The sequence below is a fragment of the Pseudomonas lini genome (assembly GCF_001042905.1).
Classification (GTDB): Bacteria; Pseudomonadota; Gammaproteobacteria; order Pseudomonadales; family Pseudomonadaceae; genus Aquipseudomonas; species Aquipseudomonas lini.
In genome coordinates this window covers 401,403-459,073 of the sequence record NZ_JYLB01000005.1, presented here as the reverse complement: position 1 = coordinate 459,073, position 57,671 = coordinate 401,403, and the positions used below count along the sequence as shown (strand labels likewise).

Below are 57,671 nucleotides of genomic sequence, written 5' to 3'. Positions count from 1 at the left end.
GTTGCTCATGTGAATCGTCCTTGAAGATCGGGGATCTTTATTGCCTGTGCCGCCGTCATCGCGGGCGAGCCCGGCTCCCACAGGGTTTGGCGTCGTATAGGGAAATCGGTTTCCAGGGCCGCCATTGAAGTGCGCGCAACCTTAGCAAACAGGCCGCACACTCGCTAGAAAACAAAACGCCAGCACTGAGGCTGGCGTTTTGCGATATGGCGCGGAAATTAACGCGGCACGACTGGCTTGCGGGCCGGTTTTGGCCCCTTGCCTTTGGCCGCGTCCTTGCGCTCCTTGGCCGCCTGCTGGTTGCGGGCGAACGCCGCAGCCTTGGCCTGTTCACGCTTGTCCCACGGGTTACCGCCATCGCTGGCACGTGGTGGCAGACCGGTGTGCTGGGTCAGGATCTTGGTGGTCTTTTCCCCTGCCACTTTGTGGCTGCCGGCCGGTGTCGAGTTCTTGCGACGGGCGCTCTGGTAGCTGTCGGTCGCCGGCTGATGCAGCGGGATCAACTGGTTCTTGCCCGGTCCGATCAGGTCGGCGCGGCCCATGCGGGTCAGCGCTTCACGCAGCATCGGCCAGCCTTTCGGGTCGTGATAACGCAAGAACGCCTTGTGCAGGCGACGCTGTTCTTCGCTCTTGACGATGGTCACGGCGTCACTCTTGTAAGTGACCTTGCGCAACGGGTTCTTGCCCGAGTGGTACATCGCGGTGGCGGTGGCCATCGGCGACGGGTAGAACGCCTGCACCTGGTCGGCACGGAAACCGTTGCCCTTGAGCCACAGCGCCAGGTTCATCATGTCTTCGTCGGTGGTGCCCGGGTGAGCGGCGATGAAGTACGGAATCAGGTACTGCTCTTTCCCGGCTTCCTTGGTGTACTTCTCGAACATGCGCTTGAACTTGTCATAGCTGCCGATGCCCGGTTTCATCATCTGGTTGAGCGGACCTTCCTCGGTATGTTCCGGGGCGATCTTCAGGTAACCACCAACGTGGTGAGTCACCAGCTCCTTGACGTATTCCGGCGACTCGACCGCGAGGTCATAACGCAGGCCAGACGCGATCAGGATCTTCTTCACACCCGGCAGGGCACGGGCGCTGCGATAGAGCTGGATCAGCGATGAGTGATCGGTGTTCAGGTTCGGACAAATGCCGGGGAACACGCACGAAGGCTTGCGGCACGCGGATTCGATTTCCGGAGTCTTGCAGGCAATGCGGTACATGTTCGCAGTCGGGCCGCCGAGGTCGGAGATCACCCCGGTGAAGCCTGGGACCTTGTCGCGGATCTCTTCGATTTCGCGAATGATCGACTCTTCGGAACGGTTCTGGATGATCCGGCCTTCGTGCTCGGTGATCGAGCAGAACGTACAGCCGCCGAAGCAACCGCGCATGATATTCACCGAGAAGCGGATCATGTCGTAGGCAGGAATTTTTTCCTTGCCATACGCCGGGTGCGGAACCCGTGCGTAAGGCATGCCGAACACGTAGTCCATTTCTTCAGTGGTCATCGGAATCGGAGGCGGGTTGAACCAGACGTCCACTTCGCCATGCTTCTGCACCAGCGCGCGGGCATTACCCGGGTTTGTTTCCAAGTGAAGCACGCGGTTGGCGTGAGCATAGAGAACCGCATCGCCACGGACTTTCTCGACCGATGGCAGACGGATCACAGTCTTGTCACGCGTCATCTTCGGGCTGGCGAGGATCTGCACAACCTTGGCTTCGCTCGGGTCCTCAACCGGACCCTTTTCCTGCTCGATGGCGCAGGCCTGAGTGTCCTGGGTGTTCACATACGGATTGATGATCTTGTCGACCTTGCCCGGACGGTCGATGCGCGTCGAGTCGACTTCGTACCAGTCTTTCGGCGTGTCACGACGAATGAACGCGGTGCCGCGCACGTCGGTGATGTCTTCGATCTTGTGACCGTAGGACAGGCGTTGGGCGACTTCGACGATCGCGCGCTCGGCGTTGCCGTAGAGCAGGATGTCGGCGCAAGCGTCGATCAGGATCGAGTTACGCACCCGGTCCTGCCAATAATCGTAGTGGGCGATGCGGCGCAGGGAGGCTTCGATGCCACCGAGCACGATCGGTACATTCTTGTAGGCTTCCTTGCAGCGCTGGCTGTAAACCAGGCTCGCGCGATCCGGACGTTTGCCCGCCAGGCCACCGGGGGTGTAGGCGTCGTCGGAACGGATTTTCTTGTCGGCGGTGTAGCGGTTGATCATCGAGTCCATGTTGCCGGCCGCGACGCCGAAGAACAGGTTTGGCTCGCCGAGCTTCATGAAGTCGTCTTTGGACTGCCAGTTCGGCTGTGCAATGATCCCGACGCGGAAGCCCTGGGCCTCCAGCAGTCGGCCGATGATCGCCATGCCGAACGACGGGTGGTCGACGTAGGCATCACCGGTGACGATGATGATGTCGCAGGAATCCCAGCCAAGCTGATCCATCTCCTCCCTGCTCATCGGCAGGAATGGCGCCGGCCCGAAACATTCGGCCCAGTACTTGGGATAGTCAAATAACGGCTTGGCTGCTTGCATGTCGATAACCGGTGTTGGCTTTCATTGAATTTCGCGGGCGCGGAATATAGCACAAAATTTGACCAATTCCGACGGCTATGGTCGGAAATTGCGACGACCCCATCGCGGGCAAGCCCGCTCCCACAGCTTCGGCGTGATCCCTGTAGGAGCGAGGCTTGCCCGCGAAGAGGCCCGACCAGACAACGAATAATTTACTCGTCGTCGAAGTTGTAGCTGCCCGGCGCCAAGTTTTCGAAACGGGTGTATTTACCGATGAACGCCAGTCGTGACGTGCCGATCGGGCCGTTCCGCTGCTTACCGATGATGATCTCGGCGATGCCTTTATGCTCGGTTTCCGGGTGGTACACCTCATCCCGGTACACGAACATGATCACGTCAGCATCCTGCTCGATCGCTCCGGATTCCCGCAAGTCGGAGTTGATCGGGCGTTTGTTCGGTCGTTGCTCCAGGGAGCGGTTGAGCTGGGACAGCGCCACCACCGGGCAGTTGAATTCCTTGGCGAGGGCTTTCAAGGAACGGGAGATCTCGGAAATCTCGTTGGTCCGGTTGTCGCCGCCGGAACCTGGAATCTGCATTAACTGCAGGTAGTCGATCATGATCAGGGCGATGTCACCGTGCTCCCGCACCAGACGCCGGGTCCGCGCGCGCATCTCTGACGGGCTGATACCGGCCGTGTCGTCGATGAACAGCTTGCGATCGTTGAGCAGGTTGACCGCCGAGGTCAGGCGTGGCCAATCGTCGTCGTCCAGGCGACCGGCCCGGACCTTGGTCTGGTCGATACGCCCAAGGGACGAAAGCATACGCATGATCAGCGATTCGCCTGGCATCTCCAGTGAGTAAACCAGTACGCACTTGTCGCTGCGCAACACGGCGTTTTCCACCAGGTTCATCGCAAAGGTGGTTTTACCCATGGATGGACGACCGGCGACGATGATCAGGTCGGAAGGCTGCAAGCCGCTGGTCTTCTCGTCGAGGTCGGTGTAACCGGTGGACAGGCCGGTGATGGCGTTGTCGGTGTTGAACAAGGTGTCGATGCGGTCGATAGCCTTGGTCAGCAGGTCATTCACGCTCACCGGGCCGCCGGTTTTTGGCCGGGCCTCGGCGATCTGGAAGATCTGCCGCTCAGCTTCGTCGAGAATCTCTTCAGCCGTACGGCCTTCCGGGTTGAAAGCGCTGTCGGCAATTTCGGTGGCGATGCCGATCAACTGCCGCAACGTCGCGCGCGCACGAACGATTTGCGCATAGGCCTTGATGTTGGCGACGGACGGCGTGTTTTTCGCCAGCTCACCCAGGTAACCGAGGCCACCGACTTGCGAGGTCTGACCTTCCTTGTCCAATTGCTCGGCAAGGGTCACGACGTCGATCGGGGAGTTCTGGTCCGCCAACTTGGCGATCGCACGAAAGATCAGACGGTGGTCATGACGATAGAAATCGCCGTCCGAAACCTGATCCAGCACACGCTCCCAGGCGTTGTTGTCCAGCATCAAACCACCGAGCACGGCCTGTTCGGCCTCGATGGAATGCGGCGGCACCTTCAGGGCAGCGGTTTGCAGATCGTATTGCTCGGGAGCGGAGATATCGTTCATGGCCACTTGGTTTGTTAGGAAAAGCAGAAATTATGAGAATCAGGAACTGCAGAAAGACAAAGGGCACGACCTGTAAACAGGATCGTGCCCGATGTTACCGGCAAGCACCCGAGGGTGCCAGCCGACAAGTGCTGCTTAAGCTGCTACCACGACAACGCGTACGGTGGCTTCAACTTCGGCGTGCAGGTGCACGGCTACGTCGAATTCGCCTACGTTGCGGATGGTGCCGTTCGGCAGACGAACTTCGCTTTTTGCAACTTCAACGCCAGAGGCGGTCAGTGCATCAGCGATGTCGTGGGTGCCGATCGAACCGAACAGCTTGCCTTCGTCACCAGCGGTGGCAGTGATAGTCACTTCCAGCTCAGCCAGTTGGGCGGCACGGCTTTCAGCCGAAGTTTTACGGTCTGCTGCGGCTTTTTCCAGCTCAGCGCGACGCTCTTCGAACGCAGCCAGGTTGGCAGCGGTCGCAGCGGTAGCTTTGCCGTAAGGCAGCAGGTAGTTACGACCGTAACCAGCCTTAACGTTCACTTTGTCACCCAGGTTGCCCAGGTTGGTGACTTTTTCCAGAAGGATCAGTTGCATGTGAAAATCCTCTTAACTTTTAACCTTCACCGTTCGCGTTATCGGCATCTTTCGGTGCCGAACGACCGCGAAAATCAATCAGGCTGTCGACGATGGCCAAGACCACCAGCAACGGATAGATCAGCTGCATGAACAGCAACAGCGTGACGTACAACCCCACCAGCCAGAATTTGGCCAGTCGCTTTTGCGCCACCAGCCCGTGAATCAGGGCCAGCCCGGCGAACACCAGCGGTACGCTGCACAACGGTGTCAACATGGCCATCTGCGAGCCTAAGTTAGGCCCCAGAAGCATCAACACCAGCAGCAACATCGCCGGTAAAAGCGGGATTCGGATGGCGCGAAACTCGCGACCAAAACCACCCGGGTTGTACAACAACGCCTGCCAGTAGCGCCCGACAATCAGGCTCAGCACACTGACGATTTGCAACAAGGCCGCAATCAGGCCGGTCAGGACCGGTGCAATCAGGGACGCGAAACGCGCTTGCTCGTCTACCGACAATTGCTGGTAGACATCACCGAGTAGCGACGGCATGACTTTTATCAAAGCCTGCGCCAGCATCTCGATCTGGGGCGCAAAAGCCGCCCCCAGCACCACTGAAAACACCAATCCCATCGCTATGCTGACCAGCAGCACGCGGTTCCAGGACTCGCTTGCGCGCAAAACCAACGCAAGGCTCGAAGACCCCAGCAGCACCAGAAGTGCCCGTGGGTCGTCGGAGTAAAGCCACCAGATCAACGCCGGCAGCAGTCCCAGAGCAAGAACGCCCAAGGCGTCCCTCAATCCGCGCCGCAGGAGCACAAGGCATCCGGCGGCAGCACCCAACCAATACAACAACGGCAGCGTTGCGCATCCAGCCACTACCAGAGTGGCCTGCATACGGCCGCGCATGATGAACTCAGCTAAGGCGCGCATGCATTCAATCCTTTGCTACGTGTCGACTGCCCGGTCTCAGCGGCCGTGGCTGTCGGTGTAGGCCAGCAGGGCCAGGAAGCGGGCGCGCTTGATAGCGGTGGCCAGCTGACGCTGATAACGAGCTTTGGTACCGGTGATGCGGCTTGGAACGATTTTGCCGGTCTCGGATACGTAAGCTTTCAGAGTGTTGAGATCTTTGTAATCGATCTCTTTCACGTCTTCAGCGGTGAAGCGGCAGAATTTACGACGACGGAAGAAACGTGCCATTTGATAGGCTCCTTAAAAGGTCCGTGGATTACTCGTCAGCGTTATCGCTGGCGTCGCTGTCATCACCATCAACGCCTTCGGCGTCGGAGTGCTCAGGACGGTCGCGACGCTCACGGCGCTCACTGCGGTTTTCTTCAGCCTTGAGCATCTCGGATTGGCCGGTAACGGCTTCTTCGCGACGGATGACCAGGTTACGGATCACTGCATCGTTGTAGCGGAAGTTGTCTTCCAGCTCGGCCAGGGCCTTGCCAGTGCACTCAACGTTCAGCATCACGTAGTGAGCCTTGTGAACATTGTTGATTGCGTAGGCCAGTTGACGACGGCCCCAATCTTCCAGACGGTGGATTTTGCCGCCGTCTTCTTCGATCAGCTTGGTGTAACGCTCAACCATGCCGCCGACTTGCTCGCTTTGATCCGGGTGGACCAAAAAGATGATTTCGTAATGACGCATGAATGCTCCTTACGGGTTGTAGCCTGCCGCTCAAAAGCGGTCAGACAAGGAGTGAATGACACTTATGGACTTGCTTGCGATAGACACATGCGTGCCTGCCGTCACAGCAAGGGGCGCAATTGTAGAGAAGGGACAAGAGAGGCGCAAGGCAATTGGTGAATATTTGAACAATCACCTCGACTGGAAAGCCGAGCACCTGTAGGAGCTGTCGAGTGAAACGAGGCTGCGATCTTTTGATCTTTAAAAGTCAAAGTCAAAAGATCGCAGCCTTCGGCAGCTCCTACAGGGTTGTGTCAGGACTTTTTGGCGGCTCCCTTGACGCCACGCTGGCGCAGGGCCTCGAACAGGCACACACCAGTCGCCACGGACACATTGAGACTGCTGACACTGCCCGCCATTGGCAGACGCACCAGATAATCGCAAAGATCGCGAGTCAGGCGGCGCATGCCGCTGCCTTCCGCGCCCATGATCAGGATGGTCGGGCCGGTCAGGTCTTGCTGATACAACTCCTGCTCAGCCTCGCCCGCCGTACCGACGACCCACAAGCCGCGCTGCTTGAGTTTTTCCAGGGTGCGCGCCAGGTTGGTCACAGCCACCAACGGAATCACTTCCGCCGCGCCGCAGGCGACTTTACGCACCGTCGGGGTCAGGGTGGCTGACTTGTCCTTTGGCACGATCACCGCCAGCGCACCGGCCGCATCGGCCGAACGCAGGCAAGCGCCGAGGTTGTGCGGATCGGTCACGCCGTCGAGCACCAGCAACAGCGGTGCGCCTTCAGTGCGATCGAGCAATTCGTCGAGCATCGCCTCGCCCCAGACCTGACTCGGACTCACGTCCGCGACCACGCCCTGGTGCACGCCTTCTACCCACGCATCCAGCTCACGACGTTCAGCCTGACCGACCGCCACGCGATTTTCGGCAGCGAGTGCGATCAGCGTCTGCACCCGCGGATCACTGCGGCCTTCAGCCAACCAGATCTGCTTGACGCGTTTTGGGTGATGACGCAGCAACGCTTCTACAGCGTGCACGCCATAGATCTTTTCCAACTGACTCATGACTTGGCCTTAGGTTTACGCGACCCGCCGCTTTTGGCTGGGGCCGAACCCGCTTTCGGCGGGCCTTTACGATGTTTGCTCGGTTTGCCGCCGGAGGCCTTGTCAGGCGCCGACCGCCCGGTCTTTCCCCCAGACGCCGCTTTACCGCCGCTTTTCGCTTCAGACAGCAACGCCTGTTTCAGTTCACGACTTTTGCGCAACTCGGCATTTTTTGCCGCGGCATCGCTCGGGCGATAGGCTTCGACAGCCTTTTCCTTGGCAGGACGACGGCCGGTTTTGGCCGGTGCCGGCTCTGCAGCCGATTTGGTAGCAGCGCCGGCAGGAGCAGCAGTTTCAGTTCCACGCTTCTTGCGACCGATCGGCGCGCTGATGGTTTTTTCAGCCATCTCGAAGTCGATCTTGCGCTCGTCGAGGTCGACGCGCATGACGCGCACTTCAACCGTGTCGCCAAGGCGGAAGCTGCGACCGGTACGCTCACCGGCGAGGCGGTGGTGCACAGGATCGAAGTGGTAGTAATCACCCGGCAGCGCGGTGACGTGCACCAGGCCTTCGACGTAGATGTCGGTCAGCTCGACGAACAGCCCGAAACCGGTCACGGCGGTGATCACACCCGGGAACGATTCGCCCACACGGTCTTTCATGAACTCGCACTTGAGCCAGTTCACTACGTCACGGGTCGCTTCGTCGGCACGGCGCTCGCTCATCGAGCACTGCTCGCCGAGCTGCTCCAGGATCGCTTCGTCGTACGGGTAGATGCGCGCTTTCGGAATGATCATCGCACCGGCACGGCGAACGTGCGGCGTGTCCATTTTCGAATGGATGACGCTGCGAATCGCCCGGTGCGTGAGCAGGTCCGGGTAGCGGCGAATCGGCGAAGTGAAGTGGGTATAGGCTTCGTAATTCAGGCCGAAGTGGCCCTGGTTATCAGCGCTGTACACCGCCTGGCTCAACGAACGCAGCATGACGGTCTGGATCAGGTGGAAATCCGGACGGTCCTTGATGCTGGCCAGCAAAGCCTGGTAATCCTTCGGCGACGGACCATCCTTGCCTTTGTGCAGGGACAGGCCGAGCTCGCCAAGGAAGGCGCGCAGTTTTTCCAGACGCTCCGGTGGCGGGCCGTCATGGACACGATACAACGCAGGGATTTCGTGCTTTTTCAGGAATTCGGCAGTGGCCACGTTGGCCGCCAGCATGCATTCCTCGATCAGCTTGTGGGCGTCGTTGCGAACGGTCGGGCGGATTTCGGCAATCTTGCGCTCGGAACCGAAGATGATCCGGGTTTCCTGCGTTTCGAAATCGATCGCGCCGCGCACATGACGAGCCGCCAGCAGAACCTTGTACAGCGCATACAGCTGCTTGAGGTGCGGCAGGACGTCGGTGTATTCACCACGAAGCTGACGCGCTTCGGTGGCTTTCGGCGTTTCCAGCATCGCGCTGACCTTGTTGTAGGTCAGGCGAGCGTGGGAGTGAATCACCGCTTCGTAGAAGCAATAATCGGTCATCTCGCCGGATTTGGAGATGGTCATCTCGCAGACCATGGCCAGGCGATCGACGTGCGGGTTCAGCGAGCACAGGCCGTTGGACAGTTGCTCTGGCAGCATCGGCACGACACGCTCGGGGAAGTACACCGAGTTGCCACGAACCTGGGATTCGTTATCCAGCGCCGAACCGATTTTCACGTAGCTGGAAACGTCAGCAATCGCCACGTACAACTTCCAGCCACCGGAGAACAGGCGCAGCTTGCCCGGCTTGGCTTCGCAGTAGACCGCATCATCGAAGTCGCGTGCATCTTCGCCGTCGATGGTCACGAACGGCAGGTGACGCAGATCGATGCGCTTCTCTTTGTCTTTCTCTTCGACTTCCGGCTTGAGCTTGGCGGCTTCTTTGAGCACCGCTTCAGGCCAGACGTGAGGAATATCGTAGGTGCGCAGGGCGACATCGATTTCCATGCCCGGCGCCATGTAGTTACCCACGACTTCGACCACGTCGCCTTGCGGCTGGAAGCGTGGCGTCGGCCAGTGGGTGATCTTCACTTCGACGAACTGACCGATCTGGGCGTTGGCGTTGCGACCCGGAGTCACCAGCACTTCTTGCTGGATCTTCGGATTGTCCGCGACGACAAAACCGATACCGCCCTCTTCGAAGTAACGACCGACGATGGTCTCGTGGGCACGGGACACCACTTCAACGATCATGCCTTCGCGGCGACCGCGACGGTCGAGACCGGAAACACGGGCCAGGGCACGGTCGCCATCGAACACCAGGCGCATTTGCCCCGGGCTCATGAACAGGTCATCACTGCCGTCATCCGGGACCAGGAAGCCGAAGCCGTCACGGTGACCGCTGATGCGGCCCAGGATCAGGTCGAGCTTGTCCACCGGCGCATAAGTGCCCCGGCGGGTATAGATGAGTTGAGCATCGCGCTCCATGGCGCGCAGGCGGCGGCGCAGGGCTTCGATCTGGTCTTCTGTGGTCAGACCAAACTCTTCGACCAGCTGCTCGCGGTTAGCAGGCGAACCTCGATCAGCAAGGTGCTGAAGGATCAGTTCGCGGCTAGGAATAGGGTTTTCATATTTTTCCGCTTCACGAGCGGCCTCGGGATCGAGGGACTGCCAATCGGCCATTAGAGAGTTTTCACCTTGTCTATATGCGGGTTAGTTTGGCATAGGCGTAATGAAACGGGAAATTTCAGGCTATGACAGCCCATCTAAAGCCCTTTATCGACACTGCAAAGCTGATTTGAATACCACTGGAGAAATTTTCCAGGTTTTTTCGATGCCGGGGGTTTACAGTTAAAAAGACGCTCCGTATAGTGCGCGCCATCGACGACGCACACGCGCTGCCGATACTGCCCAGATGGTGAAATTGGTAGACACGCCAGCTTCAGGTGCTGGTGACCGCAAGGTCGTGGAAGTTCGAGTCTTCTTCTGGGCACCAATTTCGAGCTTGAGATTAGAACAATTTCAAGGCTCACACAAAACCCGCGAAAGCGGGTTTTTGCATTTCAGGCTTCCGATTTATTAAAACTAAATCAGGGGTTTACAGATCAAAATGCTCTCCGTATAGTGCGCCACATCAACAGCGGCAACGCTTGCGATTATGCCCAGATGGTGAAATTGGTAGACACGCCAGCTTCAGGTGCTGGTGACCGCAAGGTCGTGGAAGTTCGAGTCTTCTTCTGGGCACCAATTCAAATTCAAGGTCACGATCTTGAATTTCACAGAAACCCGCGAAAGCGGGTTTTTGCGTTTCTGGCTTTCGAAAACCCCAAGCCATTACTTCCCCGTGGCGAGGGGGCTTGCCCCCGCTGGGTCGCGAAGCGGCCCTCTTCATTCTTCCAGCCACACCTAATTATCAGGTTTTGCGACTGCTTCGCAGCCGAACGGGGGCAAGCCCCCTCGCCACAAAAGCCCGCTCTAACCACCATTAGCAAAACCTCGCAGCCCCCCCCCGCAAGACGCACTTGAGAAACAATATCGTTTATCATTGTTACAAGATTTTGCAATGCAACAGTGAGGAACCCTGCGAATGATGTTTCGAAATACCCTGCGCCGCGGCCTGACCATTACCCTGCTCGGCCTGACACTCGCCACTCCCCTCACCCAAGCCGCCGATCCGGTTTCCCTGACACTCTACAACGGCCAACACAAAGAAGTCGGCGACGCCGTCGCCAAAGCCTTCGAAGCCAAGACCGGGATTCACGTCAATGTGCGCAAGGGCAGCAGCAACCAGCTCGCCAGCCAGATCGTCGAAGAAGGCGATCGCTCCCCCGCCGACGTGATCTACACCGAAGAATCCCCACCGCTGAACAAACTCGGCGAACAAGGCCTGCTGGCGAAAACCGACGCCGCTACCCTCGCCGTTCTGCCCAAGGACTACGTTGCCGGCAACGGCACCTGGATCGGTATCACTGCGCGAGTTCGCGTGGTTGCATTCAACCCCAAATTGATCGATGAAAAAGACCTGCCCAAGTCGGTGATGGAGTTCTCCGATCCGAAATGGCAAGGGAAGGTCGGCTTCGTTCCAACCAGCGGCGCGTTTCAGGAACAAGCCGTAGCAATCATCAAAGTGCACGGCATGGATGCAGCCGAAGAATGGCTCACCGGCCTACGCGCTTTCGGCAAAACCTACAGCAACAACATGGTCGCGCTGAAGGCTGTGGAAAACGGTGAAGTCGCCACCGTGCTGGTGAACAACTATTACTGGTTCGCCTTGCAGCGTGAAAAAGGCCAGCTCGATTCGAAACTGCATTACTTCACCGGCGGTGATGTCGGCGGGCTAATCACCGTTTCCAGCGCTGCGGTGCTGAAATCCAGCAAACATCCAAAAGAAGCCCAGCAATTCCTCGCCTACATGGCGAGCGAAGAAGGTCAGCGCGTGATCACCCAGACCACCGCCGAATACCCGCTGCACAAAGGCATGGAATCGGATCGTGGCCTCAAGCCGTTCAGCGAACTGCAAGCACCAAAAGTCACGCCAGCCGATCTCGGCAACGCCGAAGAAGCCCTGGACCTGGAACGTGACGTTGGCTTGAACTGATGAGCGCATCGTTATCTGCCCCCGCCTTGCGCGGGGGCTACATGCCACGGCGCAAGCGCCCGTCGATCTGGTTGTTGCTGCCGGTTTTGCTGCTGGTGGCGCTCAGTCTATTGCCACTGGCATATGTCGGACTGAAGACCTGGCAGGCCGGTTGGGCCGAGGCGTTGCATCTGTTGTGGCGCCCTTATGTGTTTGGCCTGCTGCGTAATACCTTGGCACTGATGGTGGGCGTCACGCTGGCCTGCGGTGTGATTGGTTTGTCGCTCGCCTGGTTGCTGGAGCGCAGTAATCTGCCGGGGCGACGGCTATGGGGCGTGATCCTGTGTCTGCCGTTCGCGGTGCCGGCGTTTGTCAGCAGCTTCACCTGGGTCTCCCTGAGCGCTCACTTCGAAGGGCTAGGCGGCGCGATCCTCGTGATGACCCTGTCCAAATACCCGCTGATTTTTCTGCCGGTGGCGGCAACCCTGCGCAATCTCGATCCGTCCCTGGAGGAGTCCGCACGAACCCTGGGGCAGAATCGCTGGGGCGTGTTCTTCAAAATCACCCTGCCGCTGCTCTGGCCGTCACTGCTGGCCGGTTCGCTGCTGATTGCGCTGCACATGCTGGTGGAGTTCGGCGCGCTGTCGATCATCGGCCTGCAGACGTTTACCACCGCGATCTATCAACAGTTCGAACTGGAATTCAGTAACGCGAATGCGGCGATGCTTTCCGCCGTGTTGCTGGTGTTGTGTCTGATGCTGCTTTGGTTGGAACTGCGCGTGCGCGGCAAGGGCCGACATGTGCGCACCGGCCAGGGCGCGGCGCGACATGCGCAGCAGGTTCGCCTGGGGCCTTGGGCGACTGTCGGGCAGCTGTACTGCCTGCTGCTGGCAATCATCGGCAGCGGAATTCCGCTGGGGATGCTGGCGTACTGGCTGATGGTGGGTTCGTCAGCGGCGTTCCCGGTCGCCGCGATCAGCGAGGCATTGTTGTCGTCTCTGGCGCTGTCTCTCGGTGGCGCGGCGCTGTGCCTGATGCTGGCGGTGCCGGTGGGATTGTTGGTGGTACGTCATAAAGGCCGACTGGCAATTTGGGCCGAGCGCCTTCCGTATCTGCTGCATGCACTGCCGGGATTGGTGATTGCGCTGACCCTGGTGTATTTCGCCCTGCATTATGTGCCGGTGCTGTACCAGACCTCGGCGCTGCTGCTGATTGCTTATGCGCTGTTGTTTCTGCCGCTGGCTCAAGCGCCGATTCGCACCGCGCTGAACAAGGCAGCGCCACAACTGGAAGAGGCCGCACGCACGCTGGGAGCGTCGTCCTTCAGCGCGTTTTGTCGGGTGACGCTGCCGATAATCTTCCCTGCCTTGGGAGCAGCGTTTGCATTGGTGTTTCTGGATGCGATGAAGGAGCTGACGGCGACGCTGCTGCTGAGTCCGACCGGGCTGAATACGTTGGCGACGGAAGTCTGGGCGCATACCGCAAATGTGGAGTTTGCGGCGGCGGCGCCTTATGCGGCGTTGTTGATATTGGTGTCGGGGTTGCCGGTTTATTTACTGACGACGCGGATGTATTTGAGCCGCTGAGATCGCTATCGCGGGCAAGCCCGCTCCCACAGTGTCTTCCGTTACGCACAAAATTGTGAGTTCACAGAAGTACCTGTGGGAGCGGGCTTGCCCGCGATGGCGCCCGCACAAACAATACAAAGCTTAAGCCCTGAACTGCCCCAGGCTAGCCTTCAACTGCGCCGCCAAGCCATCCAGCACCTTGCCACTCGCCGTAGTCTCCACCACCGCCTGAGCAGCCTTCTCAGCCTGCGCATGAATAGTCTCAACCCGCCCCCGAACGGCCTGCGCACCTTGCGCCTGATGCGCCGCGGCCTGGGTCGCCAGACCGATCGCCGCATGCACCTGCTCGACCGAGGCCTGCACCGACTGCTGCAACCGCGCACTGTCGCGCAACACCAGCAAACCTTCGCTGGCCTGACGTCCGGCCTGTCCGATAGCCGCGACGGCCTCGCGCGCGCCCTGCTGCAGCGCAACGATGTGGGCCTGAATGTCACCGGTTGAACTCTGAGTCTTGCTCGCCAGTGCCCGCACCTCATCCGCCACCACGGCAAACCCGCGACCGGTCTCGCCGGCACGCGCCGCCTCAATGGCCGCGTTCAATGCCAGCAAGTTGGTTTGTTCGGCGATCCCGTGAATCACCGTCAGCACCACTTCAATCTGCTCACTCTGCTGTGCCAGGCGCTCGATGACTTTCGCCCCAGTGTCGACCTGCCCAGCCAACGCTTCGATCAGGCTGCCGACTTTCGCCGAGGTCCGCGTGTTTTCATCCGTGGCCTGACGAATGCCCACCACCTGCTGCAAAGCGGCTTGCATGGCGTGGCTTTCAGACTGAGCTTCGTCAGCCATTTGCGACAACGCACGCAAGCTTTCGGCCACTTCATCGCGCTGCATGCCCGCCGCCGCATCGGCGCCAGCATTGCGCAGGGTCATGGCACCAATTTCCACGCCGGTACGCTGGGCCACATCGCCCGCCTCACGCACGATCGGCTGCAACTTATCCACAAAGCGATTGACCGCCGAGGCCATGTCGCCGATCTCATCCTGGCTGTTGATCTGCACGCGCTTGGTCAGATCGCCCTCACCTGCCGCCAGGTCATCCATGGCGGCGATCAGCAGCTTCAAGCGGTTGACCACTCGACGCCCCAGCACCACTGCCAGCAACAGCAGCACACCAAAACCCACTACCGACAAGCCCATGCCAATGCGCCAGCGCAAAGTCCCCGCAGCTTCCTGCACGGCAGTGGTGGTGTTGGCTTTCATTTCAGTGGCGGTGGACTGCGCCGATTGCAGACGCCCGCGCATCGCCGTTGCGCTGTCAGCTGCCGCGCCTTTGAGACTGTCGCCCACCAGTTGATCGCTGCTGGCGATCAGCGCCGAGAAGCGCTTGTCCAGCGCCGCCAGATCGGTTTCCACGGAAGCGGTCGAAACCCCCATTAGGACCTTGCCGATTTCTACCCCATTGGGGTTGATCGAGGCTTCAAGGTAGTAGACCGACGGATCGTTCTTCGCCGCATCCAGCACCTTGTCCAGCGCCCGCTCGCCCTGACCTTTTTCCAGAAGCGCCTTGTTGATCGGGTTCTCCCGGTTGAGGTAGCGCGTCAGGTGCTGGCCCGTGGCATCGTCGTAAACCACGAACAACACATTGGGATTGCGCTGGGCACGGCGAGCGAATTCGGACAGAGTGGGAATATCGCTGTCCCACATGGCGCGGGGTGCGACCGAGGCCAGAAGCTGCGCCATGTCGTTGGCTGAATCCTTCAACCCCTTCTCCAGCGTCGCACGCAGTTGTGCCTGCTCGTCCTTCAGACGCGGAGACAGTCCGGCTGTCAGGCGTTGGCGAGTACTGGCGGACAGACTATCCAGACTCGACGTGACCTCACGTCCCGCCTGCTCAAGCTCACCAGAGAGCTTTTGGCTGTCGGCGTCCAGCCGCAGACCCAAATCAGCTTCCAGCGCAGTCACTGTGCTCCGGGTCAGAGCGACAGCCACCAGCACCTGCACCAAAAGGGCGATACCAAGGGTAACGAACACGGGCCGCAAGAGACGGCTTTGTAACAGTGAGAGAACGGCCGACACTGAAAATCCCTCTGCTTTGACGCCATCAAATTGATAGCACGTCAGAAACGATGCTTTTTCAATGTTCCCAGCAAAGGTCATGCCGTTCGACAGGCATAAACGACAAAGGCCCCAATTAAGGGGCCTTCGTGTTTTACATCAACGACTTATTAAGCGAACGGGTGACGCAGAACGATGGTTTCGTTGCGATCCGGGCCCGTCGAAATAATGTCGATCGGCGCACCGATCAGCTCTTCAACGCGCTTGATGTAAGCACGGGCGTTAGCTGGCAGCTCTTCCAGAGTTTTGGCACCCACGGTCGACTCTGTCCAGCCCGGCACTTCTTCGTACACCGGCTGCAGGCCCATGTAGCTGTCAGCGTCAGTCGGGGCAACGTCCTTACCTTCGGCATCTTTGTAGCCGACGCAGATGTTGATGGTTTCCAGACCGTCGAGTACATCCAGCTTGGTCAGGCAGATGCCCGAGATGCTGTTCACATCGATAGCGCGACGCAGGATAACGGCGTCAAACCAGCCACAACGACGAGCACGGCCGGTAGTCGCGCCGAACTCGTGACCTTGTTTAGCCAGGTGCGCACCGACTTCGTCGAACAGCTCAGTCGGGAATGGACCCGAACCTACACGTGTGGTGTAAGCCTTGGTGATACCCAGGATGTAGTCCAGGAACATAGGACCAACGCCCGAACCGGTAGCAACGCCGCCAGCGGTGGTGTTAGAGCTGGTCACGTACGGGTAGGTGCCGTGGTCGATGTCCAGCAACGAACCTTGGGCGCCTTCGAACATGATGTCTTTGCCCGCACGACGCAGGTCGTGCAGCTCGGCAGTCACGTCCAGCATCAGCGGCTTGAGCAGCTCAGCGTATTCTTTGCACTCGGCCAGGGTCTTGTCGAAGTCAATGGCTGGCTCTTTGTAGAAACCGACCAACATGAAGTTGTGGTATTCCACCAGTTCACGCAGCTTGGCTTCAAAGCGCGGCATGTTGAGCAGATCGCCTACGCGCAGACCGCGACGGGCAACTTTGTCTTCGTAAGCCGGGCCGATGCCGCGACCGGTAGTACCGATCTTCAGCTCGCCACGCGCTTTTTCACGGGCCTGGTCCAGCGCTACGTGGTAGGACAGGATCAGCGGGCAAGACGGGCTGATACGCAGGCGCTCGCGCACCGGAACGCCTTTCTCTTCCAGCTTGATGATTTCCCGCAGCAGGGCGTCGGGTGCAACCACCACGCCGTTACCGATCAGGCACTGCACGCCTTCGCGCAGCACGCCCGACGGAATCAGGTGCAAGACGGTTTTTTCGCCGTCGATCACCAGGGTGTGACCAGCGTTGTGGCCACCTTGGTAGCGCACTACGGCGGCAGCATGTTCGGTCAGCAGATCAACGATCTTGCCTTTGCCCTCATCACCCCATTGGGTGCCCAGGACTACGACATTCTTACCCATAACACTTGTCCTCATTCGCGCAAACTTGGTGCCGGCGGCGGCCGGCAGGAAAACTCAAGAAGCCAGCGGCAATACTTGCCAAAGCCCGTTCTGCTGAATCAATTGCCGGTCGCAGTCCGCTTCACGGGCGGCGGCCAAAAGCTGCCCAGGCAACGCCTGAACAACTCGCTGACCCTCACTGCGCAGCTGGCAAACCTGCTGCCAGAGTGCTGCATCCGTACTGTCAGGCATCCAGATACCGCCAGACGGTAGCTCGACTTCAGCACGCCCCAGGGTCACCAGGGTTTTCAAATCGGTAGAGAAACCAGTTGCCGGACGGGCACGACCGAAATCGGCGCCGATGTCGTCGTAACGACCGCCTTGGGCAATGGACTGGCCAACACCCGGGACGAACACGGCGAACACCACACCAGTGTGGTAGTGGTAGCCGCGCAACTCGCCCAGGTCGAAATACAGCGGTAATTCCGGGAAACGCGTGGACAGACGCTCGGCAATCGCCAGCAAATCGTCCAGGGCCGCCAGCACGGGCGCCGGCGCATTGGCCAGACGCTCACGCGCTGCACTCAACACTTCACGACCGCCACACAGGTCGACCAGCGCTCGCAGCATGCCCGACAGATCGGCAGGCAAGCCTTCGGTCAAGGTAATGACCTCGTCGATGGCTTTACGTTGCAACGCATCGAACAACTGTTGCTCGACTTCGCCCGACAAACCGGCGGCGCGGGCCAGGCCGCGGTAGATGCCGACATGACCGAGGTCCATGTGCACATCCGGCACATCGGCCAGTTGCAGCATGGCCAGCATCAGGCTGATGACTTCCACGTCGCTGCTCGGGCTGGCATCGCCGTACAACTCGGCGCCCAGTTGAATCGGGCTGCGCGAGGACGACAAGGCACGCGGCTGGGCATGCAGCACGCTACCGGCATAGCACAGACGACTTGGACCTTCGCGACGCAGGGTATGCGCATCGATGCGCGCCACTTGCGGCGTGATGTCGGCACGGAAACCCATCTGCCGGCCCGACTGCGGGTCGATGACCTTGAAGGTACGCAGATCGAGGTCCGAACCTGCACCGGTCAGCAGGGATTCCAGGTACTCGATATGGGGAGTCACGACAAACTCGTAACCCCAGCTCTGGAACAGATCCAACACCTGGCGACGCGCTACTTCGATGCGCGCAGCTTCTGGTGGCAGTACTTCTTCGATGCCATCTGGCAGCAGCCAGCGGTCTACCGTTGCCATTACGCCATTCCCCTATGATCCGGGCGACAAGCCTTTGGGCGAGCCTTGAGTGAAGCAGAAAATGATCGGTTCATGTGCAAACCACGCGCATGAACAACGGGGCGAAAAGCCTGAAACCGGCTTCGCCAACCACTTTCCTCGAAAAACCTGTCGAGTCATTCAACTCGGGCGCCTGCATAAAAACAGCAATCAAACGTGCAGACGCAAAAAAGCCGGGAATTTCCCGGCTGCCGCATCATACACACGTTTTCCCAAAGGATCACCCCGCCCGAGGCTTTAGCTGCCAGGCGGGGGGATGATTCAGGTCAACGCCGTATCAAGGCTTGGCTTTTTCCAGGTAACGGAAGAAGTCGCTGCCCGGGTCCAGGACCATGACGTCGGATTTGTTCGCGAAGCTTTCACGGTAGGCACGCAGGCTACGGTAGAACGCGTAAAACTCCTGATCCTGACCGTATGCCTTGGAGTAGATCGCAGCAGCCTGGGCGTCACCGTCACCGCGAACCTCTTCAGATTCACGATAGGCTTCAGCCAGCAACACGCGGCGTTGACGATCGGCGTCGGCACGGATGCCTTCAGCCAGCTCGTTACCCTTGGCGCGGTGCTCGCGAGCTTCACGCTCACGCTCGGTGCTCATACGTTCGAACACGCTGCGGTTCACTTCCTTCGGCAGGTCGATGGTTTTGACCCGGACATCGACAACTTCGATGCCCAGCTCTTTTTCCGCCATCTTGTTCAGCGAATTGGTGATGTCAGCCATCAGCGCATCACGCTCACCGGACACCACTTCGTGCAGGGTGCGCTTACCGAACTGGTCACGCAGGCCCGATTCCAGACGACGGGAAAGACGCTCGTCGGCAATCTGCTTGAGGCCGGAAGTCGCGGTGTAGAAGCGCTCGGCATCTTTCACGCGCCACTTGGCGTAGGCATCGACCATTACGGCTTTCTTTTCCAGCGTCAGGAAGCGCTGTGTCGGTGCATCCAGTGTCATCAGGCGCGCGTCGAATTTGCGCACCTTGTTCACGTAAGGCACTTTCACATGCAGGCCCGGCTGAACATCGGCCTGGACCACGCGACCGAACTGCAGCATCACCGCACGCTCGGTCTGAGCCACGATGTAGAAGCAGTTCCAGGCAACGATCGCCACGACGACGCCGATAATAAGGGCGATCAGCGATTTATTGCTCATCAGCGACTCTCCCTGGTACGTGCTTGCTGTTGCTGCAGATCAGCTGCCGCACGCGCATTCACTTCATTGCTGCTGGCTGCCGCACCGGTCACTGGAGCACCGGGGCTGCGACCACTATCAATCATCTTGTCCAGCGGCAAGTACAGCAGATTGTTCTGGCCATCCTTGTTACCGGTCACGAGAACCTTGCTGGTGTTGCTGAAGATTTCCTGCATGGTGTCCAGGTACAGACGCTGACGGGTAACTTCAGGGGCTTTGCGATACTCGGCCACCAGCTTGGTGAAGCGATCAGCCTCACCCTTGGCACGGGAGACGGTCTCGTCGCGGTAACCGTTGGCATCCTCGAGGATGCGCTGGGCCTGACCACGGGCTTCCGGCACGACGCCGTTGGCGTAGGTTTCAGCCTGGTTGCGCGAACGCTGCTCGTCTTCACGGGCGCGGATCACGTCATCAAAGGCTTCCTGAACTTCACGCGGTGCCGCTGCGCTCTGTACGTTGACCTGGGTGACGGTGATACCGGTGCGATAGGTATCGAGGAAGCGTTGCAGACGCTCCTTGATTTCGCTGGCCATCAATTCACGACCTTCGGTCAGCACCTGATCCATGGCGGTAGAACCCACCACGTGACGCAAGGCACTGTCGGTCGCATGCTGCAGGCTGATTTCCGGCTGATCGACGTTCAGCACGAAGTCCTGCAGGTTGCTGATCTTGTACTGCACGGTCAGCGGCACTTCGACGATGTTTTCGTCTTCAGTCAGCATTTGACCCTGCTTGGTATAGGCACGCTCACGCGTGACGTTTTCCATGTACTTGCGATCGATCGGCGGGAAATAGATGTTCAGGCCCGGGCCGACGGTTTCATAGTATTTGCCGAAGCGCAGCACTACGGCTTGCTCCTGCTCATCGACCACGTAGACAGCGCTGTACAGCCACACAGCCGCCAGCACGACCAGGCCGATGCCGAGCAGGCCGCCGAAGCCGCCACTCTTGCCCGAACCACCGCCCTCGTCACCGCGTTTTTTACCACCACCGAACAACCCGTTCAGGCTTTCCTGCAGCTTTCGGAAGGCCTCGTCGAGATCCGGTGGTCCCTTGCGGTCGCCGTTATTGCGGCGCTTGCCACCCCAAGGATCCTGATTATTCGAGTTGCCACCCGGCTCATTCCAAGCCATAGCGCTCTCCATCTGATAAAGCAAAGACGCACCCACGGCGCGCCGACCAATGCTACAGAATGCCTGTCACCGCGGCACAACCGCTTTCTCAGGCTTTTATTGCAAAGTGTGTTGCTCGATGAATTCCATCGGTTGCAGACCTTCGCGGCTCACGAGTCGATTCAATTCGATCCGTGGCAAGCGAACGGCCAGCAAGCTGATGCCTTCTTCGTCGTGTTCTTCTTTTTGCACAGCACCGAGTTCGAAAAACTGCGCACGCAGTCGAGCAAAACGTTGCGGCAAGCGCAAGGTGCCAACAAACAAATCACTGCCTAACAGTTCGGCCACAGCCTGCTTGAGCAGGTCCAGGCCGGTACCATCCTTGGCCGACAACCAGACCCTCTGCGGTTTGCCATCGGCATCGCGCTGGATCTGCGGCTCAACACCCTCGAGCAAATCGAGTTTGTTGTATACCTCAAGGATCGGCAAGTCCTGTGCCCCGATCTCCCCGAGCACCACCATGACCTGTTCAATCTGGGCCATCCGCTCAGGCTCATGCGCATCGATCACGTGCAGCAGCAGGTCGGAGTTGCTCGACTCTTCGAGCGTAGCCCGAAATGCCTCGACCAGTTTGTGCGGCAAGTGACGAATGAAACCCACGGTGTCGGCCAGTACGATCGGCCCGAGGTCATCGAGTTCGAGTCGGCGCAAAGTCGGGTCGAGGGTAGCGAATAACTGGTCGGCGGCGAAGACGTCGGAATCGGTGACCGAGTTGAACAGCGTCGATTTGCCGGCGTTGGTATACCCCACCAGTGAAACCGTCGGGATGTCAGCACGTTTGCGCCCGCGACGAGATTGCTCGCGCTGGCTGCGGACCTTTTCCAGGCGCCCCTTGATCTGCCGCAGGCGAACCCGCAACAGGCGCCGGTCGGTTTCCAGCTGGGTTTCACCCGGGCCGCGCAGACCGATACCGCCCTTCTGCCGCTCAAGGTGAGTCCAGCCACGAACCAGCCGCGTACTCATGTGTTCAAGCTGGGCCAGTTCAACCTGGAGCTTGCCTTCATGGGTGCGGGCGCGTTGGGCGAAGATATCGAGAATCAAACCCGTGCGGTCAATCACGCGACACTCGAAAATACGTTCGAGGTTACGTTCCTGACTGGGCGTGAGGATGTGATTGAAAATCACCAGATCGACCTGTTCGGCGCTGACCAGGTCGCGTAATTCTTCGACCTTGCCACTGCTAATCAGGGTTTTGGCGGTTGGCCGATGACGCGGCACGTTAAAAAACGCGACGGTCTCGGCGCCAGCCGAAATTGCCAACTCCTGAAACTCCTGCGGATCTTCGCGCGCCTCAGGGTCCTGACCATCCAAGTGAACGAGAATTGCCCGTTCACCACCACCGTGGCGCTCAAAGAACAAAGGAGACTCCTATCAGGCGTTACCTGGCTCAGCGTCACCTGCTTCGGATTCGGTTGCGCTAGGCAGACGAATTGGACGAACCGGCACCACTGTAGAGATAGCGTGTTTGTAAACCATTTGGCTAACGGTGTTTTTCAGCAGGATAACGAACTGGTCGAAAGACTCGATCGTGCCTTGCAGTTTGATCCCGTTGACCAGGTAGATGGAAACCCCCACTTTCTCTTTACGTAAAGTATTCAAGTAAGGGTCTTGTAGCGAATGCCCTTTTGACATGTGCCGCACTCCTTTAAGGATTCAATATAAAAAATAGGTAAACAGATGGCTTGGGGCCGTCACACCCCCAAGGATAGACGGCAATTGCAAGGACTCAGCTCAATATGGAGATGGTCCCAAGGTATTTCAAGGCGCGCGGCAGATTGTCGCAATCGAGGCTGTCCAACCAGTGTAAATCAGCCCAACTGCGTAGCCAGGTGAACTGGCGCTTTGCCAATTGGCGCGTGGCAATGATTCCACGCTCCTGCATCTCGGCTTGCGTCAGCTTGCCATCCAGGTAATCCCAGACTTGTCGATAACCTACAGCACGTATAGACGGCATCCCCGAATGCAGGTCACCTCTATTTCGCAGGGCTACGACCTCGTCGATGAATCCCTGTTCCAACATATTTGTGAATCTTTGTTTAATACGCTCGTGCAGTACCTGGCGATTTGCCGGGGCGATAGCCAAGTTCGCGACAGTATAGGGCAATTGTTGCAGTCCCGAAGCGGCTGCTTCAGTACTTTGCGCAGATTGTCGCAAGCGTAGCTCAGTCATGCTCTGACCACTGACGCGATAAACTTCCAGCGCGCGACTGAGGCGCTGCGGATCGTTCGGATGAATTCGCGCCGCGGATTGCGGATCGATGACCGCCAATTGATCGTGCAGGGCTTGCCAGCCAAGGCGTGCAGCTTCTTCTTCGATTTGCGCGCGCACATCTGGATCCGCCGCCGGCATGTCGGCCAGACCTTCGAGCAAAGCCTTGTAGTAGAGCATTGTGCCGCCTACCAGCAGCGGAATTTTGCCCCGCGCGGTGATCTCGGCCATGGCCTCGAGCGCATCACGACGAAAATCAGCAGCCGAGTAACTTTCGGCCGGGTCGAGAATATCGATCAACCGATGCGGGAATTCGGCCAGAATTTCTTTGGAAGGTTTGGCAGTACCAATGTCCATGCCACGGTAAACCAGCGCCGAATCGACGCTGATCAGCTCGCAGGGCAGGACCTTGGTGAGTTCGATGGCCAGGTCGGTCTTGCCGGCAGCCGTCGGCCCCATCAGGAAAATCGCAGGAGGGAACTGGCTCATCAACGACCGCGCAAAAACAGTTTGTCCAGATCGTCCAGGCCCAATTGGGTCCAGGTCGGTCGGCCATGGTTGCATTGACCGCTGCGTTCGGTGTTTTCCATGTCCCGCAGCAGACCGTTCATTTCCGGCAAGGCCAGACGCCGATTCGCGCGAATCGCGCCGTGGCAGGCCATGGTGCCGAGCAGTTCGTTCAGATGTGCCTGAATCCGGTCGCTGGTGCCATATTCCATCAAATCCGCCAGAACGTCGCTAACCAATCGATTGGCTTCAGCCTGTTTCAGCAACGCGGGGATTTGCCGGATCGCCAGCGACTCCGGGCCCAGACGCTGCAACTCAAAGCCCAGCCGCTGGAACCACGCGACATGTTCTTCAGCACAATCGGCTTCGCGCTGACTGACCGCCAGGGACTCAGGCACCAACAGCGGCTGACCACTCAGGCCTTCGCTGGCCATCGCGACTTTCAGACGCTCATACATGATCCGCTCATGGGCGGCATGCATGTCCACCAGTACCAGGCCCTGGGCGTTTTCCGAAAGAATATAGATGCCCTTGAGCTGCGCCAACGCGTAACCCAGTGGCGGAATGTCGTCCTGCCCGGCTGGCAGCGCGACCGCGTTGGCCTCGGGCAACGGCGCGAAGAACTCACGGTAGGCCGCTTGAGCTTCGGCGACGGGTACTCCGGACTGAGGCCGCGGCGAGTACTGATACTGATAACCGGCACCAGCGCCCGAGCCAGCCGGCGTGTTGAACGACGGTTGTGCCTGAGGCTGTTCCAGCAGCGCATTGGCCGCCAGGCGCATTTCGCCCTGCGGACCGAACTCACCGGCGTCGAGCCCGGTTGGCCGGACAATCGCCGTCGCGACAGGCGCGGCCAGATGATCTTCCGGCCGCACATCGCCGAGGGCGCGGTGCAAAGTGCCATAGAGGAAATCGTGAACCATGCGCCCGTCACGGAAGCGTACTTCGTGCTTGGTCGGGTGCACGTTGACGTCGACGCCCGCCGGATCGACTTCGAAAAACAGCACGAACGTCGGGTGCCGACCATTGAACAGCACATCGCGATAAGCCTGGCGCACCGCGTGGGCCACCAGTTTGTCGCGCACGGCACGGCCATTCACAAAGAAATATTGCAAGTCTGCCTGGCTGCGGTTGAAGGTCGGCAACCCGACCCAGCCCCACAAGTGCAAACCATTGCGCTCGATCTCGATCGGCAGCGCCTGCTCCAGGAAACCCGCACCGCAAATCGCCGCTACACGCCGGGCGCGGGCCGCATCATCGTGGGCCTCGTGCAGGCTGAGGATGGTTTTGCCGTTGTGGCGCAGATGGAACGCCACGTCGAACCGCGCCAGCGCCAGACGTTTGATCACTTCTTGCAGGTGATCGAATTCGGTTTTTTCGGTCTTGAGAAACTTGCGGCGCGCCGGGGTATTGAAGAACAAATCGCGCACTTCCACCGAAGTCCCCACCGGATGGGCTGCCGGTTGTACGCGAGGCGCCATGTCCCGGCCTTCGGTTTCCACCTGCCAGGCCTGATCGGCATCGCGAGTGCGGGACGTCAGGGTCAGACGCGCCACGGAGCTGATGGAGGCCAGCGCCTCACCACGAAACCCCAGGCTCATCACCTGCTCAAGGTCTTCCAGGTTACGAATCTTGCTCGTGGCATGACGGGCCAGGGCCAGGGGCAGGTCATCGGCAGAAATGCCGCTGCCATCGTCGCGAACCCGCAGCAACTTGACGCCGCCCTGCTCCACATCGACATCGATACGTTTGGCACCGGAGTCGAGGCTGTTCTCCAGCAACTCCTTGATCACCGAGGCCGGGCGCTCAACCACTTCACCGGCGGCAATCTGGTTCGCCAGCCGCGGGCTGAGCAGTTCGATACGCGCAGTGTTGGTCAGCACCTGATTCATTCTTTGGCCGCCAGTTCAGTGCCGGGAATGGTCAATGTCTGACCAATCTTCAGCTCGTCGCTCTTGAGGTTGTTGGCGCTGCGCAAGGTGGCCGGGGACACCTGATAGCGCACGGCGATCATCGCCAGGGTTTCGCCGGGATTCACGCGATGGTCACGCGGGCCCTGGGCGATCTTGCCGGAATCTCGCAGCCAGGCAATGTAGGTGCCCGGCGGTGGATTCTGTTGGAAGAACTGCCGCACACCGCTGCTGATAGAACGCGCCAGCGCTTGCTGGTGGTTCGCTGCGGCAAGCTTGGAAGCTTCGTTGGCGTTGGAGATAAAACCGGTTTCCACCAGGATCGACGGGATGTCAGGCGACTTCAGCACCATGAACCCGGCTTGCTCCACGCGCTGTTTGTGCAGCGGCGTGACGCGACCGATGTTGCTCAAGACTTTCTGGCCAACGTTGAGGCTGGATGTCAGGGAAGCAGTCATCGACAGATCGAGCAGTACGCCGGCCAGCATGCGGTCCTTGTCATCGAGGCTGACGTTGCCGGCACCGCCGATCAAGTCGGATCGGTTTTCGCTGTCGGCCAGCCAACGGGCGGTCTCCGACGTAGCGCCGCGATCGGACAGGGCGAACACCGATGCTCCGAACGCGGCGGCCGAAGGCGCGGCGTCGGCGTGGATCGAAACGAACAGGTCAGCGCCCTTCTTGCGGGCGATTTCGGTACGGCCGCGCAACGGAATGAAGTAATCGCCAGTACGCGTCAGTTCGGCGCGGAAGCCTTTCATGCCGTTGACCTGTCGCTGCAGTTCACGGGCGATCGCCAGCACCACGTCTTTTTCACGCTGACCGCGAGAACCCGAGGCACCCGGGTCTTCGCCACCGTGGCCGGCATCGATCACCACAATGATGTCGCGCTTGCCGGCCGGGGCTGGTGGCAGTTTGACCGGCGGATCTACCGGAGTGACCGGCACCGGGGCCACTGTGACAACGTTGGTCGGTACAGGAATTGGCGCAGCATCGGCGGCGTTATCGAACAGGTCGACCACCAAGCGATTACCGTATTGGGCGTTGGGCGCCAAGGTAAAACTTTTCGGCGTGACGGCCTTTTTCAGGTCGATGACCACTCGCAGGTCGGTCGGCGTACGTTGAGCCGAGCGCATTGCGGTGATCGGAGTATTCGAGGTATTGACGTTCAGCGGCGACCCCAGAGATGCGCCATTGATGTCGATCACCAGCCGGTCCGGGGAGGACAGGGTAAAGACACTGTGCTGGACGGGCCCTGTCAGGTCGAACACCAGTCGCGTGTTGTCCGGCGCCCGCCACAGGCGAACACTGTTGACCTTCGTCTCGGCCACAGCGTCGACGGTCACCGCCAAAAACAACAATCCTACGGCAGCAACCAACGCGCGAAAGCGCATACCTAACCCCATCATTTAATTGGATTCCAATGCCAAAGCGGCACACCACAACTCGCCACGCGAGCCCTGGGGCAAAATTTTCAGCGAACGCCCGCTGTCTTGCGGGCTAATGGTAATGGTCAGGTCGGGCTTTGGCAAAAAGCCTGCACCGTTCCGGGGCCATTCGATCAGGCACAGTGCATCGTCTTCGAAATAGTCGCGGATGCCGAGGTACTCCAACTCCTCTGGATCGACCAGTCGATACAGGTCGAAATGGAAGGCGCGGACCTCCCCAATCTCGTAAGGCTCGACCAGGGTGAAGGTCGGACTTTTTACCGCGCCTGTATGCCCCAGGCCACGAATAATGCCTCTGGACAGCGTGGTTTTCCCGGCGCCCAGATCTCCCTCGAGAAAAATCAGACCGTGCCCTTCAGTGGTTTGTGCGATGCGCGCACCAAACGCGGTCATCGCCTCTTCATCAGCCAGGTACAGGGTTACTTCAGACACGGTGCTTGCTCCTCCAACAACTGACGAATGGCTGGAATCAGATCACTGGCCGCCAGCCCACGGCCGTATTCACCTTGTTGCGCGCCGGCATTGGCGTGCAGCCAGACCGCCAGGCACGCCGCGTCGTACGCGTCCATGCCCTGGGCGAGCAAGGCACCGACCAGACCGGCCAGCACATCGCCCAAACCGGCAGATGCCATGGCCGGATGGCCCTGATGACACAACGCCAGACGCCCGTCGGGGCTGGCGATCAAACTGCCGGCGCCCTTGAGGATCACCACCGCTGTGTATTTTTTGCTCAATGCATGGGCAGCGGCCGGACGATCGGCCTGAACCTCGGCCGTCGATACCCCCAGTAATCGCGCCGCCTCGCCAGGGTGCGGCGTGATAACACAACGTGCGGGCAAACTCACGCCACTTTCGGCCAACAGATTCAACGCATCGGCGTCCCAGACCTGCGGCAGCGGCGCATTAGCCGCCGCCGACAACAGGCTGCGTCCCCAGGCGCCCTGCCCCAGCCCCGGGCCGACGACCAGCACCGTGACCTTCTCAAGCAGCCCCATCAATTGATTGGCCGACGAAATGCCGAGCACCATCGCTTCAGGCAAACGCGCCAATGCAGCCGGAACATGCTCGCTGCGAGTGGCCACGGACACCATCCCGGCGCCGCTGCGCAAAGCACTTTGTGCACCGAGCAGGATGGCGCCGCCAAAACCGCGATCACCGCCGATCAGCAATACGTGGCCAAAGCTGCCTTTGTGGGAAGTGGGAGCGCGACCGGTCAGACGCGGCGCATTACCAGCCGTCAAGCGACGAGCACTGACCGTGGCCCCGATAAACGTCTCTGGAGCGGCCTGCAGATCATTGAATACCAAATCGCCAACCACATCGGCAGCGCTACCGGTGAACAGACCCAGCTTCAAACCGATGAACGTCACCGTCAGGTCCGCTCGAACCGCAATGCCGAGCTGACGCCCCGTATCAGCGCACAACCCCGAAGGGATATCCACCGCTGCAACCGGTAGCCCACTGGCATTGATCGCGGCGATGACACTGGCGTATGGCTCGCGCACTTCACCGGTCAGGCCGGTGCCGAGCAAGGCATCCAGCACAACGCCGCGTAATTCGCAGTGCGCGTTCCAGTCTTGAATGGCAACGCCCTCGGCTACTGCCTCGGCATGGGCCGATGCGGCATCGCCCTGCAAACGCCCGGGATCACCGGCGGCCAGCACCCGCACGTGCCAGCCGGCACGTCGGGCCAGCACGGCCACCAGGTAACCGTCGCCCGCATTATTGCCGTGGCCGGCCACCACGCTCAATTCGTGCGCCGTCGGCCAATGACGGACCAGCGCGCGCCAGGTCGCTCGCGCCGCACGCTGCATCAATTCGAAGCCCGGTGTACCGGCCGCAATCAGGCTCGCATCGAGCCCTCGGACTTGCGCGGCGCTATACAGCGCGTCGGGTAATTCATCTTTAGTGTGCGGCATGCGTCTTCAGGCTCCGATGTCTGGCAGAATTATACGCACCTCAGCTCCGGTTTCTCTCGCCTCATGCCCGCTATTACTACAGACCTGCCCGCTCTTGCCCAATCCATCAAGGACTGGGGCCGCGAGCTGGGCTTTCAGCAAGTCGGCATCAGCGGCCTCGACCTGGCCGAGCATGAGCAGCACCTGGAGCGCTGGCTCGAAGCCGGCTACCACGGCGAAATGGAGTACATGGGCGCCCATGGCAGCAAACGCTCACACCCGGAAGAGCTGGTGCCCGGCACACTTCGCGTCGTTTCCCTGCGCATGGACTACCTGCCGGGCGACACCGAAATGGCCAAACGCTTGGCCGAACCGGAAAAAGCCTACGTCTCGCGTTATGCCTTGGGCCGCGATTACCACAAATTGATCCGTAAACGCGTGCAACAACTGGCGGAAAAAATTCAGGCGGTGATCGGTCCGTTCGGCTACCGCGCCTTTGTCGACAGCGCCCCGGTGCTGGAAAAAGCCATCGCGGAACAGGCTGGCCTTGGCTGGATCGGCAAAAACACGCTGGTCTTGAATCGCAAGGCTGGCAGCTACTTCTTCCTCAGCGAACTGTTCGTCGACCTGCCACTGCCGGTCGACCCGCCCCACGCCACCGAACACTGCGGTCGCTGCACTGCCTGTCTGGACATCTGCCCGACCAACGCCTTCGTTGGTCCATATGTACTGGACGCCCGGCGCTGCATTTCCTACCTGACCATCGAACTGAAAAGTGCTATCCCCGAAGATTTGCGGCCATTGATCGGCAATCGGGTATTCGGTTGCGATGACTGCCAGATCGTCTGCCCGTGGAACCGCTTCGCCCGACCTTCCGGCGAAAGCGATTTCAAACCCCGGCATAACCTGGACAACGCGGAGCTGGCGGAACTGTTCATGTGGGATGAGGACAAGTTTCTAAGCAGCACCGAGGGTTCACCGCTCAGACGCGCGGGTTACGAGCGTTGGTTGCGCAATCTGGCGGTCGGCCTGGGTAATGCGCCGTCGAGTATTCCGGTGCTGGAAGCGCTGAAGGCACGACGCGAACACCCTTCAGAACTGGTCCGCGAACACGTCGAATGGGCCCTGAAACAACACGGTCTGGCGTAGGAGCTGCCGCAGGCTGCGATCTTTTGATCTTAAAAAATCAACGTCAAAAGATCGCAGCCTGCGGCAGCTCCTACCGATATGAGTACATCCTGGGGATAAGGGGTATTTCGTGAGGGTCAAGCCTCGTCGTTATAAACGAACTTGGGCATTTCCCAGTGGAAACGGATCGCCAGCAAACGCAGCAGGAAGCCGCCGAACAGGGTGATCAGGATCGCCTGTTCACCGGGTAATTGCAGGTAGATGCAGAGCAGATAGCACCACGCCGCTGCAAAAGAGACGCTGGCGTAGAGCTCGCGGCGGAAGATCAGCGGGATGTCGTTGCAGAAGATGTCCCGCAGGATGCCGCCAAATACGCCGGTGATCACGCCGCTGACCGAAGCCACCAACATGCCGTGGCCCATTTCCAGGGCCGTCATGCAGCCGATCAGGGTGAACGCCACCAGGCCCACCGCGTCGAGCACCAGAAACAGCGAACGCAGGTGGCGCATCCAGCGGGCGATGAAGATCGTCAGCATCGCCGCGACGGAGGTCAACACCAGGTATTCCGGGTGTTTGACCCAGGTCAGCGGGTAGTGGCCGAGCAGCACGTCACGCACCGAACCACCGCCCAATGCGGTGACACACGCAATCAGCACCACGCCAAACCAGTCCATGCCGCGACGGCCCGCAGACAGGGCGCCAGTCATGGCTTCGGCGGTAATAGCGATCAGGTAGAGCATCAGCAACATGGTGGCGGTCCTTGCAGGAAGGCGCGCAGTCTACCCACTTCACCGAAGCACCAAAAGAGGGCAGCTACAACACAACTTCCTGTAGGAGCTGCCGAAGGCTGCGATCTTTTGATTTTGATTTTCAAGGTCAAAAGATCGCAGCCTTCGGCAGCTCCTACAGAGGGAGGACCGTGGCGCGCAATCAGAACTTAATGAAATTCTTGCGGTAGTGCTGCAGCTCGGCGATCGATTCGCGGATGTCGTCCAGGGCCAGGTGGGTGCTGCCCTTTTTGAAGCTGTCGCGTACATCCGGCGCCCAGCGCGCGGCCAGTTCTTTAAGGGTCGACACGTCGAGGTTGCGGTAGTGGAAGTAGCTTTCCAGCGACTTCATGTGGGTATAAAGGAAGCGACGGTCCTGGCAAATGCTATTGCCACAGATCGGCGACTTGCCCTTCGGCACCCATTTTTCCAGGAAGGCGATGGTCTCGGCTTCTGCTTCGGCCATGCTGATACGGCTGTCGCGAACCCGTTGGGTCAGCCCGGAGCCGCCGTGCTGACGGGTATTCCACTCGTCCATGCCGGCGAGGATCTCGTCGCTGTGATGGATGGCGATCACCGGACCTTCGGCCAAGGTGTTCAAATTACTGTCAGTGACGATAGTGGCCATCTCGATGATGACGTCGGTATCAGGGTTCAGACCGGTCATTTCCAGGTCGATCCAGATCAGGTTCAGCGGGTTTTGCATGAGTCGGCTCCTCGGCGTAGGTGCGCAGTTTAGCCTAGGGAGGCCACCGGGCGTGCTAAACTCGCGGCCGTTTTACCTAATCGCTGCATTCTCGATACGGAACACCCATGGCCAAACGCCAACTCAATCGTCGTCAAAACTGGCGCATCGAAAAGATTCAGGGCGAGCGCGCTGCCCGCGCCGCCAAACGCGAGTCCTCGGCTGTCGAGGCACTCGAAGGCGGCGACCTGGGTCCGGAACAGACGGGCCTGGTGATCGCGCACTTCGGTGTGCAGGTCGAAGTCGAGGCCCTCGATGGCGAATTGGCCGGCCAGGTGTTCCGCTGCCATTTGCGCGCCAACCTGCCCGCGCTGGTGACCGGCGATCAGGTTGTGTGGCGTGCCGGGAACCAGGGCATCGGCGTGATCGTGGCGCAACTGCCGCGTAAAACCGAGCTCTGCCGTCCCGACAGCCGTGGTCAGCTCAAGCCGGTGGCGGCCAACGTCGACTTGATCGTTATCGTCTTCGCGCCGCTGCCCGAGCCTCACGCCAACCTGATCGACCGTTATCTGGTCGCTGCGGAACACGCCGGTATTCGGCCGTTGCTGCTGCTGAACAAATTCGACCTGATCGACGAGCAGAACGCCCCGGCGCTGAATGCCTTGCTGGCGGTTTACCGCACGTTGGGTTATCCGGTACTGGAAGTGTCGGCCCACCACGGCAATGGCATGGAGCAGTTGCAGAAGCAGCTGGACGGGCACATCAGCGTATTCGTCGGCCAGTCCGGTGTCGGCAAGTCGTCGCTGGTCAACAGCCTGCTGCCGGAAGTCGACACCCGCGTCGGCCCACTGTCCGAGCTGTCGGGCCAGGGCACCCATACCACCACCACCGCGCGGTTGTTCCACTTCCCCGGTGGCGGTGAGTTGATCGACTCCCCGGGTATTCGGGAATTCGGCCTGGGTCACGTCAGCCGTGCCGACGTCGAAGCCGGCTTCATCGAGTTCAACGACCTGATCGGCACCTGCCGCTTCCGCGACTGCAAGCACGACCGCGAGCCGGGTTGCGCACTGCTCAAGGCCCTGGAAGAAGGTCGCGTGCAGCAGCAACGGATGAACAGCTACCGCTCGATCATCGCCAGTTTGCCTGAAAGCAGTTATTAAACAGACGTGCCAGCCGCCCCTGACTATTACGGGGCGGTAGGTCGTTCGTGGCGTCCGACAAAAAACCCCTCAATTAAACGTCAGACCTCTCTGTAAGGCTTCTTCGTGCCTGCCTGAAGGACGCGTCTCTTTAACCGCCAAGGCCTTGTTGCGGCCACTCAAGTGCATACATTCGAGCCCTCATCGCATTTCTGGCGATACCGAGGGACAGCCATGCAAACCTATCATTTGTTCATCAGCCACTCGTGGAACTACTCAGACGCCCACGACAATCTGGTCCGCCTGCTCAATGCGAAACCCGACTTCACGTTCAAGAACTTTTCGGTGCCACCGGACAATCCGATCATCGGCGCGAAAACCGACAAGCAACTTGAAGAAGCCATCGAAAACAAGATTCGGCTCTGCTCGGCAGTGCTGATCATGGCGGGGATGTATTCGACCTACAGCAAGTGGATCAACAAGGAAATCGAGATCGCCAGGCGAATGGGCAAGGTGATCATTGCGGTGAAACCGTTTGGTGCGGAGCGGATTTCCACGGTGGTACGCCGGGCGGCGCACGCGGAGTGTGCGTGGAACACCAACAGCATCATCAGTGCCATTCGCACTCACGCGGCGGGCTGAACCATGCGCAAGGGACTGTTCATTGGCATTAATAATTACAGCCATGTTTCACAATTGAGTGGTTGCAACAACGACGCGATGGCCATGGCTTCGGTGCTGAAAACCGACGCCAATGGCGATCCGAATTTCAAGAACCTGGTCCTGACTTCCGCCGAAGATTATCTGAGCCGCGAAAAGCTCGAAGGACATATCCAGGAATTGTTTTCAGGTGATTGCAGCGTTGCACTGCTGTACTTCGCAGGCCACGGCAACTTCGACGTCGATACGGACGAAGGCATGCTGATCCCCCAGGACTACAAATCCGCCAAGGATGGAATTCGCATCAGCGACATCCTGAATTGGGCGACCAAAGCCGTAAAAATCAAAAACAAAGTGATTATTCTCGACTGCTGCCAGGCAGGCTCGGCGGGCGAAGTGCGGGCGCTACGCAGCGAGAGCAGCATGGTGTGCGAAGGCATGACCATCCTCACCGCGTGCAAAAAGGAGGAGCCGGCGATGGAAGGCGCCAACCACGGGATTTTCACGGGACTGTTGCTGCAAGCACTGCACGGCGGCGCCGCGAACATTCTGGGGAAAATCACACCCGGCAGTCTCTATTCATTCGTCGACAACGCTCTCGACGCGTGGGAACAGCGCCCGGTGTTCAAGACCAATGTGTCGCAGTTCATTTCATTGCGAGAAGTCTCCCCGCTGATCCCCAAAGAGATTCTGCGCAAACTGCCCGACTGGTTCGAAGAGGCGGAATCAATGTTCGCGCTCGACCCCAGCTACGAACCTACCGAAGCCACGTTCGACCCGGAGCACGGCGAAGTCTTCTCCCAACTGCAAAAGTGCAACCGCCACAGCCTGATCGAACCGGTGGACGCCGAACACATGTACTACGCCGCCCTCCATTCCACCGGTTGCCGCCTCACCGCCCTCGGCGCCTATTACCGCGAACTCGCGATCAAGGGACATTTTTGATGCCAGTGTTTATCAGCTATCGCCATAGCGATCGCCCCCACGCCATCGCAATCAACTCCCGTCTGAAGCAGGCAAACATCAAAACTTACCTGGATGTGCTGGATCCGGAGTCCCAGACAACCGACGACATTACTGGAGTGATCACCCGCAACATCACAGAATGCACACACTTACTCGCAGTCGTTTCTGAGAGGACCGCACATTCCTGGTGGGTGCCGTTCGAAATCGGCGAAGCGACCATCAGCAACCGGCGGATCTGCTCATTCAAGACCGGACCAGCGGAACTGCCGCTGTACCTCGATAAATGGCCAAAGCTCAGCACCGACAAGGATCTGGAGTTTTTCATTGATGCCTATCGTGAAGAAGTAGCGACCAAGCGCTCAATGACTTTGGGGTCGATCAACGAATCCCTTTACCGCACCTACAGAGGCAATGCCGAGCTGTTCCACGACCAGCTCAAGAACCGCATTCGACGGGGTTTCTGACAGGTGCAAAAAAAGCCGCGATGATCGCGCAATGCTGTTCACCTAAGAGAGTCTTGAGTCAGTGAGAAACCTGTGGCGAGGGAGCTTGCTCCCGCTTGAGTGCGTAGCACTCACAAAAATCGGCAATGGTTGTCAGATTTTGGGGCCGCTACGCAGCCCAGCGCGAGCAAGCTCGCTCGCCACAAAGGTAGGTAAGACTGCTGCGCGATCCTGATTCCTTGTTTTTTACCGCCAGCAGCGTCATGCCTTCGCACGAACAAAAAAGCCGCGATCATTCGCGGCTTTTTCGTGGATCACTGCTTGACCGGATCACCCGGTTTCGGCGCAGGATCATCAAACAGATTCAACCGCTCACGAAGCTCATGAGCCGGCAGCGGTTCCTTATCCGCCGGCAAGGCGTTCGGATCGGCTGACGGCGTGGGCACTTCGCCTGGGCCACCCTGTCCTTGCGTCGGCACTGGCGCAGGTTCCGCACCTTGCGAACCTTCGATGGCACGCTGGGCTTTCTTGGTCAGTACGATGATGTCGATGCGGCGGTTGACCGGGTTGAACGGGTTCTCCCGGTCGAACAGCGCCGACGAGGCATAACCCACGACTCGCGCTACCTGAGAGTCCGGATAGCTGCCGGCGATCAATGCACGGCGGGCCGCGTTGGCACGGTTGGCCGAGAGTTCCCAGTTGCCGAAGTCGCCGGCGCCTGAGTACGGCTTGGCATCGGTGTGACCGCTGATGCTGATCTTGTTCGGCACCGCTTTGATGGTGTCAGCCATGGCCAGCAGGATGTCTTCGAAATACGGCTTCAGACGCGCACTGCCGGAGTCGAACATCGGGCGGTTTTCGGCGTCCACGATCTGGATGCGCAAACCGTCCTGGGTGATCTCGAAAAGGATCTGGTCCTTGAACTTCTGTAGCTGCGGATTTTCTTCGACCTTGTTCTGCAACTCTTGCAGCAGCAGTTCCAGACGCTCCTTCTCGACCAGCTCGGCCATGCCTTCGACCTGCTCGGAGTCGATAGTCACCTTGTCCGGCTGAGGCTGGGATTTCACCTCGGGGTTGAGGGTGTTCTCCGGCGCCAGGGTCGGCGAGCCGCCCAGATCGATGATGTACGGCGTGCCGCTTTCGCTAAAACCGACCGGATCCTTGAAGTAACCGGCGATGGCGATCTTTTGTTCCGGCGTTGCCGTGGACAACAGCCACAACACCAGGAAGAACGCCATCATCGCCGTCGCGAAGTCCGCGAAGGCGATTTTCCAGGAGCCCCCGTGATGCCCGCCCGCGTACTTTTTGACGCGCTTGATGATTATCGGCTGGTTATTTTCCATGACTTAGCGACCGCGAACCGCTTGTTCCAGCTCAGCGAAGCTAGGACGGTGCGCCGGGTACAGAACCTTGCGACCGAATTCCACTGCCAGCGATGGCGGCATGCCGGAAGCCGAAGCCACCAGCGAGGCCTTGATGGCTTCGTAGACGTTCAGTTCTTCCTTGGCATCGTGACCCAGGGCGTGGGCCAGCGGGCCAAAGAAACCGTAGGCTGCGAGAATACCGAAGAAGGTACCTACCAGAGCCGCACCTACGTGCAAGCCAATCATTTTCTGGTCGCTTTCACCCAGGGAAGCCATGGTCACCACGATACCCAATACCGCCGCGACGATACCGAAACCCGGCATGGCATCGGCGATGCCGTTGACTGCGTGGGAGGGGTGATCCAGGTCTTCCTTGAGGCTGGTCAGTTCCATGTCGAACAAACCTTCAAGCTCATGGGGAGCCATGTTGCCGGAGGACATGATGCGCAGGTAATCGCAGATGTACGCAGTCATGCGGTCATCTTTCAGGACCGCCGGGTACTTGGCGAAGATCGGGCTCGCGGCGGCATCTTCGATGTCACCTTCGATTGCCATCATGCCTTCGCGGCGGCTCTTGTTAAGAATCTCGTAAATCAGCCCCAGCACTTCCAGGTAGAAGGTGTGGTTGAAACGCGAACTGAACATACTCAAGGACTTCTTGAGCACGTGCATCGTCATATGACCGGGGTTGGCCTGCAGGAATGCACCAAGGGCCGCGCCGCCGATAATCATCACCTCGAAAGGCTGGATGAGGGCGGCAATCTTGCCGTGGGAAAGCACGTATCCGCCGAGCACGCTCGCGAATACGACGATGATGCCGATAATTTTAGCCATAGGTAGGAGAGCACTTACTGAGTCGGGTTCAAGGTCATATTCGGAAGTTAAAAAATCTCTTCTTCTCCTTATCGGCAAAACTGCGCCAGACTATAGCCAGTTCAATCGAAAAGCTAATTTAGCCCGCGCCGGGCACAGGTAATGCAGACAATGATCGCGTGCAACCATGGCTAACGAAACGAACGTCCCAACGCCAAAACCAACCACGCTCGAAGGCTGGGTCAAGCTTCTCGATGGTGTACGCCTGCCGGTTCCGCAAGCCAGTCACGACCAAGTCTGCAAAGCCATCCGAGATAACCGTAGTTCGCTGCGAGACATCGCCGAACTGATGCAGAACAGCCCGGCTCTTGCCTTGAGCGTGATTCGCGAAGCCAACCGCCATACTCATGGCAGCATGACCGAGCCCGCTGAAAATCTTGAAGTGGCGATCAATCGGCTCGGTTTGAAACGCACCGAAGAATTGCTCGAGCGCCTGCCCGCCGAACCCCAATCGCAGATACCTGTCGCCTTGCGCCAGCTTCAGTTGATCAGCCAGCACGCCACCCAACAGGCCAATGGTTTTTTTGCCGGTCGCCTGGCGCGGTTGTGGCAGGACATCCACTGGGGCAGCCTGCTGTTTCTTTCGCCACTGTGGCCCATGGCGTTGACCCATCCGCAGTTGCTTGAAGAATGGGAGCTGCGGGTCATCTATAAAGGCGAGTCGGCGCGCAAAGTCGAAAAGCAATTGTTCGGCGTGCGCCTGCTGGAAATCTGTCTGGCGCTGGTGGACACCTGGCGTTTGCCGATCTGGGTGCAGCAGGGTTATCGGCTGCTGCGCAGCGAACAACGCGAGCTGGTGAAAGTGCTGCGCATCGCGCGTGACAGCGATCACCCGCTACGCCAACAGAACCGCCTCGATGACGACCCGACGCTACGGCGCTGGCTCAATCAGCCCGCCAATACCGTGCTGCTGGCCAACGGTCTGGCGTTGTCGGCACAACAGGCCTGGGACAGTCCCCACTGTGAACGCTGGCAGTTCCTGACCAGCCTTTACCTGCAAATACCGATGGATGAGGTGCAACAACAATTGCACCAGCAAGCCGCCAATAGCGCCCGCCAACACGCCATGCCGGACCTCTGGCATCCGGCCGAAGCGCTGATCTGGCCGTCGGGCATAAACCGTGCTCACGCCGGTTTGCTGCCGGCCCCGGCGCCGACCGCAGAAGACCTGGCGAAGTGGCGCAAGCAATGCGCCGAATTGCTGGTGGAGCCGAGCCCTTTTACCAATGCCATGCACTTGACCACATCGGCCCGAGACGCCCTGGTGGCGTGTGGCATGCGGCGGGTGATGATCCTGATGGCCGACCGCACGCACGCTAATCTGCGTGTGCACCAGACTGCCGGGTTGCCCAAAGAAGTGGCCGGCCTGAACCTGGTGGTCAGCCAAAGCACCGTGCTGCAGCGCCTGCTCGCGCAACAGGCCCAGGTGCGCCTGGCGCCGTCCAACAACGCACAATTCTCGGCCCTGTTGCCGGCCAGCCTGCGTAAACAGTTCAGCGGTGAGCACTTGCTGCTGCGTTCCCTGGTCAACAACGGTCGAGTGATCATGATCGTGGTGGCGGATCAGGGCGGCGGGCCGTTTTCGGAAATTACCGTGCAGGCTTTTGGCAAAACCGCACAATGCATCGAAAAAGCCCTGCACAGCTTTAGCCAGCGCTAGGGCCAACCACCAGGGCCTGTTTTCAGTTTTTTCCTATGCCGAAATAACTGATAACAGGCCCTCATGACGCTGCGCTACAATCCTCCCCTTTGTGCTCTGGAGACCTCACATGTCTGACTTCTCTGGCTTGGCGCTGGTGATCGAGCCGAGCGACCTGCTCCCGCGTCTCGACTCCCGCGAACTGATTCTGGTAGACCTGACCAGCAGCGCCCGCTATGCCGCAGGGCATATCCCCGGGGCACGCTTTGTCGATCCAAAACGTACTCAACTGGGTCAGGCGCCTGCGCCGGGCCTGCTACCGACCCAAGCCGCGCTTGAAGCATTGTTCGGCGAACTGGGCCACAACCCCGATGCAGTCTACGTCGTCTATGACGACGAAGGCGGCGGTTGGGCCGGGCGCTTTATCTGGCTGCTGGATGTCATCGGCCACAGCAAGTATCACTATATCGATGGCGGCCTGCCGGCATGGCTGGCAGAAGGCTTGCCGATGTCGATCCAGATCCCGCCTGCGGTCGGTGGCCCGGTCGCCCTGACCCTGCACGATGAACCCATCGCCACCCGCGAATACCTGCAAAGCCGCCTCGGTGCCGCTGACCTGGCGATCTGGGACGCACGTGGGCCGCTGGAATACTCCGGCGAGAAAGTGCTGGCCGCCAAGGGCGGGCACATTCCTGGCGCGGTCAATTTCGAGTGGACAGCCGGTATGGATCAGGCGCGCAACCTGCGCATCCGCACCGACATGCCGAAAATCCTGGAACAACTCGGCATCACCAAAGACAAAGAAGTCATTACCCACTGCCAGACTCACCATCGTTCTGGCTTCACGTATCTAGTAGCCAAGTCGCTCGGTTATCCGCGAGTCAAAGGCTACGCCGGCTCTTGGGGCGAATGGGGCAACCATCCCGACACGCCCGTAGAGATTTAAGGTTTTTTAAGGACAGTTAATGAAGAAGCGTTTGTTTATCCTCAGCCAATACCTGCTGCCTCACCACTTGATCTCGCGACTGGCTGGCTGCATTGCCGAATGCCGCGTGCGCTGGTTCAAGAATGCCTTCACTGCGTGGTTCGCCAAGCGCTATCAGGTGGATATGTCTCAGGCGCTGGTCGAAGACCTGACGGCTTATGAGCATTTCAATGCGTTCTTCACTCGCGCCTTGAAAGACGGCGCTCGCCCACTGGACCAAACCCCCGGCGCGATCCTCAGTCCGGCCGACGGTGCCGTCAGCCAGCTCGGCCCGATCGAACACGGTCGTGTTTTCCAGGCCAAGGGCCACAGCTTCAGCGTGCTGGAACTGCTCGGTGGTGACGCAGCCAACGCAGCGCCATTCATGGGCGGTGATTTCGCCACCATTTACCTGTCACCCAAGGATTACCACCGTGTGCACATGCCGCTGGCCGGCACTCTGCGCGAGATGGTCTACATCCCCGGCCGGATCTTCTCGGTCAACCAGACCACCGCTGAAAACGTACCAGAGCTGTTCGCGCGCAACGAGCGCGTGGCGTGCATTTTCGATACCGAGCGCGGGCCGATGGCCGTGGTGCTGGTGGGCGCGATGATTGTGGCGTCGATCGAAACCGTGTGGGCCGGCTTAGTGACACCGCCCAAGCGCGAACTGAAAACCTTCCGTTACGACGAAGCGGCCCGTGCGCCGATCCATCTGGAGAAAGGCGCGGAATTGGGTCGCTTCAAGCTCGGCTCTACGGCAGTCGTGCTGTTCGGGCCGGATCAAGTGAAATGGGCTGAAGGGCTGGGCGCCCTTTCGCCAGTGCAGATGGGCCAGGGCATCGGCTTGCCAACCGCCTGATCCCGGACCCGCCGCCCGGGTTGTCTTCCGGGCGGCGCATTCCCCTGTAGGAGCTGCCGAAGGCTGCGATCTTTTGATCTTGATCTTCGGCAGCTCCAAACTGTCAAAAAGCAAAATCAAAAGATCGCAGCCTTCGGCAGCTCCTACGCGGGCCAGTGCGGCGTAAACATCGCGACACCTCCTCCCGCGCTCATAGCTGCTACAGTCAAGTCATTCACTGCCCATTTCCCGGTCGGAGTTTGTCTACGGCATGAATGAGACCAATCCTGTCCTGCTGCTACGCGCACCGATCCCGACGCAGTCGCGTCTGTCTTTCTGCGAAGCCACGCCTCGCGATCTCAAGCGCTGGATCGCCAACCTGCCCAAAGCCAACATCGGCGAAACCGCTCGCCAGTTGTATCAAGGCTTGAGCGAACTCAACCAACTGCTCACACCCAGCGACAATCGTCTGCAACTGCTCGAACTGCTGCGGCCCGAGGTGTATTACGTCTGCAAGCACCTGGAGCGGCATTTCCTGCATCAGGCGATTGTGCTCGACGAGCGCTCGCGCAAGATCGCCAACCTTTGCCAGGCGCTGCAGAGCCACTTGGCGATCGGCTACAAACAAATCGTCATCCGCATCACGCCGCGCTTCAGCAAGGACCGTGCCCCCCTGCTGACCCAGGCTTTGCAACGGGCAATCCATTGCCTGAACGGCGCGTTGATCCGCGCCACTGAACTCTATTGCCCGGTGCCCGAAAGTCTGTGGCTCGAGTTACATCAGCTGTACCGGATTGGCTGTCAGTTCCAGCTGCAAAATTTGAGCGTGCGCGATGAACTGGCCAGTCAGACGCAAAGCCTGAGCATCGAGCAAACCTACGTCGTCGCCCTCCTGCTGGAGGCTTCACGCTGCAATCAACTGCGCCAGAGCCAGATCGCCCGACTCGCGGAGGTGCTCGAACCCTGGAGCCAGTGGATCAAGCTGCAACCGGCCAAACCGGACAATGGGCTGTTTGCCATCGCCCCGGATCTCGACACCGGGCCACGTTACCGCTCCAAATTCCTCGCTGAACAACAGGAGAGCTTGCTCGGAATCGACCCACAACCTCTGGTCGCGGCCATCGAAACCCATCTGCAACAGTCGGCCGATAAGGCATCGCCGCTGCCCGTTCCGACGGGGCTGAATCTGGATACGCTGCAACACCTGCATGCCGCCTGGGGTCAGGCCGCCGAGCGCAGTTTCCAGCGCACCGTCGGCCACGGCACGTTGACCCTGTGCGTGGGCATGAGTGCATTGCACTTTTATCTCGGCGGGCAACGCTCGTTCAACGACATCCTGAAGAAACCCGGCGCCCGCCCCGCGCAGTTCTCGGCTACCGACCCGACAAGTCGCGCCAAAGACCAATGGAGCCAGGCCTTCGACGCCGCCCCCCATGGCACCACAGATACGCTGCTGCCTTACGAAGAGATCGAATACCCGCACCTTCAGAACGATGACAGCCACGAGGCGGCCGACCGCCAACAGCATTTCCCGACCTATGCGCTGCCGGTGATCAATCACAGCCCTGGCGGCTATTGCCTGGCTTGGCCCGGCGCCGTGCCCGCCGAGCTACAGGCTGGCGAAATGGTCGGTATCGAGGATGCTGCCGGTCAAGGCTGGAGCATTGCAGTGGTGCGCTGGATCCGCCAGGTGCGGGGCGGCGGCACGCAGATGGGTATCGAGCAAGTCGCGCCTTGCGCCGAACCCTGCGGTCTGCAACTGATGCGCTCCCACGACGAGCACAGCCAGTACTTGCGTGGGCTTCTGCTGCCTGCCATCAGTGCCATCGACCTGCCGGCCACCCTGCTAACACCTCGCCTGCCGTTCCAGGAAGGCAATAAGGTGCTGATCAATACCAACGGCGAGGAACGCCGGGCCGGACTGGAGCGTCGGGTGGCGAGTACCAACAGCTTCAATCAGTTTGCCTACCGTTCGCTTGAGACAGCCAGAAACGAAAACGCCGCAGGGAGCGGCGCGGTCGGGGCAGTGGAAGAGTTTGATTCGTTGTGGAAATCGCTTTGAGCGTAAGTCTGTAAAACCGCGGCGCGCCCTTCGCGAGCAAGCCCGCTCCCACATTGGATCTATGTCGATCACACGATCAATGTGGGAGCGGGCTTGCTCGCGAAGAGGCCCTGCCAGTCAATACAAAACTCAGAGCTGCCCGTCGCGATCCCGGAAGCCCAGCAGGTACAGCACGCCATCGAGCCCAAGGGTGGAAATCGCCTGCTTCGCCGATTGCTTGACCAGCGGCTTGGCACGGAACGCCACGCCCAGCCCGGCAATCGCCAGCATCGGCAGATCGTTGGCACCGTCACCGACGGCAATCGTCTGCTCCAGACGCAAACCTTCCTTATGCGCCAGCTCACGCAGCAGATCAGCCTTGCGTTGCGCATCGACAATCGGCTCGACCGCCACACCAGTCACCTTGCCGTCGACCACTTCCAGTTCGTTGGCGAACACGTAGTCGATGCCCAGCTTGGCCTGCAGTTGCTTGGCGAAGTAAGTGAAGCCGCCCGACAGAATCGCCGTCTTGTAGCCCAGACGCTTGAGTTCGGCGAACAGGGTTTCGGCGCCTTCGGTCAGGCGCAGCGAGGCACCGATGGAGTCCAGCACGCTGACGTCCAGCCCTTGCAGCAAGGCCAGGCGCTCTTTGAAGCTGGCGCGGAAGTCCAGCTCGCCGGACATTGCCCGCTCAGTGATCGCGGACACTTGGTCGCCCACACCAGCAGCCTTGGCCAGTTCGTCGATGACTTCGGCTTCGATCAGCGTCGAATCCATGTCGAACACCGCCAGACGGCGGTTACGACGGAACAGCGAATCTTCCTGGAAGGCGATGTCGACGTTCAGTTCTTGAGCAACGCTAAGGAATTCGGCCCGCAGCGCTTGCGGATCCGCCGCCTCGCCGCGCACGGAAAACTCGATGCAGCCCTTGCCCTTGTCGGCCGGGGTGTCCAGCGGCATGCGCCCGGACAGGCGATCGATATGATCGATGTTCAGGCCATATTTGGCGGTGATCGAACTAACGCGCTGTAATTGCTCGGCGGTCACTTTGCGGGTCAGCAGGGTGACAATGTGGCGTTTCTTGCCCTGATTGCCGACCCACAGCTGGTAATCCTCTTCGGACACGGGCGTGAAACGCACCTGCTGCTCCAGCTTGTAGGCCGTGAACAGGATGTCCTTGAGCACTGAGCTACCTTGTTCGGTATCGGGAATTTCAACCAGGATGCCAAACGACAGGGTGTCGTGGATCACCGCCTGACCGATGTCGAGAATATTCACACCACCCTGGGCCAGAACACCGGTAATGGCCGCAGTCAGACCCGGACGGTCGACTCCCGTGATGTTTATCAGGACAATTTCGCGCAAGGCGCACCCCCGCAGGTGGAAAAAAACCGCATTCTACCCATTTTCAGTGACCATCGGGCACCGTGAGCGCTTTGACGGCCTAGGGCCTGTCGCTATACTGCGCGTCAACTTCACGGACTAAAGAGCCGAGCTCAAGTGAACCGGCCCACGCCAGTAAAAACCGATAACTTCTTTCTGCTGATCTTCCGGGCACTGCGTCATCGCCGTGTACCGATCGCATTGCGCATTGCCAGCCATAACGTGATCCTGGTCGCTCTGGCCCTGGTGATCTATGCCTGCGTGATGGGTTTGCAGTTCAAGCAGGCCATGCACGAGCAGGCGGATGCCCTGGGCGAAAGCCTGACCACCCAGACCGCGACCTCGGCCACGGAACTGTTGGTGTCCAATGACATCCTCAGCCTGAACGTGCTGCTCAACAACCTGACCAAGAACAAATTGGTGGCCCACGCCGCCATCTACAGCGTGGATAACCGCATCCTCGCCGAAGCCGGTCAGCGTCCCAAGCATAGCCTGCTGGGCGAAGCCGAGGGCATGTACCAGAGCAAGATCACTTTTCAAGACGTGACCGCCGGGCAACTGCGCATCAGCCTGGACATGGACCAGTTCCAGCAGCCAATGACCATCAGCCTGCAAAGCATGGGCATTCTGAGTGCGATTCTGCTGGCGCTATCCCTGGCCTTGAGCCTGCGCCTGGGACGCAATCTCTCCACGCCGCTGATGCAATTGCGGGTGTGGCTGCGCAATATCGACGAATACACCCCGGCCACCGAGCGCCAGGATGAGGTCGGCGACCTCGCTCGCCAGCTGCACGCCAATTTCGCGCCAGAGCCGGCCGAGCCGGAACCTGCGCCGGAACCTGAATACGACGACAGCGATTACGAAGACGCCGACGATAACGAGCCGACCTTCGAAGTGCGTAACCTGCGCGATCCAGGTTTCGACGAAACCAAGCCTGTCGCCGGCCTCAAGCCTGCGCCGCGGCGCACTGTCAGCACCGTCGAAGACGATGAGGACGACGAAGATCCGTTTGCCGATCTGCGTGATGATTCGGCAGATAGCGCGCCGAAACCAGTCGTAAAGCCGCAGGTATCGAACTTGCCGCAGCACAGCGCCGTACTGGCCGTGCAACTGGGCGCGCAAGATCAGTTGCGCCGCCTGCCCCGCGCACGCCTGGAAGAGCTGCTCAAACGCTATCGCGATTGCCTCGATCAGGCCGCGTCGCTTTACCAGAGCGAACTGCATACCCTGAACGATGGCAGCACGCTGATGCTGTTCCACACCGAAGACAGCGGCGACGACTACCTGACCAACGCCATCTGCTGCGGAGAGTTGCTGCGCGCCTTGGGTCATCAGTTGCAGATCGAAGTCGCTGATAGCGGCATCACCCTGCAATTGCAGTTGGGCCTGACGCTGGGTGACGAACTGTTCGGCTTGAGCCAGATCGACCTGCTGCTGACCGAAACAGCTCAGGATGCACTGGCCCTGTCGCAACACAGCCGTAACCTGTTGCTGGTGGAGCGCAAGATCAGCGACGACGCGCTGATTCGCCAGCGTGCGCGGATCCGCCCGATCGCCAGCCCTGAAGGTGCGTGCTGCGTAGAGCGTTTGATGGAGCCCTATCCGTCGATGCTGGAGCGGCAACTGGCGCGGATGCACGAACGCCGGGCGTAAACGCTAGCCCTCGCTGTAAAGAAGCCCGCAGATGAGTGATCGTCTGCGGGCTGATCGTTCCCACGCTCCGCGTGGGAATGCCTCCAGGGACGCTCTGCGTTCCAGCCCCACCTCATACCCAGAACCTGGCACCGATGTGACGCAGAGCGTCACGGCTGCATTCCCACGCAGAGCGTGGGAACGATCAAACCTGTGTACGACAGAAATCCCCTGTGGGAGCGGGCTTGCCCGCGATGAGGCCGGCAGCAGCACCGCAGATCTCCAACCTGCAGAAACAACAAAGCCCGCATCAATGGCGGGCTTTGCTTTGGATCAATCCAGGCTTAGAACCTGAACACTTCCATATCCGTGCGGATCGGCGAAGCCATTGGAATCTTCGGTTGCTTCTCTGGCTCTGCTGCCGGTGCCACAGGCTTGGCAGCTGGCTTGCGAGGTGCTTCGGCGATCGGCGGCTGGTTGGCCAGTGGCTTGAGCGCGGTCGACAGCTGTTCGGCCAGACGCTGCAGCAACACACCCTGAGCCTGAACCTGAGCCGCAGTGCCGCCGGCGTGCTGTTCCTGCAGATGAATGATGCGGTTATCGCGCACCTGACCACGACGGTCGATCAGGCGCCATTGCGCATCAAGGATTGCCGGTTGCGACGCACCCGAGTCCAGACGCGTGATCGTCAGCAGAACCTGAACATCCGGCGTGAAGCCCAGTGTTGCCGGTGCCAGGACAACGCGTTGGCTGTCCAGATGACCGGCGACCTGACGCAGCAACAGCTGATCGATATCGGACGACAGGCTACCCGCCCAACGACCATCAACCGAAGCTTGCAGGCTGCCATCGGGCTGACGCTGCAGCAAAGTTTCGCGTTGCAGGTAGTCGGCAACCGTTACCGGGCCAAGCAATACCGCCATGCCCGCGCTTTGCGCAGGCTGAGCCGGACTTCCGCTGTCCAGCTGATACAGCGACACCGGTTGGTGAACGCTGCAACCCGCCAGGCCAAGAACGCCGGCGAGCATCAAAATAAAAGGAAGGCGCAGAGCAGTCATCGTCCCATCCAGGTGGCTGCCACAAGGCTAACCACAGTGAAAATACTCAAAAAATATGAAGAACGCTCGGCTACGCCGGCGCTTGAAAGGCCATATCATCCGTGAATATGCGTTCCGACTCCAGCGGCAAAGCGTCGATCTACGTGTTAAATCGTAGATCGAGCGCTCTAGGACGCTTAATTGAGGTTTTCGACGAACAGCGCATCAACCCTCTGAAAGCCCCTTGGCAGTTTGTTACCACGACGCCCACGCTCACCTTTGTAGTGTTCAAGGTCGTCCGCCTTCAATGACAAGGTACGTTTTCCGGCCTGCAGCACCAAAGTGGCACCCTCCGGCAAAACGGCGATGTCCGTGACATATTCTTCGCGACTGGCAACACGCTCACCGGAAATCCCGATGATCTTATTCCCTTTACCTTTACCTAATTGTGGCAGATCGCTGATTTTGAAAATCAGCAGGCGACCTTCGGTGGTCACCGAGGCCAGCCAGTTGTGCTCACGATCGGCTACCGGGCGCGGCAGAATCACTTTGGCGTTGTTCGGCAAACTCAACAGGGCCTTGCCCGCCTTGTTCTTGGCTTGCAGGTCTTCACCCTTGACCACGAAACCGTAACCGGCGTCAGACGCGATCACGTACAGCGAATCGTCTTCAGGCATCAGCACGCATTCGAAACTCGCCCCTGGCGGCGGCGTCAGACGGCCGGTCAGCGGCTCGCCTTGGCCACGGGCCGAGGGCAAGGTGTGGGCCGCGACCGAATAACTGCGCCCGGTGGAGTCGATAAATACCGCAAACTGGTTGGAACGTCCGGCCGCCAAGGCCTTGAAACCATCCCCGGCCTTGTAGGAAAGCCCGGTGGCGTCGATTTCGTGCCCCTTGGCAGAGCGAACCCAGCCTTTTTCCGACAGAACTACGGTCACTTTCTCGTTCGGCAGCAGATCGTGCTCGGTCAAGGCCTTGGCTTCTGCACGCTCGACGATTGGCGAGCGACGGTCGTCGCCGTAAGTTTCGGCGTCCTTGATCAGCTCGGTGCGTACCAGCTTTTTCAGCTTGGCTTCGCTGCCCAGCAGGGCTTGCAGCTTGGCTTGTTCCTTGAGCAGTTCATCCTGCTCGGCACGCAGCTTCATTTCTTCCAGTCGCGCCAACTGACGCAAACGGGTGTCGAGGATGTAATCGGCCTGGATTTCGCTCAGGGCGAAACGCTCGATCAGGGCGGCTTTCGGGTGTTCCTCGGTGCGGATGATGTGAATCACTTCATCCAGATTGAGGTAAGCGATCAACAAACCGTCCAACAGGTGCAAGCGGCGCTCGACCTTGTCCAGGCGGAATTGCAGACGACGACGCACGGTCTGGACCCGGAACTCCAGCCATTCGACCAGCAATGCCCGCAGGTTTTTCAACTGCGGCTTGCCGTCCAGACCGATGATGTTGATGTTGACCCGGTAGCTTGACTCCAGCTCCGTGCTAGCAAACAGGTGTTGCATCAGTGCATCGTGGTCAAAGTTCTTGCGCGCACCCGGAATGATCACGATCCGGCACGGGTTTTCGTGGTCGGATTCGTCGCGCAGATCGGCGATCTGCGGGGCTTTCGACGGTTTGGCCTGCATCATCGCGGCGATCTGTTCCAGCACTTTGGCACCCGAAACCTGGTGCGGTAGCGCGGTGACAATGATGTCGCCGTCTTCGATGTGATACACGGCGCGCATGCGCACCGAGCCCTTGCCGGTTTCGTAGATTTTCAGCAGGTCGGCGCGCGGCGTGATGATTTCCGCTTCGGTCGGGTAATCCGGGCCCTGGATGTGCTCGCAGAGCTGCTCGACCGTGGCTTTCGGCTCGTCCAGCAAGCGCACGCAAGCGGTGGCGACTTCGCGCAGGTTATGCGGCGGTACGTCGGTGGCCATGCCCACGGCGATACCGGTGGTGCCGTTGAGCAGGATGTTCGGCAAACGGGCCGGCAATACCAAAGGCTCTTCCAGCGTGCCGTCGAAGTTCGGCCCCCAATCCGCGGTGCCTTGGCCCAGCTCGCTGAGCAGCACTTCGGAATAACGAGACAGCCGCGCTTCGGTGTACCGCATGGCGGCGAAGGACTTCGGATCGTCCGGCGCACCCCAGTTACCCTGGCCGTCGACCAGCGTGTAGCGGTAGCTGAACGGCTGGGCCATCAGGACCATGGCTTCGTAGCACGCCGAGTCGCCGTGCGGGTGGAACTTACCGAGCACGTCACCGACGGTACGCGCCGATTTCTTGTGCTTGGAATCAGCGTCCAGCCCCAACTCGCTCATCGCGTAGATGATGCGCCGCTGTACCGGTTTCAGGCCGTCGCCGATATGCGGCAAGGCACGGTCCATGATCACGTACATGGAGTAATTGAGGTAGGCATTTTCGGTGAAGTCAGCCAGTGACCGGCGTTCTACACCGTCCAGGCTGAGATCAAGGGAGTCGCTCATGCGGGCCTCATCAGTTCGTTGTCTGGCGCAGCAGCATGGTGCCACCGCGCTGGGTAAATTCAAGTTTGTTCAGTGCGCTCATACCGAGCAGCACCTGATCACCATGCAGCCCCGGCGCGACCAGAGCGCGGACATCCCGCAGCACGATGTCGCCCAGTTGCAGGCGGTCAATTTTTGTACGATAGCCCTGGCTCAGGCCATTGGCCGTGCTCAGGGTCACACCGAAACCTTCTTCCAGCTTCAAACGCTTGGCCAGATCCGCAGGGATCGCCACATCGGTCGCGCCGGTATCGAGCATGAAATCCACCGGCTGACCGTTGATCTGGCCAGTGGCGATAAAATGCCCTTGGCTGTTGCTGATCAACTTCACTTCGATAAAACCTTCGCCCTGCTCGGAGTTGACCACCGCATTCGGGTTTTGCTGATTCTCTTCCCATGGCCCGAAAAACCGCGTCGCCAGAAACAGCGCGGCGCACCAGGCCAACACCATCAACACCCGACCGGCGCGCTTGCCCGGCGGTTGCTGACTCATGGCTTGGCACTCCAGCCACCTTCAGGCGCGGCAAAACGCCAGACAATCGGGCGTTTCTCGCCGTCGGCGCGCGCACCATTATTGTTGTCGATACCGATCCAGGCACCGTCGGCGTCCACGATCAACGCTTCCGCCAGCCCAAAGGGCTGTGAATAACGACGGTTTTCCTGCAAGGCCTCGGCGGCAAACGACCAGCAGCGCTCGACCTTGGCTGTCACCGCATCGCGACGGCAAACCTGAAAGGCATTGCGCTCAAGGGTGAACAATTTGCCGTCAAACAATGACAGATCGGCAAAATCCCGGGAGCGCGCGCGGGCCTTGGGAAATTGCGCTGGTTGCATCTCCACCCCGGCTTCACTCAGCAGCACACAACCACCCTTGCAGTCCCAGACCGTTTGCTGGCGCTTGATCAGCAGCAAACCGCGGCGCTCACGTTCGGCGGCCAGCCACAGCGTGTCACCGGCCGGATTGATCGCCAGCCCTTCAAATAACGAATTGAAGTGCAGCAACATGCCGCTGGCCCGTGCTTCGCGTACCAGCATCGGCGAGATTTTCAGCCAGGACGCAGGCCCGATTGGCGGAACCTGCAGCACCGCGGCGTGCGCTTCGCTGACGATGTAACGATTGCCAGCGCTGTCGCAGGTGACGCCTTCGAAATCCAGGTCCCCGCCCCGCACGAACGACGCCGCCCAGGCCCGCGAACGCAAGCCCCAGGGCAAACCGCTGTCGGGCGCCAGGGGTACGTCGATGCGCACGGTTTCGGCTTGCCAGGTGTTGTTGCGGGTGTCGAGGCGATAGATTTGATCATCGTCACGATCCGAAACGGTCCACAAATCCTTGCCGCACTGGGCCAGCCCCGACAGATTGCCGCCGCGCATGCCGTCGACGGCATGCTCGGATAACAGGCGCAGCTCGGTTGCGGGCTGCGCCGAAACCGTTACCGAGGTCAGCAGCAACGCACACGCCAGGGCCCAGCCAAATCGCATCAGCCCAGAACCTCGGCCAGGTTGCCCTTGGACTCCAGCCAGGACTTGCGATCGCCAGCGCGTTTTTTCGCCAGCAGCATGTCCATCATTTCCGAGGTCGCGTCGAAATCTTCCAGCGTCAACTGCACCAGACGCCGCGTGTTCGGGTCCATGGTAGTTTCGCGCAACTGCGGCGGGTTCATTTCACCCAGACCTTTGAATCGGGTGACCTGTGGTTTGCCGCGTTTCTTCTCGGCTACCAGACGATCGAGAATGCCATCGCGCTCGGCCTCGTCCAGGGCATAGTAAATTTCTTTGCCCAGGTCTATACGGTACAGCGGCGGCATGGCGACGTAGACGTGTCCGGCATCCACCAGCGGACGGAAATGCTGGACGAACAAGGCGCAGAGCAACGTGGCGATGTGCAGACCGTCGGAGTCGGCGTCGGCGAGGATGCAGATCTTGCCGTAACGCAACTGGGCGATGTCCGCCGAGCCCGGATCGACACCGATGGCCACGGCAATATTGTGCACTTCCTGGCTGGCCAGCACTTCGCTGCCGTCGACTTCCCAGGTGTTCAGAATCTTGCCGCGCAATGGCAGGATCGCCTGAAATTCTTTGTCCCGCGCCTGCTTGGCCGAACCGCCGGCGGAATCACCTTCCACCAGGAACAGCTCGGAGCGCATCGGGTCCTGTCCGGCGCAGTCGGCGAGTTTGCCCGGCAACGCCGGCCCTTGGGTAATGCGCTTACGCTCAACCTTCTTGCTGGCCTTCAGACGACGGCCGGCGTTGTTGATCGCCAATTCCGCCAGCAGCATGCCGGTCTCAGGGTGAGCGTTGAGCCACAGGCTGAACGCGTCCTTGACCACACCGGAAACAAAGGCTGCCGCTTCACGGGATGACAGGCGTTCCTTGGTCTGACCGGAGAATTGCGGTTCCTGCATTTTCATCGACAGGACGAACGCAATGCGTTCCCAGACGTCTTCCGGCGCCAGCTTCACGCCACGCGGCAACAGGCTGCGGAATTCGCAGAACTCGCGCATCGCATCGAGCAAGCCCTGACGCAGACCGTTGACGTGCGTACCGCCCTGGGCCGTCGGGATCAGGTTGACGTAGCTTTCCTGAACGCTGTCGCCGCCCTCGGGCAACCACAGCAACGCCCAATCGACCGCTTCTTTGTTACCGGCCAGGCTGCCGCAGAACGGTTCGTCCGGCAGGCGTTCGAATTCGCTGACTGCGTCTACCAGGTAGGAGCGCAGACCGTCTTCGTAATGCCATTCGACTTTCTCGCCGGTGGCCTTGTCTTCAAAACTGACCAGCAACCCCGGGCACAGAACGGCCTTGGCCTTGAGCACGTGCTTGAGGCGGCTGATGGAGAATTTCGGTGAATCGAAATACTTCGGGTCCGGCGCGAAGAACACGCTGGTGCCAGTGTTGCGCTTGCCGACGGTGCCAATCACTTCCAGCTCGGTCTTCTTGTAACCGTCAGCGAAAGTCATCTGGTATTCGTTGCCGTCGCGCTTCACACGCACCCGGACTTCGGTCGACAAGGCGTTGACCACGGAAATACCCACCCCGTGCAAACCGCCGGAGAACTGGTAGTTCTTGTTGGAAAACTTGCCGCCCGCATGAAGCTTGGTGAGGATCAGTTCGACGCCCGACACACCCTCTTCCGGGTGAATGTCCACTGGCATGCCACGGCCGTCATCGCTGACTTCCAGAGAGTGATCGGCGTGCAGGATGACCTGCACCGATGTCGCATGCCCGGCCAAGGCTTCGTCGACGCTGTTGTCGATGACTTCCTGGGCGAGGTGGTTCGGTCGACTGGTGTCGGTGTACATGCCGGGGCGTTTGCGCACCGGGTCGAGGCCCGAGAGGACTTCGATGGCGTCTGCGTTATAAGAGCTAGCGCTGGGAGTGGCCATGGGGTCTCGTCGTCCGCCTGTAAAAAGTGTTCTGTGAAAAAGAGAGTTCTATGAAAAAGAGGCGACAAATCACAGTGCAGTGAAATCAATCGCCTGATACAAATCTGCGCCGATGCCGGCGAAACTCAGCATTGCCGGCAATCGCTCGGCAAAACCCTGGAAACTATGGTCGCCGCCCGCCTGGATGCGCAAGGCACAGGCTCGGTAATACTGCTGGGCGAGGCGATAATCCAGCGTTTCATCGCCGGTCTGCAACCACACTTGAAACCGCTGCGGATCCTGGGGCGCCGGCACTTCCAGCTCGGCCAGGGCCGTCACGTGGTCGTGGGTCATTTCCCAAGTCTCATTGGTATACAGGTTTTTCTGCGTCCCCAGATACCCGTCGAACATCCGGTGCGGGCTGACGGCCGGGTTGATCAACAGGGCTTTCAAGCCATGGCGCTCGGCCAAGTGAGTCGCATAGTAGCCGCCGAGTGAGCTGCCGACCAGCAGTGGCCGCCCCAGCTCGGCAATCGCCTGCTCCAGCTGACCGATGGCCTCGCGAGGATGGTGATGCAAGGCCGGCACACGCAACTGATCGCTCAAGCCCAGCCGTTCCATCACATTAATCAACTGACAGGCCTTTTTCGACGCCGGCGCGCTGTTGAAACCGTGGATATAAAGGATCGAACCAGACATTTGAGCTCCCTGTGCGTCGGGTAAAGAGGCGCAGTTTACAGGGTGTCGGGAAAATCGGGGATATGCGTGGAAATCATGTCACCTGAGCAAACGCCATCGCGGGCAAGCCCGCTCCCACAAGGATCTGAGGCGTTCACAAATCCCCTGTGGGAGCGGGCTTGCCCGCGATGGCCGCACCTCGGTCTTGGAAAATGACAAATAAATCAGTAGCCGTTAGAGCCGTAATCAATCTGAAAGTCGAACCCGGTGACGCGTTCCACGCCAGTTTCCAGCCGACCATCCGGCAACAACCGCAACCATCGATACCCCGGCGCCTGCTCACTCACCTTGAAATCATCACTGCCCGGCTCGAACTGAATACAGGTCGAGGGCGATGCAATCAGGCGAACACCGTTGCGCTCCTGATCAATTTCCTGATGCACATGCCCCCACAACACCGCACGTACCTGAGGAAACCGATCCAGCACCGCGAACAACGCTTCAGGATTGCGCAATCCAATGGGCTCCATCCACGCACACCCGATCGACACCGGATGATGATGGAAACACACCAGATGATGCCGCTGCGGCGCCTCACTCAAGGAGCGGGCCAGCAACTGCAACTGTTCATCCTGCAAATACCCCGGCACCGAACCCGGCACCGCCGAATCGAGCAACGTAACCCGCCAGTTGCCGATGTCCACCACCGACTCCAGCAGCGCACTCTGCACCGCTGCCTCAGCCATGATCCGCGGCTCGTCATGATTACCGGGAATCCAGCGTGCCGGCGCATCGATCTGCCGGGTCAGGTCACGAAACAGCTGATACGACTCCAGCGTCCCGTCCTGTGAAAGATCGCCACTGGCAATGATCAAGTCGATCTGCGGCTGCTGAAGCTTTACCAGCTCAATGACCTGTTGCAGGCTGTCGCGGGTATTCATGCCCAGCAACGTCCCGTCCGCCTCGGCAAACAGATGGCTGTCGGAGAGTTGCACCAGCAACGCAGGATCGGCGGTGGTCAATGTGGATACGCTCGGCAAGGCGTTCTCCCAGGGCGTGATCACGGGATGGGTAAGTGCCGCAATTATGCTGGGGGACGATCAAAAGAGGAAACCTGTGAACCGGACGCAGTTCACAACTACCGAACGACTGCGTACTCGTGCCCACATGCCAGACAGTGACTCAGCCATTCCCCCAGGAACAGATTGAGCTGAGCCTTTTCATCCGGCTGATGCATCGCGGCGTTCGGGTAAGGATAGATGCCCCGGAAGCGTCTTGCATGCTCAGCACTGACCACTTCGGCCATGCAGGCGTCGTGATAGACCTGAACTTCCAGTTGCGGCACCGGCAGCCATGGCAGGCTGTGTTCCTGGCGTACTTGCAGGGTCGTGGTGTACGGGCAGACCTGCAGCACTTCGAGGGCCAGCACACCCAGCATCTGGTCGCCATGGGTCACGGCAATGCGCCGGGCTGCCGGCTCGTTGCGCATGTCCGGTAGCAGTCGCATCAGGCGCGCGTAATTGGCCTCGCAGGAGGCTTGCAGCCCCACGAGGTCGATCCGGTAGCGATCGCGCAGCTTGTTTACGACCATAACCCCCTCACTTCAACGCGGTTCAAAGCCAGCCATTGCAAGGCGATGATGCTTGCCGCGTTGGCAATACGTCCGTCGCGTACGGCTTGCAGGGCATCTTCGAACGCCCAGACCGTGACGCGAATATCTTCTGCCTCTTCCTCCAGCCCATGCAGGCCGCCGACCCCGGTTGTCTCGCAACGCCCCAGGTACAAATGCACGAATTCATTACTGCCGCCCGGCGATGGAAAATATTTGGTCATCGGCCAGAGCGCCCCGAATACAAGCCCAGCTTCCTCCTGCGCTTCGCGGTGAGCAACTTCTTCCGGTACTTCATCCTTGTCGATCAGACCGGCGACCAGTTCGATCAGCCACGGATTGTCGGTCTTGCCCATGGCACCGACGCGAAACTGCTCGATCAGCACCACTTCATCGCGCTGCGGATCGTAAGGCAGCACGCACACCGCATCATGGCGCACGAACAGTTCACGATTGATTTCGCGACTCATGCCACCGGCGAACAATTCGTGGCGCAAGTGCACGCGGTCGAGCTTGTAGAAACCCTCATAGCACTTTTCGCGCCGAACGATATCAACGGCGGTCGGAATGGCGTTGGCAAAATCAGTCATGACTATCCTCGTTCTACAAATCCTATCCGAGGCTCCAACCTCGACTTCGCGCCATCCTAACGCGCCCGCGATGTTTGATGCAGCCCCTTTCCAGTCAGCGGGATAGACGGTGAGGGCGAAACCAACTCTAATTAGCTTAGTGGCGAACTGACTGCTTCGTTAAGAGTCGAAGCGGGTAACTTTTCGCCTTTCCCTGTTTTATGAAGGACGCCCATGTCGCTTTTTAAAATCGCCTCCGTGGCCGCAATCGCCCTGACCCTGGGCGCCTGCCAGAGTTTGTTCCAGCCCAACTATCGGGCGCCGCTGGAAACTACCCGCGACGCATCGGAACAGTTGAAACCAGGCTGCGCCAACGCTGACTGCCCGCTGGTGAATATCGATACGCTGCGTTTCCCGGATGAACCTGCACTTGACGGCATCATCGAAAAACGCCTGCTGCAAATGACCCGCACCTCGCCTGACGCCCCTGTAGCGCCAACATTGGCGGCGTATCGCGAGCAGTTTTTGAGCAGTGCCGGCCCGCGCTACAGCAGCTACCTGCAAGCCAAGGTACGTGAGCAGCATGACGGCTTGGTGATCGTTGAATTATCCAGCTACCTGGACACCGGCGGTGCCCATGGCACGCCGGGCCGCGGCTTCATCAACTACTCACGTCAGCAGCATAAAGTACTGACCCTCTCGGACATGTTGATCCCGGGGCAGGAAGAGGCGTTCTGGAAAGCGGCCCAAGTGGCGCACAACAGCTGGCTGATCAGCACCAAACTCGATCAGGAACCGGAGTTCGTGAAGAGCTGGCCCTTCGTGAAAACCCAGAACGTGGCGCTGACCTACGGCGGGGTGATCCTCAAGTACGAAGTGAGCACCATCGCGCCTTACGCATTGGGCCACGTCGAACTGAAGATCCCCTACCCGCGCCTGAACGGTATTCTCAAGCCCGAGCTGTTTCCCGGCCGTAGCTGAAGGCCCGACCGAGCAGCAGTTGCAGCAGCCCTGCCAGTACCAGCGACGGCAGGGTTGCGCCGATGTCCGGATAGAGATTGGCCAGCAAATGATAGGTACTCACCCCGCCCAACCAGGCGAGCAACGCCGGCCAGCGCAATGCGGCTGACGCTACATGAGCACTGCGCTTGCGCAGGATGAAGTGATCCACCAGCACTACACCGAACAGCGGCGCAAACACCGAACCGATCAACAGCAGAAAGTTCTGGTACTGGGCCAATGGCGCCAGGCACGCGATCAGTGTGCAGATCACGCCGATCGCCAAGGCCAGATGCTCAACTTTCAAGCGCAACAGAATCCCGCTGGACACCGCCGCCGAGTGAATGTCGGCAAAGGCATTTTCCGACTCATCCAGCAGAATCAGCAGCAACGGAATCCCCAACCCTGCACCGGCCAACGCCAGCAGCAAGGCATTCACTTCACCGCTCGGCGCGAACGCCAGGGTGTAGGCCACGCCCAAACTCATCAGCCAGAAGTTACCGATAAAGAAGCCCAGCGCCGTACCGCCGAAGACTTTCTTCGCGCGCTTGCCGAACCGCGAGTAGTCGGCAATCAGCGGCAGCCAGGACAGCGGCATTGCGATCGCAATGTCGAAGCCCACGGCAAACGGCATCGAACCATCACCGGCCTGCGCCCACAACGCCGCCAGATCGGCTTTGGCGAACAGGTTCCAGGTTAGCCAAATGCACGCGGCCAGCAGCAGCCAGATGCCCCACTTGCGCAGGATTTTGCGCACAAAGGTCAGTGGCCCGCTGACGGCCAGCAAAGTCGCCAAACCACCGAAGAAAACTGTCCAAAGCAGCGGATTCGTCATCAGGCTGCCTTCGCTGAACGCACGGGCGCCAAGCAGGCTGGCAGCGTCGCGCATCACGATAATTTCGAACGAGCCCCAACCGATCAGTTGCAGCAGGTTCAACACCGCCGGAAGGCTGGCGCCATGACGGCCCAAGCTGAGTTTGAGCGCGGCCATCGACGACAGGCCGGTGTCGCTGCCGATCACGCCGACGGCGGCCAGCAACAGAACGCCGACCAGCGTGCCAAGAAAAATCGCCAGCAATGAGCCAGACAGGCCCAGACCTGGAGCGAGCAGCGCGCCGGTCTGCAACACCATCAGGCCGATGCCGAGGGAGAACCACAGGGAACACAAATCACGGCCGCCGAAGACACGCTTGTCGGTCGGCACGGCGATGTCCGGGGAATAAGTGCTGGGTTGAATGCTCAAGGGGTGTTATCTCAGAGGGACATTTGTTGTTGTAACCACAACCTGTAGGAGCGAGGCTTGCCCGCGAAAGCGGTGTGTCAGACAAACCGCCTTCGCGGGCAAGCCTCGCTCCTACAAGAGCTGCGCCGGCCTCGAAAGGCTGGCGCTGCGGATCAAATCAAACCTTCTTGTACAACTGACTACCTTCCTGCTTGAACCGCTCAGCCTGTTCTGCCAGACCTTGCGCAACTTCCGCATCGACAGTTTCGATCCGCTGGTTGGCCGCGTATTCACGGACTTCCTGGGTGATCTTCATCGAGCAGAATTTCGGCCCGCACATGGAGCAGAAGTGCGCGACCTTGGCCGAATCCTTCGGCAGGGTTTCGTCGTGGTACGAACGCGCGGTGTCCGGGTCCAGGCCCAGGTTGAACTGGTCTTCCCAACGGAATTCGAAACGCGCCTTGCTCAAGGCATTATCACGAATTTGCGCGCCCGGATGCCCCTTCGCAAGGTCGGCAGCGTGAGCGGCGATCTTGTAGGTGATGATCCCGGTCTTCACATCATCCTTGTTCGGCAGGCCC

At 59.7% G+C, this 57,671-nt stretch carries 50 protein-coding genes and 2 tRNA genes (2 of these 52 cut by a window edge); 15 read left to right on the top strand and 37 right to left on the bottom strand.

What is annotated here, in order from left to right; genetic code table 11:
* The 9 genes from TU81_RS17435 to rnr all read right to left on the bottom strand — a co-directional run.
* On the bottom strand, positions 1–9 hold the beginning of the coding sequence (locus TU81_RS17435) for a hypothetical protein (RefSeq protein ID WP_048396146.1). The gene continues 909 nt to the left of window position 1, outside the view; only the first 9 of its 918 coding nucleotides appear in the window; the start codon lies at positions 7–9; the stop codon falls past the left edge of the window.
* 209 nt (positions 10–218) lie between these two features.
* Entirely contained in the window at positions 219–2,522 is a 2,304-nt protein-coding gene (locus TU81_RS17430) for a YgiQ family radical SAM protein (RefSeq protein WP_038978718.1), read from the bottom strand.
* Positions 2,523–2,713: 191 nt separating this feature from the next.
* Positions 2,714–4,108: a replicative DNA helicase gene (dnaB, locus tag TU81_RS17425; protein WP_007902695.1), complete on the bottom strand. Its 1,395-nt coding sequence runs from the start codon at positions 4,106–4,108 to the stop codon at positions 2,714–2,716.
* 135 nt (positions 4,109–4,243) lie between these two features.
* On the bottom strand, positions 4,244–4,690 hold the full coding sequence (gene rplI, locus TU81_RS17420) for a 50S ribosomal protein L9 (protein WP_003197251.1): 447 nt from the start codon (positions 4,688–4,690) through the stop codon (positions 4,244–4,246).
* Between the two features lie 19 nt (positions 4,691–4,709).
* Positions 4,710–5,603: a YybS family protein gene (locus TU81_RS17415; protein ID WP_048396145.1), complete on the bottom strand. Its 894-nt coding sequence runs from the start codon at positions 5,601–5,603 to the stop codon at positions 4,710–4,712.
* Positions 5,604–5,639: 36 nt separating this feature from the next.
* A complete protein-coding gene (rpsR, locus tag TU81_RS17410; RefSeq protein ID WP_002551829.1) occupies positions 5,640–5,870 on the bottom strand; it encodes a 30S ribosomal protein S18 in 231 nt (76 codons plus the stop codon).
* 28 nt (positions 5,871–5,898) lie between these two features.
* A complete protein-coding gene (gene rpsF / locus TU81_RS17405; RefSeq protein WP_007902678.1) occupies positions 5,899–6,321 on the bottom strand; it encodes a 30S ribosomal protein S6 in 423 nt (140 codons plus the stop codon).
* A 293-nt stretch (positions 6,322–6,614) separates the two neighbouring features.
* Positions 6,615–7,376, bottom strand: a complete 762-nt coding sequence (gene rlmB, locus TU81_RS17400; protein ID WP_038978717.1) for a 23S rRNA (guanosine(2251)-2'-O)-methyltransferase RlmB — start codon at positions 7,374–7,376, stop codon at positions 6,615–6,617.
* Positions 7,373–10,000, bottom strand: coding sequence for a ribonuclease R (rnr, locus tag TU81_RS17395; RefSeq protein WP_048396144.1), 2,628 nt, complete (start codon positions 9,998–10,000; stop codon positions 7,373–7,375). The genes rlmB and rnr overlap by 4 nt, the downstream gene beginning before the upstream one ends.
* Positions 10,001–10,226: 226 nt before the next feature.
* Here rnr and TU81_RS17390 point away from each other — a divergent pair.
* The 4 genes from TU81_RS17390 (at position 10,227) to TU81_RS17375 (ending at position 13,480) form a co-directional block, all read left to right on the top strand.
* Positions 10,227–10,313: transfer RNA gene (locus TU81_RS17390), tRNA-Leu, on the top strand.
* A 164-nt stretch (positions 10,314–10,477) separates the two neighbouring features.
* Positions 10,478–10,564: transfer RNA gene (locus TU81_RS17385), tRNA-Leu, on the top strand.
* A 340-nt stretch (positions 10,565–10,904) separates the two neighbouring features.
* Positions 10,905–11,915, top strand: coding sequence for an iron ABC transporter substrate-binding protein (locus TU81_RS17380; RefSeq protein WP_048396143.1), 1,011 nt, complete (start codon positions 10,905–10,907; stop codon positions 11,913–11,915).
* Positions 11,915–13,480 carry an ABC transporter permease gene (locus TU81_RS17375; protein WP_048396142.1) on the top strand — a complete coding sequence of 522 codons (1,566 nt, stop codon included), beginning with the start codon at positions 11,915–11,917 and terminating at the stop codon, positions 13,478–13,480. The genes TU81_RS17380 and TU81_RS17375 overlap by 1 nt, the downstream gene beginning before the upstream one ends.
* 123 nt (positions 13,481–13,603) lie before the next feature.
* On the opposite strand, the gene TU81_RS17370 is transcribed toward TU81_RS17375, so the two are convergent.
* The 12 genes from TU81_RS17370 to TU81_RS17315 all read right to left on the bottom strand — a co-directional run bounded on the left by TU81_RS17370 (position 13,604) and on the right by TU81_RS17315 (position 28,606).
* Positions 13,604–15,538, bottom strand: coding sequence for a methyl-accepting chemotaxis protein (locus tag TU81_RS17370; RefSeq protein ID WP_048396219.1), 1,935 nt, complete (start codon positions 15,536–15,538; stop codon positions 13,604–13,606).
* A gap of 149 nt (positions 15,539–15,687) precedes the next feature.
* Positions 15,688–16,977, bottom strand: coding sequence for an adenylosuccinate synthase (locus TU81_RS17365; RefSeq protein ID WP_030128327.1), 1,290 nt, complete (start codon positions 16,975–16,977; stop codon positions 15,688–15,690).
* A gap of 54 nt (positions 16,978–17,031) precedes the next feature.
* The gene (locus TU81_RS17360) at positions 17,032–18,219 is read right to left on the bottom strand and encodes an ATP phosphoribosyltransferase regulatory subunit (protein WP_038978713.1); all 1,188 of its coding nucleotides are present in this window, start codon (positions 18,217–18,219) and stop codon (positions 17,032–17,034) included.
* Between the two features lie 316 nt (positions 18,220–18,535).
* Positions 18,536–19,405, bottom strand: a complete 870-nt coding sequence (gene hflC, locus TU81_RS17355; protein ID WP_038978712.1) for a protease modulator HflC — start codon at positions 19,403–19,405, stop codon at positions 18,536–18,538.
* The gene (hflK, locus tag TU81_RS17350) at positions 19,405–20,577 is read right to left on the bottom strand and encodes an FtsH protease activity modulator HflK (RefSeq protein ID WP_038978711.1); all 1,173 of its coding nucleotides are present in this window, start codon (positions 20,575–20,577) and stop codon (positions 19,405–19,407) included. Before hflK ends, hflC begins: the two co-directional genes overlap by 1 nt.
* A 96-nt stretch (positions 20,578–20,673) precedes the next feature.
* Complete coding sequence (gene hflX, locus TU81_RS17345; RefSeq protein WP_008009827.1) at positions 20,674–21,975, bottom strand: ribosome rescue GTPase HflX; 1,302 nt, start codon at positions 21,973–21,975, stop codon at positions 20,674–20,676.
* A gap of 12 nt (positions 21,976–21,987) precedes the next feature.
* The gene (hfq, locus tag TU81_RS17340; RefSeq protein ID WP_007902656.1) at positions 21,988–22,248 is read right to left on the bottom strand and encodes an RNA chaperone Hfq; all 261 of its coding nucleotides are present in this window, start codon (positions 22,246–22,248) and stop codon (positions 21,988–21,990) included.
* A 94-nt stretch (positions 22,249–22,342) separates the two neighbouring features.
* Positions 22,343–23,314, bottom strand: coding sequence for a tRNA (adenosine(37)-N6)-dimethylallyltransferase MiaA (gene miaA / locus TU81_RS17335; protein WP_048396141.1), 972 nt, complete (start codon positions 23,312–23,314; stop codon positions 22,343–22,345).
* The gene (gene mutL, locus TU81_RS17330; RefSeq protein ID WP_048396140.1) at positions 23,314–25,224 is read right to left on the bottom strand and encodes a DNA mismatch repair endonuclease MutL; all 1,911 of its coding nucleotides are present in this window, start codon (positions 25,222–25,224) and stop codon (positions 23,314–23,316) included. Before mutL ends, miaA begins: the two co-directional genes overlap by 1 nt.
* The gene (locus TU81_RS17325; RefSeq protein WP_048396139.1) at positions 25,221–26,648 is read right to left on the bottom strand and encodes an N-acetylmuramoyl-L-alanine amidase; all 1,428 of its coding nucleotides are present in this window, start codon (positions 26,646–26,648) and stop codon (positions 25,221–25,223) included. Before TU81_RS17325 ends, mutL begins: the two co-directional genes overlap by 4 nt.
* Positions 26,649–27,119: a tRNA (adenosine(37)-N6)-threonylcarbamoyltransferase complex ATPase subunit type 1 TsaE gene (gene tsaE / locus TU81_RS17320; RefSeq protein WP_038978707.1), complete on the bottom strand. Its 471-nt coding sequence runs from the start codon at positions 27,117–27,119 to the stop codon at positions 26,649–26,651.
* The gene (locus TU81_RS17315) at positions 27,107–28,606 is read right to left on the bottom strand and encodes an NAD(P)H-hydrate dehydratase (protein ID WP_048396138.1); all 1,500 of its coding nucleotides are present in this window, start codon (positions 28,604–28,606) and stop codon (positions 27,107–27,109) included. Before TU81_RS17315 ends, tsaE begins: the two co-directional genes overlap by 13 nt.
* Positions 28,607–28,669: 63 nt before the next feature.
* Between TU81_RS17315 and queG the strand changes: the two genes are divergently transcribed.
* Positions 28,670–29,734, top strand: coding sequence for a tRNA epoxyqueuosine(34) reductase QueG (queG, locus tag TU81_RS17310; protein ID WP_048396137.1), 1,065 nt, complete (start codon positions 28,670–28,672; stop codon positions 29,732–29,734).
* A 116-nt stretch (positions 29,735–29,850) separates the two neighbouring features.
* On the opposite strand, the gene TU81_RS17305 is transcribed toward queG, so the two are convergent.
* A complete protein-coding gene (locus TU81_RS17305) occupies positions 29,851–30,462 on the bottom strand; it encodes a trimeric intracellular cation channel family protein (protein WP_030128339.1) in 612 nt (203 codons plus the stop codon).
* A gap of 181 nt (positions 30,463–30,643) precedes the next feature.
* Positions 30,644–31,186 carry an oligoribonuclease gene (orn, locus tag TU81_RS17300; protein WP_008068863.1) on the bottom strand — a complete coding sequence of 181 codons (543 nt, stop codon included), beginning with the start codon at positions 31,184–31,186 and terminating at the stop codon, positions 30,644–30,646.
* 107 nt (positions 31,187–31,293) lie between these two features.
* Between orn and rsgA the strand changes: the two genes are divergently transcribed.
* The 4 genes from rsgA to TU81_RS17280 all read left to right on the top strand — a co-directional run bounded on the left by rsgA (position 31,294) and on the right by TU81_RS17280 (position 34,394).
* Positions 31,294–32,325, top strand: a complete 1,032-nt coding sequence (rsgA, locus tag TU81_RS17295; protein ID WP_007902636.1) for a small ribosomal subunit biogenesis GTPase RsgA — start codon at positions 31,294–31,296, stop codon at positions 32,323–32,325.
* 213 nt (positions 32,326–32,538) lie between these two features.
* On the top strand, positions 32,539–32,946 hold the full coding sequence (locus tag TU81_RS17290) for a TIR domain-containing protein (protein WP_048396136.1): 408 nt from the start codon (positions 32,539–32,541) through the stop codon (positions 32,944–32,946).
* A gap of 3 nt (positions 32,947–32,949) precedes the next feature.
* Entirely contained in the window at positions 32,950–33,909 is a 960-nt protein-coding gene (locus TU81_RS17285) for a caspase family protein (protein WP_038978703.1), read from the top strand.
* The gene (locus TU81_RS17280; protein WP_038978702.1) at positions 33,909–34,394 is read left to right on the top strand and encodes a toll/interleukin-1 receptor domain-containing protein; all 486 of its coding nucleotides are present in this window, start codon (positions 33,909–33,911) and stop codon (positions 34,392–34,394) included. Before TU81_RS17285 ends, TU81_RS17280 begins: the two co-directional genes overlap by 1 nt.
* Before the next feature lie 293 nt (positions 34,395–34,687).
* Here the strand turns inward: TU81_RS17280 and motB are convergent, their stop codons facing one another.
* Together motB and motA are read right to left on the bottom strand one after the other, a co-directional pair.
* The gene (gene motB / locus TU81_RS17275; RefSeq protein WP_048396135.1) at positions 34,688–35,716 is read right to left on the bottom strand and encodes a flagellar motor protein MotB; all 1,029 of its coding nucleotides are present in this window, start codon (positions 35,714–35,716) and stop codon (positions 34,688–34,690) included.
* A 3-nt stretch (positions 35,717–35,719) separates the two neighbouring features.
* Positions 35,720–36,571: a flagellar motor stator protein MotA gene (gene motA / locus TU81_RS17270; RefSeq protein ID WP_038978700.1), complete on the bottom strand. Its 852-nt coding sequence runs from the start codon at positions 36,569–36,571 to the stop codon at positions 35,720–35,722.
* A 166-nt stretch (positions 36,572–36,737) separates the two neighbouring features.
* Between motA and TU81_RS17265 the strand changes: the two genes are divergently transcribed.
* From TU81_RS17265 to TU81_RS17250, 4 genes are all read left to right on the top strand, one after another.
* Entirely contained in the window at positions 36,738–38,270 is a 1,533-nt protein-coding gene (locus TU81_RS17265; RefSeq protein ID WP_048396134.1) for an HDOD domain-containing protein, read from the top strand.
* Between the two features lie 109 nt (positions 38,271–38,379).
* Positions 38,380–39,195, top strand: coding sequence for a rhodanese-like domain-containing protein (locus TU81_RS17260; protein WP_048396133.1), 816 nt, complete (start codon positions 38,380–38,382; stop codon positions 39,193–39,195).
* 19 nt (positions 39,196–39,214) lie between these two features.
* Positions 39,215–40,075, top strand: a complete 861-nt coding sequence (asd, locus tag TU81_RS17255) for an archaetidylserine decarboxylase (RefSeq protein ID WP_038978697.1) — start codon at positions 39,215–39,217, stop codon at positions 40,073–40,075.
* 250 nt (positions 40,076–40,325) lie between these two features.
* Positions 40,326–42,116, top strand: a complete 1,791-nt coding sequence (locus TU81_RS17250; RefSeq protein WP_048396132.1) for a hypothetical protein — start codon at positions 40,326–40,328, stop codon at positions 42,114–42,116.
* Between the two features lie 129 nt (positions 42,117–42,245).
* On the opposite strand, the gene serB is transcribed toward TU81_RS17250, so the two are convergent.
* Positions 42,246–43,460 (bottom strand): phosphoserine phosphatase SerB, encoded by a 1,215-nt coding sequence (gene serB / locus TU81_RS17245; RefSeq protein WP_038978695.1) that lies wholly within the window; start codon positions 43,458–43,460, stop codon positions 42,246–42,248.
* Between the two features lie 135 nt (positions 43,461–43,595).
* Here serB and TU81_RS17240 point away from each other — a divergent pair, with 135 nt between their 5' ends.
* Entirely contained in the window at positions 43,596–45,131 is a 1,536-nt protein-coding gene (locus TU81_RS17240) for an AhpA/YtjB family protein (protein WP_038978694.1), read from the top strand.
* 323 nt (positions 45,132–45,454) lie between these two features.
* On the opposite strand, the gene TU81_RS17235 is transcribed toward TU81_RS17240, so the two are convergent.
* The 9 genes from TU81_RS17235 to TU81_RS17195 form a co-directional block, all read right to left on the bottom strand.
* Positions 45,455–46,168, bottom strand: a complete 714-nt coding sequence (locus TU81_RS17235; protein ID WP_038978693.1) for a PqiC family protein — start codon at positions 46,166–46,168, stop codon at positions 45,455–45,457.
* 176 nt (positions 46,169–46,344) lie between these two features.
* Positions 46,345–48,612 (bottom strand): DNA topoisomerase IV subunit A, encoded by a 2,268-nt coding sequence (parC, locus tag TU81_RS17230; protein WP_038978692.1) that lies wholly within the window; start codon positions 48,610–48,612, stop codon positions 46,345–46,347.
* 10 nt (positions 48,613–48,622) lie between these two features.
* On the bottom strand, positions 48,623–49,144 hold the full coding sequence (locus tag TU81_RS17225) for a retropepsin-like aspartic protease family protein (RefSeq protein WP_048396131.1): 522 nt from the start codon (positions 49,142–49,144) through the stop codon (positions 48,623–48,625).
* On the bottom strand, positions 49,141–50,130 hold the full coding sequence (locus TU81_RS17220) for an esterase-like activity of phytase family protein (RefSeq protein ID WP_048396130.1): 990 nt from the start codon (positions 50,128–50,130) through the stop codon (positions 49,141–49,143). Before TU81_RS17220 ends, TU81_RS17225 begins: the two co-directional genes overlap by 4 nt.
* Positions 50,130–52,034, bottom strand: coding sequence for a DNA topoisomerase IV subunit B (gene parE, locus TU81_RS17215; RefSeq protein WP_007902595.1), 1,905 nt, complete (start codon positions 52,032–52,034; stop codon positions 50,130–50,132). Before parE ends, TU81_RS17220 begins: the two co-directional genes overlap by 1 nt.
* A 69-nt stretch (positions 52,035–52,103) precedes the next feature.
* A complete protein-coding gene (locus tag TU81_RS17210) occupies positions 52,104–52,712 on the bottom strand; it encodes a YqiA/YcfP family alpha/beta fold hydrolase (RefSeq protein ID WP_038978689.1) in 609 nt (202 codons plus the stop codon).
* A 203-nt stretch (positions 52,713–52,915) separates the two neighbouring features.
* Entirely contained in the window at positions 52,916–53,731 is an 816-nt protein-coding gene (gene cpdA, locus TU81_RS17205; RefSeq protein ID WP_048396129.1) for a 3',5'-cyclic-AMP phosphodiesterase, read from the bottom strand.
* 98 nt (positions 53,732–53,829) lie between these two features.
* A complete protein-coding gene (locus TU81_RS17200) occupies positions 53,830–54,282 on the bottom strand; it encodes a DUF1249 domain-containing protein (protein WP_038978687.1) in 453 nt (150 codons plus the stop codon).
* Positions 54,273–54,890 carry an NUDIX domain-containing protein gene (locus TU81_RS17195; protein ID WP_038978686.1) on the bottom strand — a complete coding sequence of 206 codons (618 nt, stop codon included), beginning with the start codon at positions 54,888–54,890 and terminating at the stop codon, positions 54,273–54,275. Before TU81_RS17195 ends, TU81_RS17200 begins: the two co-directional genes overlap by 10 nt.
* 213 nt (positions 54,891–55,103) lie before the next feature.
* Between TU81_RS17195 and TU81_RS17190 the strand changes: the two genes are divergently transcribed.
* On the top strand, positions 55,104–55,850 hold the full coding sequence (locus TU81_RS17190) for an RsiV family protein (protein ID WP_048396128.1): 747 nt from the start codon (positions 55,104–55,106) through the stop codon (positions 55,848–55,850).
* Here TU81_RS17190 and cytX read toward each other — a convergent pair.
* Together cytX and thiC are read right to left on the bottom strand one after the other, a co-directional pair.
* Positions 55,819–57,111 (bottom strand): putative hydroxymethylpyrimidine transporter CytX, encoded by a 1,293-nt coding sequence (gene cytX, locus TU81_RS17185; protein WP_048396127.1) that lies wholly within the window; start codon positions 57,109–57,111, stop codon positions 55,819–55,821. The two genes, TU81_RS17190 and cytX, sit on opposite strands and share 32 nt — an antisense overlap.
* A gap of 157 nt (positions 57,112–57,268) precedes the next feature.
* On the bottom strand, positions 57,269–57,671 hold the end of the coding sequence (gene thiC, locus TU81_RS17180; RefSeq protein ID WP_048396126.1) for a phosphomethylpyrimidine synthase ThiC. 1,487 nt of this gene lie beyond the right edge of the window; the window shows 403 of its 1,890 coding nt (coding positions 1,488–1,890); its start codon lies off the right edge, out of view; its stop codon occupies positions 57,269–57,271.

Excerpts from the sequence above, each read along its gene's own strand:
- TU81_RS17430 (WP_038978718.1), bottom strand. The coding sequence starts at position 2,522 with ATGCAAGCAGCCAAGCCGTTATTTGACTATCCCAAGTACTGGGCCGAA.
- dnaB (WP_007902695.1), bottom strand. The coding sequence starts at position 4,108 with ATGAACGATATCTCCGCTCCCGAGCAATACGATCTGCAAACCGCTGCC.
- rplI (WP_003197251.1), bottom strand. The coding sequence starts at position 4,690 with ATGCAACTGATCCTTCTGGAAAAAGTCACCAACCTGGGCAACCTGGGT.
- TU81_RS17415 (WP_048396145.1), bottom strand. The coding sequence starts at position 5,603 with ATGCGCGCCTTAGCTGAGTTCATCATGCGCGGCCGTATGCAGGCCACT.
- rpsR (WP_002551829.1), bottom strand. The coding sequence starts at position 5,870 with ATGGCACGTTTCTTCCGTCGTCGTAAATTCTGCCGCTTCACCGCTGAA.
- rpsF (WP_007902678.1), bottom strand. The coding sequence starts at position 6,321 with ATGCGTCATTACGAAATCATCTTTTTGGTCCACCCGGATCAAAGCGAG.
- rlmB (WP_038978717.1), bottom strand. The coding sequence starts at position 7,376 with ATGAGTCAGTTGGAAAAGATCTATGGCGTGCACGCTGTAGAAGCGTTG.
- rnr (WP_048396144.1), bottom strand. The coding sequence starts at position 10,000 with ATGGCCGATTGGCAGTCCCTCGATCCCGAGGCCGCTCGTGAAGCGGAA.
- TU81_RS17380 (WP_048396143.1), top strand. The coding sequence starts at position 10,905 with ATGATGTTTCGAAATACCCTGCGCCGCGGCCTGACCATTACCCTGCTC.
- TU81_RS17375 (WP_048396142.1), top strand. The coding sequence starts at position 11,915 with ATGAGCGCATCGTTATCTGCCCCCGCCTTGCGCGGGGGCTACATGCCA.
- TU81_RS17365 (WP_030128327.1), bottom strand. The coding sequence starts at position 16,977 with ATGGGTAAGAATGTCGTAGTCCTGGGCACCCAATGGGGTGATGAGGGC.
- TU81_RS17360 (WP_038978713.1), bottom strand. The coding sequence starts at position 18,219 with ATGGCAACGGTAGACCGCTGGCTGCTGCCAGATGGCATCGAAGAAGTA.
- hflC (WP_038978712.1), bottom strand. The coding sequence starts at position 19,405 with ATGAGCAATAAATCGCTGATCGCCCTTATTATCGGCGTCGTCGTGGCG.
- hflK (WP_038978711.1), bottom strand. The coding sequence starts at position 20,577 with ATGGCTTGGAATGAGCCGGGTGGCAACTCGAATAATCAGGATCCTTGG.
- hfq (WP_007902656.1), bottom strand. The coding sequence starts at position 22,248 with ATGTCAAAAGGGCATTCGCTACAAGACCCTTACTTGAATACTTTACGT.
- miaA (WP_048396141.1), bottom strand. The coding sequence starts at position 23,314 with ATGAGCCAGTTCCCTCCTGCGATTTTCCTGATGGGGCCGACGGCTGCC.
- mutL (WP_048396140.1), bottom strand. The coding sequence starts at position 25,224 with ATGAATCAGGTGCTGACCAACACTGCGCGTATCGAACTGCTCAGCCCG.
- TU81_RS17325 (WP_048396139.1), bottom strand. The coding sequence starts at position 26,648 with ATGATGGGGTTAGGTATGCGCTTTCGCGCGTTGGTTGCTGCCGTAGGA.
- TU81_RS17315 (WP_048396138.1), bottom strand. The coding sequence starts at position 28,606 with ATGCCGCACACTAAAGATGAATTACCCGACGCGCTGTATAGCGCCGCG.
- queG (WP_048396137.1), top strand. The coding sequence starts at position 28,670 with ATGCCCGCTATTACTACAGACCTGCCCGCTCTTGCCCAATCCATCAAG.
- TU81_RS17305 (WP_030128339.1), bottom strand. The coding sequence starts at position 30,462 with ATGTTGCTGATGCTCTACCTGATCGCTATTACCGCCGAAGCCATGACT.
- orn (WP_008068863.1), bottom strand. The coding sequence starts at position 31,186 with ATGCAAAACCCGCTGAACCTGATCTGGATCGACCTGGAAATGACCGGT.
- rsgA (WP_007902636.1), top strand. The coding sequence starts at position 31,294 with ATGGCCAAACGCCAACTCAATCGTCGTCAAAACTGGCGCATCGAAAAG.
- TU81_RS17290 (WP_048396136.1), top strand. The coding sequence starts at position 32,539 with ATGCAAACCTATCATTTGTTCATCAGCCACTCGTGGAACTACTCAGAC.
- TU81_RS17285 (WP_038978703.1), top strand. The coding sequence starts at position 32,950 with ATGCGCAAGGGACTGTTCATTGGCATTAATAATTACAGCCATGTTTCA.
- TU81_RS17280 (WP_038978702.1), top strand. The coding sequence starts at position 33,909 with ATGCCAGTGTTTATCAGCTATCGCCATAGCGATCGCCCCCACGCCATC.
- motB (WP_048396135.1), bottom strand. The coding sequence starts at position 35,716 with ATGGAAAATAACCAGCCGATAATCATCAAGCGCGTCAAAAAGTACGCG.
- motA (WP_038978700.1), bottom strand. The coding sequence starts at position 36,571 with ATGGCTAAAATTATCGGCATCATCGTCGTATTCGCGAGCGTGCTCGGC.
- TU81_RS17265 (WP_048396134.1), top strand. The coding sequence starts at position 36,738 with ATGGCTAACGAAACGAACGTCCCAACGCCAAAACCAACCACGCTCGAA.
- TU81_RS17260 (WP_048396133.1), top strand. The coding sequence starts at position 38,380 with ATGTCTGACTTCTCTGGCTTGGCGCTGGTGATCGAGCCGAGCGACCTG.
- asd (WP_038978697.1), top strand. The coding sequence starts at position 39,215 with ATGAAGAAGCGTTTGTTTATCCTCAGCCAATACCTGCTGCCTCACCAC.
- TU81_RS17250 (WP_048396132.1), top strand. The coding sequence starts at position 40,326 with ATGAATGAGACCAATCCTGTCCTGCTGCTACGCGCACCGATCCCGACG.
- TU81_RS17235 (WP_038978693.1), bottom strand. The coding sequence starts at position 46,168 with ATGACTGCTCTGCGCCTTCCTTTTATTTTGATGCTCGCCGGCGTTCTT.
- parC (WP_038978692.1), bottom strand. The coding sequence starts at position 48,612 with ATGAGCGACTCCCTTGATCTCAGCCTGGACGGTGTAGAACGCCGGTCA.
- TU81_RS17225 (WP_048396131.1), bottom strand. The coding sequence starts at position 49,144 with ATGAGTCAGCAACCGCCGGGCAAGCGCGCCGGTCGGGTGTTGATGGTG.
- TU81_RS17220 (WP_048396130.1), bottom strand. The coding sequence starts at position 50,130 with ATGCGATTTGGCTGGGCCCTGGCGTGTGCGTTGCTGCTGACCTCGGTA.
- parE (WP_007902595.1), bottom strand. The coding sequence starts at position 52,034 with ATGGCCACTCCCAGCGCTAGCTCTTATAACGCAGACGCCATCGAAGTC.
- TU81_RS17210 (WP_038978689.1), bottom strand. The coding sequence starts at position 52,712 with ATGTCTGGTTCGATCCTTTATATCCACGGTTTCAACAGCGCGCCGGCG.
- TU81_RS17200 (WP_038978687.1), bottom strand. The coding sequence starts at position 54,282 with ATGGTCGTAAACAAGCTGCGCGATCGCTACCGGATCGACCTCGTGGGG.
- TU81_RS17195 (WP_038978686.1), bottom strand. The coding sequence starts at position 54,890 with ATGACTGATTTTGCCAACGCCATTCCGACCGCCGTTGATATCGTTCGG.
- TU81_RS17190 (WP_048396128.1), top strand. The coding sequence starts at position 55,104 with ATGTCGCTTTTTAAAATCGCCTCCGTGGCCGCAATCGCCCTGACCCTG.